Source organism: Acidobacteriota bacterium, from assembly GCA_026393675.1.
Lineage (GTDB): Bacteria > Acidobacteriota > Vicinamibacteria > Vicinamibacterales > JAKQTR01 > JBAXOX01.
In genome coordinates this window covers 57672-115342 of record JAPKZQ010000045.1, presented here as the reverse complement: position 1 = coordinate 115342, position 57671 = coordinate 57672, and the positions used below count along the sequence as shown (strand labels likewise).

Sequence of the window (57671 nt, the reverse complement as noted above, 5' to 3'; positions counted from 1 at the left end):
TGGCGGTGCGGAAGTACTTCGACAGCCAGGGATTCTGGGAGATTGAGACGCCCGTTCTGACCAAGTCGACCCCCGAGGGGGCACGCGACTATCTGGTTCCCAGCCGGATTCATCCCGGTGAGTTCTACGCGTTGCCGCAATCGCCGCAGATCTTCAAGCAGATCCTGATGATCGCGGGCACGGATCGCTACTTCCAGATCGTGAAGTGCTTCCGCGACGAGGACCTGCGCGCCGATCGGCAGCCCGAGTTCACCCAGATTGACGTGGAGATGTCGTTTGCGACGCGCGACCTGGTGTTCAGCGTCATTGAGCCGCTTATCGCCGAGGTGCTCAAAGTGATCGGGCGAGACATCACGACGCCGTTTCCGCGGATGCCGTACGCGGAGGCCATCGCCAGGTACGGATCGGACAAGCCAGACCTGCGGGTGGGGATGGCGATTGCCGATCTCGCACCCGCGTTTGCCGACACCAGCTTCAGCGTCTTCCGGGACGCGATGGCTGGCGGAGGCGTGGTCCGGGGATTCGTGGTGCCGGGCGGGGCCGCGTATTCGCGCAAGCAACTCGACGCGCTCGGTGAGCAGGCGAAGGCCCTCGGCGCGGGCGGGCTCGTGTGGGCGAGGCGAAGCGGCGACACGGTGCAGAGTTCGGCACTCAAGGCGGCCGGCGAATCCGCGATCCGCGCCGCGCTCGATCTCGCCGGCGCAGGTGCCGCCGACCTGTTGCTGATGGGCTGCGGCCAGGCCGACGCGACCTCGAAGATGCTCGGGCACCTGCGGCTGAACGTCGCCCGCGATCAGGGCTGGCTCAAGATCGACGACTTCGCGTTCACGTGGGTCGTCGACTTCCCGCTCTTCGAGTGGGATGACGAAGAGAAGCGGTGGGCCGCGATGCACCATCCGTTCACCTCGCCGATCGAAGCGCACATGGATCAGATGGAGCAGGATCCCGGCCACGTGCTCGCCCAGGCGTACGACCTTGTGATCAATGGGAGCGAGATTGGCGGCGGCAGCATCCGCATCCACGACAGCGCGCTCCAGCAGCGGATGTTCAGAACGCTCGGCATCAGCGACGAGGACGCGAAGCTCCGGTTCGGATTCTTTCTCGAGGCCCTGGAGTACGGCACGCCGCCGCACGGCGGGATTGCGCTCGGCGTCGATCGCATCATCGCGATTCTTGCGGGAGAGCCGTCCATCCGCGATGTGATGGCGTTCCCGAAGACCGCGCAGGCGGTAGACCTGATGTCGGGGGCGCCATCAACGGTCGACGCCCGCCAGCTGCGTGAACTGCGGTTGCGATCGGACGCGTGATGCCTGACGAAACCCGCACCATCGCGCTGCCCGACGAGGGATTGGACGCGATCTTCGGCCGCTTAGACGAGAACCTGAGGTTCATCGAATCATCGGCCCGCGTTCGCCTCAGCACGCAGGGACACAACCTGCTGGCCGAAGGAGATGCCGCAGGCGTGGCACGCGTCGAGCGCCTGCTCACCCAGTTGGTCGCGCTGCAGCAGGAGGGGTATCGCATCTCGAATGGCGATGTCAGGACCGCGTGGGAGTTGCAGACGCAGGATCCGGCCGTCGAGCTGCGCGACTACTTCCTGAAGGCGTCGACTCGGACCACCGGGCGGCGACAGGTGGCCGCCAAGAGCATCAACCAGCGGAAGTACCTCGAGGCGATCGATCGCTACGACATCGTGTTCGGCGTCGGTCCCGCCGGCACCGGCAAGACCTACCTGGCCATGGCGCAGGCCGTCTCGTTCCTGTTGGCCAAGAAAGTGAGCCGGATCATCCTGGCCCGGCCCGCTGTCGAAGCCGGTGAGCGGCTGGGGTTTCTTCCTGGCGATCTGCAGGAGAAGGTGAATCCCTACCTCCGCCCGCTCTACGACGCGCTCTACGACATGCTGGACGGCGAGCGCGTCGAGCGGCTGATTGACCGGGGCACCATCGAGATTGCGCCGCTGGCGTTTATGCGCGGCCGCACGCTCAATGACGCCTTTGTCATCCTGGACGAGGCGCAGAACACGACGACCGAGCAGATGAAGATGTTCCTCACGCGCCTGGGATTCGGATCGAAGGCCGTGATTACCGGAGACATCACGCAGATCGATCTGCCGGCCGGCAAGACGTCCGGCCTGATCGAGGCGATCAGGGTCGTCGGCCAGGTCGAGGGCCTCGCGTTCGTCTATTTCGACGAACGCGACGTGGTGCGTCACAAGCTCGTGCAGTTGATCGTGAAGGCGTACGAGGCGTACTCGACCGCCAATGGCGGCGGCAAGCGCACGGACTGACGACGAATGGCCCGACCAGCACAGGCGCGCCGCGGGGCACTTAAGGTCGAGGTGACGTGCCATACTCGTCGCCCCATCCGGGCCGTTGGCCTGGCGTCGTGGTTGTCGCGCGTGGCTCCGGCGAGCGTCCGAGGCGAGGTCTCGGTGGCCCTCGTGAGCGATGCGAGGGTAAAGGCACTCAATCGCGCCTACCGCGGACTCGACTACGCGACCGATGTGCTGTCGTTTCCCGCCGCTGACGTCGGCCCGAACCCGGGCGTCTCGGCTGACCTGCGGCGAGCCATGCCGACGCCCCTGGCGCCCGGTTCCTACGAAGGCGGGCAGTGCTGGGCGCCCTTTCTGGGGGACATCGTCATTGCCGTTGGTGTCGCTGCGCGGCAGGCGGCTGCGTTCGGTCACGCATTTGGCACCGAGCTTCGGGTGTTGGCGCTGCACGGGTTGCTTCATCTGATCGGGTACGACCACGAACAGGACCAGGGAGAGATGGCGATGCTCGAAGCACGGTTGCGTGGGCGGGGCGGGCTTCGGACCGGCCTCATCGAGCGCGCCCGGGCCACTGGATCGGCGCGAAAGGGGCGCCGCTCATGAGCAAGGCCGGATTGGTGGCGCTCGTGGGCCGTCCCAACGCCGGAAAGTCCACGTTGCTCAATGCCCTGGTCGGCACCAAGATCGCGATCGTGTCCGACAAGCCGCAAACCACGCGCACCCGCATCGTGGGGGTGCGCAATCTGCCAGAGGGGCAGGTGGTCTTCGTCGACACGCCCGGCATCCACCGGCCACTCCATCGGATGAACGTCCGCATGGTCGACGTGGCGGTACAGAGCATGAACCACGCCGACCTGGTGTGCGCAGTCGCGGACGCCAGCCAACCCATTGGCGGCGGAGACGAGTACCTGGCTGGCCTCCTTGGCAAGGTGACCGTGCCGCTGGTGCTCGCCCTCAACAAGATGGATCTGGTCGAGAAGACGGCGCTCCTGCCGCAGATGCAGCGGTGGGGACGGCTGTCGCGCTTTGCGGACATCGTGCCCGTTTCGGCGCTCACCGGCGACAACGTCGACCGGCTTGGCCAGGTATTCCTCCAGCATCTGCCCGAGGGGGATCCGCTCTATCCTGCCGACTTCGTCACCGACCAACCCGAGCGGGTCTACGTGGCGGAAATCGTCCGGGAGAAACTGCTGCAGCACACGCGCGACGAACTGCCGTTCACGAGCGCGGTCCTGGTCGACCACTTCGAAGAGGCGGACGACCGTGGCATCATCCGCCTCTACTGCACGATTGTCGTCGACCGCGAATCCCAGAAGCCGATTATCATCGGCCGTGCCGGCAGCATGATCAAGCAGATTGGGACCGAAGCGCGCGTCGAACTCGAGTCGTTCTTCGCCACGAAGGTCTTCCTCGATCTCCGCGTCAAAACGCGGGCCGGCTGGCGGGAGGATTCCCGCGTCCTGGACCAGTTGGGCGTCATCGACGACGACTGAAGGCCCCGCCGACACTGGTGCCGCTTGTCTGTCAAGGCGGCGATCAAAGCAGGATAGAATACGAGGAGCGCATTCCGCGTCCACGCAGTAGCCTCCGGCGATGCCGCTCTATACGACCGAAGCGATCATCCTTCGCACCTACAAGCTCGGCGAGGTCGATCGCATCGTCGTCTTTCTGACGCGGGATCGCGGCAAGCGCAGGGGAGTCGCCCAGGGTGCCAGGCGCATGCGCTCCCGCTTCGGCGGGGCGCTCGAGCCGCTGACCCGCGTCGGCGTGACGTACTTCGAGAAAGAGAGCCGAGATCTCGTCTCCCTGAACTACGCGGAGCCGATCAGTTCGCCGCTCATGTGGAGCGGAAGCGACGCGCTGGGCTACGCCGGGTACTTTGCCGAGTTGATCGACGAGTGGGCGCCCGAGGCCGATCCCAACGAAACGTTGTATCGCCTCGGCAGTGCGGTGGTCGATGCGCTGGTGGCGGGCGCTTCGGTCGAGCCGCTGGCGCGGTATTTCGAGTACTGGTTGCTGCGGCTGCAGGGTGTCTACCCGTCGGTGCTGGCCTGTGGGACGTGCGGCGACACGCTTGGACGAGACGAGGCCACGGCGGCCGTGCTGATGCCGGGTGACCACCAGTACCTGTGCGCAGGATGCGCCCGGGGATCGGCGGGAAGCGCCGTGGCGCTGTCGGGCGAATCGGTCGCGTTTCTCCGGGCCTCGGGCACGATGTCGCCCGGGCGGATTGGCGCGGCCACGGTGTCAGAGCGGGCGCTCAGGGAACTCGAGGCGGTGCATCGGGCCTTGATCGCGACGCACCTGGAGAAAGAGATCAAGTCCGTGCGCGTGCTGCGCGAAATCCGCGGGCGCGGGTAGGTGCTCATATTGGCGACAACAATCCTGTGACCTTCCAAGACCTCATCTCCACACTCTCCCAGTTCTGGGCGTCGCAAGGCTGCCTGATCCAGCAACCGCTCGACCTCGAGGTCGGCGCGGGGACCTCGCATCCGGAAACGACGCTGCGCGTGCTCGGGCCGAAACACTGGAACGTGGCGTACGTGCAGCCGTCGCGGCGCCCCGATGACGGGCGCTTCGGCGAGAATCCGAACCGGCTGTTCAAGCACCACCAGTTCCAGGTGATCATGAAGCCGGCTCCTGACGAGATTCAGCATCTCTACCTGCAGAGCCTCGAGGCCTGCGGCATCGAGCCGCGCCACCACGACATCAGGTTCGAGGAAGACAACTGGGAGTCGCCGACGCTTGGGGCGTGGGGCATTGGCTGGCAGGTGATGCTCGACGGCCTCGAGATCACCCAGTTCACGTACTTCCAGCAGGTCGGGGGCATCGATCTCGCTCCGGTGTCGGTCGAGATCACGTACGGCCTCGAGCGCATCGCGATGTTCCTCCAGCGCGTCGACAACGTCTACGACCTGCAGTGGGCGCCAGGCGTGAGCTACGGCGAGGTGCGCCTGCGCGACGAGATCGAACAGTCGAAATACGCGTTCGGTCAGGTGGACATGCCGCAGGACGCGTTCGTCGCGCTGCACCGGGACTTGTTCGATAAGTACTACGGGCTCTCGGAAGTCCTGCTGCGATCAGGGCTGGTGCTGCCGGCGCTGGAACATTGCCTGAAGTGTTCGCACCTGTTCAATGTGCTGGACGCGAGCGGCGGGATCGGCGTCACCGAGCGCACGGCCTATATCCTTCGCGTGCGGCAGTTGGCGGTGGCGATCGCCAGGGCGTACGCCGACGGTGAAACCAGGAAGCCTGAGGTCGCCGCATCCGGCGCCGTGTGAGAGGTGTATGGATCGTGAGCTGTTGATCGAACTGGGTTGCGAGGAGATTCCGGCGAGCTGGCTGCCTCCGTTGACCGAACAACTGGGCGAACGCACATCCGCCCGCCTGACCGAGTTGCGGCTTCTTCCCGAAGCGCCGGTCGAGACCTACAGCACACCGCGCCGGCTGACGGTGCGCGTGGGCCGGATTGCCGAGCGTCAGACCGACCTCGAAGAGGTGTTGATGGGGCCGCCGGTGACCGCGTCGTTCGGGAAGGATGGCCAGCCGACGCCGGCCGCGGCAGGCTTCGCGCGGAAACAGGGTGTCGAGGTGACCGGCCTCGAACGGGTGGAGACGCCCAAAGGCGTCTACCTGGCGTTCAGAAGGCACGTGCGAGGAAAAGCCGCGATCGACGTGTTGCCCGACGTGCTCACCGGCGTGCTGCGCGACCTGACGTTCCCAAAGCAGATGCACTGGGATGCCATGCTGGACGATGGGCGCGGTGAGCTGCTGTTTGGCCGTCCGATCCGCTGGATCCTGTATCTCTACGGCGGTCGGGTGGTGCCGTTTGCGATTGGCCGTCTCGACGCCGCGCAGTGCGGGCTCGTGCAGGAAATCCGCTCCGGCGCAGTGACCTACGGCCACAGATTCCTGGCGACCAGCGGCAGGGCCGGACGCGCCATCAAGGTTCGCTCGTTTGACGAGTACAAGAGCAAGCTCGCTGAGAACTTCGTGATCCTCGAGCGGGAAGAGCGGCACGCGAAGATTGGCCGCGAACTCGATGCCCACGCCAGGCGGCTCGGCGGCCACGTGAGCCAGGCCGCCGCGACCGGGTCCCGGTTGCTGCACGAGGTGCCGGACCTGGTCGAGTACCCCTCGGTGGTGGCGGGCAGCTTCGCGGCGGAGTTCCTGCAGCTGCCGGAGGAGGTGCTGACCACCACGATGATTCATCATCAGCATTTCTTCCCGGTGGTCAATGATCACGGTCGCCTGCTGCCGGCGTTTCTGGCGGTCGTCAACACGGAACCAGACGACGACCGGACCATCGCGAGGAATCTCGAACGCGTGCTGGTCGCGCGGTTGCGCGACGCCAGGTTCTTCTGGGATGCGGATCGCCGGATGCCGCTCGAATCGCGCTTGCCCAGGCTCGACACGATTCTCTTCCACAAGCGGCTGGGCAGCTATCGCGCCAAGGCGGAACGGCTGGAGAAGCTGGCGGGATGGATCGCTGGCGAGGTGTTCTCGGTGCCATCGGCTGTCGCGACGGCGCGTCAGGCCGGTCGACTGGCCAAAGTCGATCTCGCCACCGATATGGTCCGTGAGTTGACCGAGCTGCAGGGCACGATGGGTGGGGTCTATGCGCGCGAGGAAGGGCTGAGCGAGGACGTCTGGCGCGCCATCTACTATCACTACCTGCCGGTTGGCGTCGAAGCGGACGCGCCGCCAGCCCGGGCGGACCTGCGGTCGGCCGCCGTCACGTGGGCGGCCGTCTCGGTGGCGGACAAGCTCGACACGGTCGTGGGTCTGATTGCTGCGGGTGAGCGTCCGACCGGGACGCGCGATCCGTACGGCCTGCGCCGCCAATCACAGGGACTGCTGCGGACGATCATCGACCTGCCGGAACTGACGGGCCTCGAACTGCCGATTCCCATGGATCGGCTCATCGCTGAGACGCGCGCCGGCGTGGGAACAATCGACCAGCGAAACGACGATCCACAGGCCTGGCACAAGGCCGTCACGACGTTCCTGCTGGACCGGCTGCGGTACATCTTCGAGCAGCGCGGCTTCGCGTACGACGAGCTCAATGCCGTCCTGGGCGGGCGGACGAGCGTTCCCGATCCGCTCGACATGCGCCGGCGCCTCGAGGCGCTTCGCGCGACGCGCGATTCGGAGGATTTCGGGGCGCTCGCCGTGGCGTTCAAGCGCGTCAAGAACCTCTCGCGCGAGTTGAAGCGCGAGCCGGTCGATTGTCTGGATCGGTTGACGGAGCCGGCCGAATCGGCGCTCGTGACCGACTACGCGCAGCGCTCAGTGCAGATTCGCGAGGCGCTCAAGGCCAGGCAATACGGACAGGCATTCCGCGTGGCCGCCGGGTTCAGGGCCGCCATAGATCGGTTCTTCACCGATATCTTCGTGATGGTGGAGGACGCCGAGTTGCGCGACCAGCGATTGAGCCTGCTGTGCAAGCTGCACGAGTTGCTGCTGGAACTGGCCGACATTTCCGAGATTGTCCCCAAGTCTGTGTCATAACCTGGATGGAGTCACTGCGATCATGGCCAAGAAGACGACGAAGAAGACAGCGAAACTAAGGACAACCCGGAAACCGGTGGTCAGGAAACCCGTAAAGACGGTCGCCCCGAAAAAGGTCGCGCCTGCGAAGAAATACGTGTACGCGTTTGCGGCCGGGAAAGCAGAAGGGGACCGCACCATGAAGGACATCCTCGGCGGCAAAGGCGCTGGCCTCGCCGAGATGACGAATGCCGGACTGCCGGTGCCACCCGGATTCACGATTTCCACTGCGGCGTGCAACCTGTGGTACGACGAGGGCCGACGGCTTCCGCAGGCTATCGATGACGAGATGATGGCTCACGTGCGAAAGCTCGAGCGGGTGGCCGGATCCACCTTCGGCTCCACCACCAATCCACTGCTCGTGTCGGTGCGTTCCGGGGCGAAGTTCTCGATGCCTGGCATGATGGACACGATCCTCAATCTCGGCCTGAACGACGCCGCTGTCGAAGGCCTCAAGGCGCGGACGTCCAATGGCCGGTTCGCGTTTGACAGCTATCGCCGGTTCATCCAGATGTACGGCAACGTCGTGCTCGAGATTCCGAAGGAGAAGTTCGAGCACGAGTTCGAAGCCGTCAAGCACGCCAACGGGGCGAAGTTCGACACCGATCTCGGAGAAGATCAGCTCCGCGAGGTCGTCTCCCGCTACAGGGCCGTCGTCAAGCGCGAGACGCACAAGGACTTTCCGCAGGATCCGCTCGTGCAGTTGCGGGGCGCGCGCAACGCCGTGTTCCGCTCGTGGAACAACGCGCGGGCGATTTCTTACCGCCGCATCTACGAGATTCCCGACCACATCGGCACAGCCGTCAACGTGCAGAAGATGGTGTTTGGGAATTCCGGCGAGCGTTCGGCGACCGGCGTCGGCTTTACCCGCAACCCGGCGACCGGGGCGAAGGAGTTCTTCGGCGAGTTCCTCATCAATGCCCAGGGCGAGGACGTCGTCTCGGGAGTCCGCACTCCGCGACCGATCACCGAACTGGCCGACGTGATGCCGAAGGCCTACAAGCAGTTGCGCGACTTCACGACGCGGCTGGAGCGGCACTACAAGGATATTCAGGACTTCGAGTTCACGATCGAGGACGAGAAGCTGTTCATGTTGCAGACGCGCAGCGGCAAGCGCACGGGCTATGCGGCAGTCTGCATCGCCACCGACTTCGTCAAGGAGAAGCTGCTGAAGCCGGCCGAGGCTCTGCTGCTGGTTGAGCCGTCGTCGCTGTCGCAGTTGCTCTCGCCCGTGTTCGACCCCGCCGAGTGGAAGAAGCTCCCGGTGGCAGCCAAGGGGCTCCCGGCGTCGCCGGGTGCAGCCTCGGGGCAGGTCGTGTTCAGCGCCGACCAGGCGGTGGCCTGGACGGCGCAGGGCAAGAAGGTTCTCCTCGTGCGGAAGGAGACCGTGCCGGACGACATCCATGGCATGGAAGTGGCGCAGGGCGTGCTCACCGCCACGGGTGGGATGACTTCGCATGCCGCCGTTGTGGGCCGGCAGATGGGACGGCCGTCGGTGGTTGGCGCCGGGGCGCTCGAGATTGACGAGAGAGCCAAGGTGTTTTCGGTGGGCGGCGCGACGATCAACGAAGGCGACTACGTGTCGTTTGACGGCTTGTCGGGCGAAGTGAAGCTCGGCAGGGTCGCCACCAAACCGAGCGAGATCCTGCAGGTGCTGGCCGGCGAGATGAAGCCGGGAGACTCCGACATCTACCAGCGCTTCAGCACGCTGCTGGGATGGGCGGATAAGGTCCGCACATTGGGGATCCGCGCCAACGCCGACCAGCCCGATCAGTCGGAGTTGGCGTACGCCTTCGGTGCCCGTGGGATCGGCTTGTGCCGCACCGAGCACATGTTCTTCGGCGAGGGCCGTATCGAGAAGGTGCAGCGGATGATCCTCGCCGACAACGAGAAGGACCGCCGGACGGCGCTCTCGGAACTGCTGCCGCTACAGCGTGCCGACTTCTACGGCGTCTTCAAGGCGATGCACGGCGAGCCGGTGACGATTCGCACGATCGACCCGCCGCTGCACGAGTTCCTGCCGAAGCGCGAAGATCTCATGGTGGAGATCGCGAAACTCGAGGTGACGGGCGGGAATCCGGCCGAGTTGACGGCCAAGCGGACGCTGCTGCATCGGGTCGAGCAGTTGCACGAATTCAATCCGATGCTGGGCCACCGTGGCGTGCGCCTCGGGATCACGTATCCGGAAATCACCGAGATGCAGGCGCGGGCCATCTTCGAGGCGGCGTGCCAGTTGGCCAAGGAGGGCTTCAAGGTCACACCCGAGGTCATGATTCCCCTCGTCGGTCTCGTCAAGGAACTTCGCGATCAGAAAGTCATCGTCGACCGCGTGGCCGCGGAGGTGATGAAGGAGCAGGGCGTCAAGATCACCTACCTCGTGGGCACGATGATCGAGGTGCCGCGAGGAGCGGTGACCGCCGACGAGATCGCCACCGAGGCGCAGTTTTTCTCGTTCGGCACCAATGACCTGACGCAGATGACCTTCGGGTTCTCGCGTGACGATATCGGGAAGTTCCTGGGCAGCTACCTGGAACGCAAGATCATGGATCGCGACCCGTTCCAGTCGATTGACACGGTCGGCGTCGGGCAGCTTGTGGCGATGGCCGTGGAGAAGGGACGCAAGGCGCGGCCGGGCATCAAGCTCGGTGTCTGCGGCGAGCACGGCGGCGATCCTTCGTCTATCCACTTCTTCCACAAGGTGGGTCTCAACTACGTCAGCGCGTCACCGTATCGCGTGCCGGTGGCCCGGCTTGCGGCCGCACACGCAGCGCTCGCGGTCAAGGTCGGCGACTAGGTCGTCGATGGCCAAGATCCACCAGCTCCGGCCGGAACTCGCCAACCAGATCGCCGCCGGCGAAGTCGTGGAACGCCCCGCGTCTGTCGTCAAGGAGCTGGTCGAGAACGCCATCGACGCCGGCGCATCCCGTATCACCGTCGCCATTGAGATGGGGGGAAAGAAGCTCATCCGTGTCGAAGACGACGGGGAGGGAATGGAGCCCGACGACGCCCGGTTGTCGCTCGAGCGGCACGCGACGAGCAAGATCGCCCGCGCCGAGGATCTCGAAGCCATTCACACGATGGGGTTCCGCGGCGAAGCGCTGCCGAGCATCAGTTCGGTGTCCCATCTGGTGCTCAGGACGCGAACGCGTGACGCGGAGGCCGGGACCGAGCTTCGCGTCAATGGCGGCGCGCTTGCCTCGGTGACCGAAGTCGGCATGGCGCCCGGCACGATCGTCGAGGTGAGCGATCTGTTCTACAACCTGCCGGCCCGTCGGAAGTTTCTCAAGTCGGACGTGGCCGAATCAACGCAGGTGTCGCGGATGGTCACCCAGTTGGCGCTGGCCAACCCCACCGTCGGGTTCACGCTGACAAGCGGTCCGCGCGTGCTGCTGAGGTGCCCACCCGCCGGCCGTATGGAGGATCGATTCTACCAGCTCTACGGCGAGCGCCCCGATCTGGTGCTGGTGCAGAAGGAGGCTGGCGGCCTGAGCATCCGTGGCTACATTGCGGCGCTGGCGGAGCAGGGGCCGACGCGCGGCGCCCAGCAGTTCTTCGTCAATCAGCGGATCGTCAAGGACCGCACCATCGCGCACGCCGTGATTGACGCGTATGCCTCGGCAACCGCGAAAGAGCGGAGCCCAGAGGCGCACCTGTTTATCGAAATGCCCGCCGAGTCCGTGGATGTCAACGTGCATCCGACCAAAGCCGAGGTGCGCTTCCACCAGCAGTCGATGGTGCACGAAATCGTGCGTCGAGCTGTCCAGGAATCGCTGGGTTCAGGCCCGACGCCGGAGTTGAGGCTCTCGTCGGAGACCGGCGTGGTGCAGGCCGTCAACCTGTCACTGCCGAGCCTGATGACGGACCTGCAACGCACCACGGCCGGGGGGACCGGAACGTCGATGGTGCCCGGGCAGCCGTCGGGCGAGATGCTCACCGGCACGTTGCCGGCGGTGGGCGGTCAGACGTTTCAGTCGGCGGGCGTTGGGCCAGACCAGCCGGCTGCTCCCGGGGCGGTGACCATCAAGCCGCTCGTTCCGCTCGGCCAGTTCCGCCACACGTTCATCATCGCCGTTGATGACGACGGGGTCGCCGTCATTGACCAACACGTCGCGCACGAGCGCGTGCTCTACGAACGCATCATGGCGAGGCTGACGGACGGACCACTCGAGAGCCAGCGCCTGCTGACGCCGATTCTCATGGACCTGCCGCCTGATACGCGGTCCGCGCTCCTGTCTCACGCCGTCGAGCTGCACCAGTGCGGGTTCGAAGTCGAGGAGTTCGGTCCGACCAGCGTGCGCGTGACGGCGATGCCGGCCATCCTCGGGCGCGAGCAGGGTACCGCATCGCTCCAGGCGCTCGCGCAGGATCTCGAAGGTCTGGGAGGGTCGGTGCCGGTCAACGAGCATCTGCGCCAGATCGCGGCGACGATGGCGTGCCATGCGGCTGTGAAGGCGAACGATCCGCTCACCCAGGACAAGATGCTGCACATCCTCGAGGAGTTGCGGCTGACCGCCTATTCGACCGTGTGCCCGCACGGCCGGCCCGTGATGCTCAGGCTCTCACGCCGCGAGATCGAGAAGAACTTTCAGCGCATTTGAAAAAGCAGATCTCGTCATTCCGGCGAACGCCGGCATCCATTGGCGTGACTTATCACGCCCGACCTTGTCGGTGGCCGCTTCACGGCTCATGGGCGACCGTCCGATGTCGATTCTCTCCTTGATGCGCCCGCGCCAGGGGTCTCGACCGAGCATCGGCCCGCCAGCCGCTGAGTTCAACCCCTCCCAATCCTGTTCGTTGAAGACCGTGAGATGAACAGGAAGGTGCTGGTCCGCCGTATGGCGGGTCATGGGCCGCAGTCGGCCCGGTGATATCATCCGCCGATCCGTCTCTGACGGCCACGGGATGCAGGGAGCGACGCATGGATGCTGTCGGCGAACGCGTTCTCTCTCCGACGCGCCGACGTGTGTCCGAGTCGACGACCCTCCGCGTGTGCCTGTTTGTCGCGGCCTACTACCTGGCAGTCACCCTTGCGCAGCTGTCTCAGGCCGGTCCCAATAGCGTCACTGCCATCTGGCCGGCGAGTGGCCTGGTCCTGGCGGTCTTGACGCTCAGCCCCAGGCGCAGATGGCCGCTCTGGCTGGCGGTCACGTGGCTGACCAACGCTGCCCTTGGACTGGCCGGCGGCTTGCCCTCGCTCGTGGCGGTCGCGTACTCGACGGCCGACATCATCGAAGAGGGCCTGGCCGCGATGCTGCTGGTGCGCGCGGTCGGTACACCGGTCACCCTCGGCCGACTGAAGGAAGTCGTCGCGCTGGTGCTGGTGGCGGCTGTCGGGAGCAACGCCATCACCGCCGTGATGGGAGCCGCCGTGACCGCATTCAACCGTGGGCTGCCGTTCTGGCCCACCTGGTTCAGCTGGTGGATGTCGAATGGCGTCGGCATGCTCCAGGTGGCACCGCTCATTCTGGCCTGGCGCGACGGCGTGCGCCACATGAAGGACAAGGGCCTGATGGGCGGTATCGAGATCGGTGCGCTGCTCACCACGCTGGCAGCGGTCAGCGTGATGGTGTTTCAGCCGTTTGCCGATCCCCATACCGGGCCCGGGTTGCCGCTCTATCTGGTGTTTCCCTGGCTGATGTGGGCAGCCCTGCGAACCGGTCCGTTCGTCGCCACGGTTGCCTCGATCATCGTGACGGGCTTCGCGGTGTGGAGCACGGTCCACGGCGCTGGCCCGTTTGTCGCGGATGCCCGAACCGTGAGCGGTCAGGTGCTGATGCTGCAGAGCTTCGTCTGTATCGCGGTGCTGTTGTCGCTTCTGACGGCGGCGGTCGTGGCGGAGCAGAAGCGGGCACAGGCCAGTATCGAGCGGTACCATCTGCTGTCGGAGCATGCCACCGACATCATGTTCGTCTTTCGCGGTGACGACCTCGCGCTCCTCGAGGTCAATGCCGCAGCCGCAGTCGCGTACGGATTCGCACCCGACGACCTTACGGGGCGGTCGGTCCTGGACATTGTGGCCCCGGAGGCGCAGCCCGGGCTGGCCGCTCGCGCGCAACGCGCCATGGACAACCGCGTGCGGTTCGAGTCGGTCCACCGGCGCAGCGACGGGACGACGTTTCCCGTCGAAGTCAGTTCGCGCGGCATGATGGTCGGGGGCGACCCCGTGTTACTGGCGGTCGTTCGAGACGTGACGGAACGCAAGAAGGCCGAGCAGCAGATCCTGCGCCTGAACCGGCTGTACGCGATGCTGAGTGAGACGAGCCAGACAGTCGTGCGCGTTCGGAGTCGCGAGCAGATGTTCTCCGAGGTGTGCCGGATCGCCGTGGAGGTCGGGCTCTTCCGATTGGCGTGGATCGGCGTCATAGGCCAACCTGATGGCCCGTTCGAGGTGGTCGCCGCGAGCGGGCCAGCGATCGGCTATCTTCGCGACAGGACGGGACCGCCTGATCCGCCTCCCGACGAGGGCAATCCGAGCGGGACGTTGACCTGCCGCGATCGCCTCGTGGTGGTGAACGACATCCAGTTACTGAAGTCCTCGGCGTCATGGCGGACAGAAGCCCTGGCATCTGGTTTTCTGGCTGCTGCGTCGGTTCCCCTGATGATCGAAGGACGCGTGTTCGGCGCCTTCAGCATGTATGCAGCAGAACCCGGTTTTTTCGATCCCGTCGAGGCACAGCTGCTCGAACAACTCGGTGCGACCATCTCGTTCGGCCTGGAATCGATGGAACTCGAAGCCAGACAGATCGACCTTGAGACGGAACTGCGCCAAGCCCAGAAGATGGAAGCCGTGGGACGGCTTGCCGGCGGCATCGCACACGACTTCAACAACCTGCTGCAGGTGATCAGGGGATTCACGGAACTGGCACTCGACGCGATGCCCAAGGCGAGCGCTGACCGTGAGCCGCTGGAAGAAGTCAGGAAGGCCGCCGAACGGGCCACGGAGCTTACCGGACGGTTGCTGGTCTTCAGCAGGAAACAGGTGATGGCTCCCGTCGTGTGCGATCTCAATACCGTCATCGCCGACGTGGAATCGATGCTGCGTCGTCTGATTGGCGAGGACATCGAACTGACGACGGTGCTCGCGGCTGGCCTCGGGAGAGTGAGGGCTGACCCGAACCTGCTCCAGCAGGTCGTGCTCAATCTGGCGGTGAACGCCCGCGACGCCATGCCGCACGGAGGCAGGCTGACACTCAGGACGGCGAACGTCGAGATTCGCGAGGCCGACGTCGCGCAGCACGGGAATCTGCTCGCCGGGCCACACGCGATGCTCGTCGTCAGCGACACGGGAACCGGGATGTCAGAGGCCGTGCAGGCCAGGATCTTCGAGCCGTTCTTTACGACCAAGACACGGGGCAAGGGAACCGGGCTCGGGCTGTCCACCGTCTACGGTATCGTGCGGCAAAGTGGTGGACATGTGACCTTCACGAGCCAGGTGGACGGGGGCACGACCTTTCAGGTGTTTCTCCCGGCTGTCGAAGAAGCGTTGACGGATTCGAGCCCCGGGGTGCGCAGACCCGAGCCTGGCCGCGGCTCGGAGACGATTCTCCTGGTCGAAGATGAAGGCGCGGTGCGTGTCCTTGCGCGGACGTTGCTCGAGCGCTCCGGGTACCGGGTGCTGGAGGCGTCCAGCGGAGCTGAGGCGCTCAGAATCGCCGACACCTTCCTGGAGCCGATCCAACTGATCCTCACCGACGTGATCATGCCTGGCATGGCTGGACCCGACGTGGTGAGGCGAGTGCAGACGACTCGGCCCGCCATCAGGGTTCTCTATATGTCGGGGTACACCGACGATGCCATCTCACACCACGGCGTTCTGGAGGAAGGGGCGACGCTCATTCCGAAACCGTTCTCGGCCGAGGCGCTCGGCGCAAAAGTGCGCGAGGTGCTGGACGCTACTGGCGGCGTCTGCGCTTGAGTTCCGCCCAACTGTCCAGCCGTCGTTTTAGTTCCTTCTCGAATCCGCGGTCGGTGGGCTCGTAGTACTTTCTGCCGGCGAGGTTCGGCGGCAGGCAGTCCATACCAGTCACGGCGTCGGCCTCGTCATGGGCGTACTCGTAGCCCTTGCCGTACTCGAGCGTTTTCATCAGCTTGGTCGGGGCGTTCCGCAGATGCAGCGGGACCGGTTCGGCGCGGTCGGTGTGCGCGTCTGCGGCGGCGCGGAGGTACGCGCGGTAGACGGCATTGCTCTTTGGCGCCGTCGACAGGTACGTGACGGCCTGAGTCAGCGCGGTGTTGGCCTCCGGCATCCCGATGAAGTGGACCGCGTCCTTGGCGGCCACGGTGATGGCGAGCGCCTGCGGATCAGCGTTACCGACATCTTCCGACGCGAACCGCACGAGCCGGCGCGCGATATACAACGGGTCCTCGCCACCCTCCAACATACGCGCCAGCCAGTACACCGCCGCATCCGGATCACTATTGCGCATGGACTTGTGCAGCGCGGAGATCAGGTTGTAGTGCTCTTCGCCGGCCTTGTCGTAGATGAGCGCCCGGCGGGCCACCGACGATCGCAGAAACGCCTCGTCAACAAACCCGCGGCCATTGACGACAGGCGCGGATGCGGCCGCGAATTCGAGCAGATTCAGGGCGACCCTGGCGTCGCCATTGGCATAGCGGGCAATGGCAGAGAGGGCCGTGGGTTCGACGTCAACCGGGTCGGCACCCAGACCCCGCTCCGCATCGCTCGTCGCCCGCGCCAGCACCGTCAGCAGGTCGGATTCGCTCAGTGGCTGGAGGACGAACACCTGCGATCGCGACAGCAGCGGGGCATTCACCTCGAAAGACGGATTCTCCGTCGTCGCGCCGATGAGCACGATGTCGCCGCCTTCGACGCGCGGCAGGAACGCGTCCTGTTGCGCCTTGTTGAATCGGTGGATCTCGTCGATAAACAGGATGGTGCGGCGGCCCCGCGCGTGACGCGCCCGCTCGGCTTCGGCCATCACCTCCTTGATCTCCTTGATGCCGGCGAGCACGGCCGAGAAGGCGATGAAGTGCGCCTGGGTCGATTCGGCAATCAGCCGAGCGAGGCTCGTCTTGCCCGTGCCCGGCGGGCCCCACAGAATGACCGACTGCAGCAGGTCACGTTCGATGGCTTCGCGCAAGGGCCGGCCGGGTCCCATCAGCGCGTCCTGCCCGACATACTCTTCGAACGAGCGGGGCCGCATCCGGTCGGCCAGCGGCGCACGGCCAGCCTGCGAAGGCGGATGTTCGCCGTCGAACAGATCGTCGGTAGTCACAATCGCCTCGCGGCCAGGCGCTGACGGCGCGCCTCGAACAGGATGACGCCCGTGGCGACCGCCACGTTGAGTGATTCGACGGGTGGGTCCATCGGAATCCGCATCCGGGCATCGGCCGCTTCAACCAGCGTCGGTGGCAAGCCGCCGCCTTCCCCTCCGACCAGCACCAGCGTGGGCCGTGTCAGGTCCATGTCGAACAGACCACGGCCTCCCGACGGCGTCGTGGCGACGATGAGGAGCCCCCGCGCCCGTGCCGCGTCGAGCACCGCCTCGATCGTCGCGGCGCAGGCAACAGGCGTCCGAAACACGCTGCCCATCGATCCGCGGATGGCCTTCCATCCGAGCGGATCGGCCGACTGACCCGCGACGACGACACCGGTCGCGCCTGCGGCTTCGGCGGCCCGTACGATGGCGCCGACATTGCCCGGGTCCTGAACGTCGATGGCCGCAACGACCAGCGATGGTGTCCGCCGGAAGACCTCTCCAAGGGGCTTGAGCTTGAATGTCGCAACTGCGACGATGCCGGACGGCGTCCGTGCGGGACTGGCGGCGGCGATGACCTCGGCGCTCGCGTCCAGAATGACGGCCCCCGCCGTCATCAACTGGTCCAGAAGCGGCGCGACGTCCGGCTGCTCCCGAACGTCGGGGCGAACGGCCACCGTGAGTCCGCTCAACCCGGCGGAGAGCGCTTCCTGCACCAGGTGCGCGCCGTCGAGCAGAATCTCGCCGTTCTCGGGGTCGTGTCCCCTGGCAAGCTCCCGGCAGCGTTGGACGAACCGATGTTGGCGGCTTCGGATTAAGGACCCGGAAGGAAATAAGTGTGTTGGCATAGCTATTTCCTCCCGGGTCCTAACGTCACGTGAGGATCAGGCCGCTCCCCGGCCCAGGAAGAGGATAACAGATATGCTACACTCAAAGTTTAGGCCCGTCTTCACGGGTCCAATCGTGCAGGAGCGCCATCCGGGCAGGGCGGATGGCGGACGGGAGCCGTGATGTCGGGAAATACCAGCGATCGGCCACGTCGAGAAGACGACATGAAGGCTCGGATTCTGAAGCGTCTCGAAGACGAAGCCGGGGATCTCGACCGGGAACTGCGGACCGAACTCCCGAAAGAGATCCAGCGGGCCCGTGAACTGGGTGATCTCAGCGAGAACGCCGAGTACCAGGCCGCCAAGGAGCGCCAGACGTTCGTGCAGGCGCGGATGGGCATGCTGCGAAAACGGATGGCCGAGATTTCGCTGATGAACTTCGATCGCCTTCCGCACGACCGCGCCGGGTTCGGGTCGACGGTCGTCCTGCGCGAGGACGGCAACGACGGGACCGTGACGTATCAACTTGTGATGCCAGAAGACGCGGACGCGACCAAGGGACTGGTTTCAACCAGTTCGCCGATTGGGAAGGCGCTGGTCAACAAGCAGGCGGGCGACGAGGCCGTCGTGGCCACACCAACCGGCGAACGTCGCTTCGAGATCCTCAAACTCACCACCGTTCACGACGAGGCTTGATGGCCGGGCGCGAGCCCTACTCATCGAAAACCCGGACCGCGCTGGTGCTGACGGGCACCGGAACGGCCGGGGCGTACCACGCCGGCGTGCTCAAGGCACTGGGCGAGGCGGGCGTCCGCATTGATCTGGTCGCCGGTCACGGCGTTGGCGTCGTCGGCGCGTGCTTCGCCGCGATTGATGGGGCCGAACCGCTGTGGAAAGCCGATGGATTCTGGCGCGAGGCTGGCGTGCGGCGGCTCTACCCGTGGCGGCGCATCCTGCGTGTGCTTGGGTGGTTGTGTGGAGCGGTGGCCGGCCTGCTCGCCGTTCCCCTCGGCCTGCTGGCGCTGGGCCTCATCGTCTACCCACTCGCGTTTCTGCTGCGCCTGGTGCAGTTGAACGCCAGCAACGCGTTGGCTGACGGATACGCGTCGCTGGTGCACGAGGCCTTCCTGCCGAACCGCCTGCCGTCCTGGCTGGCCCAGATCGCACTGGTCCTGGCCATCATCGGCGTGGGTGTCGTGGCCGTGGCGGCGGCCCGCGGTCGTTTGCGCGGGCGCCACCGTGAGCGAGGCCGCTTCTGGTGGCGCGCGTTTGGCGCCCCTGTGAGCGCGCGGGAGGCGATTGACCATTGGCGCCTGGCGCTGTGGCGCCTGATTTCCGGTGGTGCCAGGGTGCCGCAGCCAGACCCGGTGCAGCTCTCACGCCGGTACTCGGAGCTGCTCTCGGATAACGTCGGCCAGCCGGGATTCAGGGAAGTCATCGCGCTCGTGCACGATGTCGATGCCAGGCGCGATCTGATCGCGGCCGTGCTGGGCGAGCCGCATCGAGCCGCCTTCTTTGGCCGCCGCCGCCGGACGTCGGGATGGTCCGACCGGGCGAACGAAACGCTGGACCTGGCCGGCGCGGACCGTGACCACGTGGTCGATGTCCTGGCCGCGGCGCTGTCGCTTCCCGTCGTCACGCCGCCCTGGCCGGTGACGTTCGCGGCCGAGAGCTACTGGTGCGGCGAGACTCACCGGCTGTGCGATCGCCCGGATGCGACCATCAGGCTCCTCGAAGAGGTGGTCGCGGCTGGCGCCGAACAGGTGATCATCGTGTCGGCGACGCCGGCACCGGACGAGCCGCATGCGCTCACGGATCCGCGCGTCGACGGGCGCGGCAGGCTCGGCCAGTGGCTGCTGTCGCGCGATACCGCGACGATGAGAGACGCGTTGGCGGCGCGGATGGACCAGTTCAGAAACCTCCATCTCATCAGACCGGAACACAATCCCGTCGGGCCGCTCGATTTTGGCGGGGCGTACGACGGTCGATCCGACCGGATGGCGCAACTGACCGAACTGATTGATATGGGGTACGCCGACGCCTACCGGCAGTTCGTGGAGCCGGTGGTGGGCGCGGCCGATGTCACACCGTAGTTCTGCTATTTCTTCTTATCAGCCGGATTGTGGTCGCGGAGAAACTGCAGGGCGAGTTCCCTGATCGTGACGTTGATCTGTTCGGGCGTCAGCTGACCGTGGCGCTCGACAAACGCCTGCAGGGGGACGACGGCCTTGGCCATTGCCCGATGGCCGCCCGCATTGCCGATATCCCCAAAGAGTCTCCGCACCATCTCACCCGCGTTGCGGGTGTAGCCGAGATTTCTCACCGAGAGGACGAGCGTGTCGTTGACGATGCCGGAGATCACCGTCCATTTGACGTCCTCAAGCTGGAGGAAGAAGTCGGCGACGTACGGGATGAAATCCTCGCGGGGAATCGTCCCGAGGAATGCTGAGAAGACCTGGTCGCCTGCGAGCCCGGTCTGCTGGGCACGCGTGACGTACGCCAGCCGTTCGAACGTGATTTCCGCGCCCTCCATCTTCCGAATCATCGCGGCATCCGCCAGCGGGTAGAGATAGGAGAACGCCTCAATATCGACGCGGTTGGCCTGGCGGTTGAAAAACAGCGTATCCGACTTGATGGCGTACAACATCGCCGTCGCCGTGCGCTCGGAGATGTTCACGTCGACAGCACGCAGGTGCTCGGTCAGGATCGTGCTGGTCGAGCCGTAGTTGGGCCGGATGTCCTTGAAAAGCGCGCCGTATCCGGCTTGCGGTGGATGGTGGTCGATCACGAGGTCGACTCTGTCGAGCAGGCCGCCGAAGTAGTGGGGTTGCACGTCCACCATCGCGATGCGCTCGAATTCCTTGACCGAGTGTTCCGTCAGCGTCTCGACCTGGATGTCGAGCAGGTTGACCATGCGCTGATTTTCGGGGCGAGTCACGCCCTGGAGCGCCCCGATGATGGCCGTCGTCTTGGTGCGCCGCAGCACGTTGCGCAGCGCCAGCCCTGAGGCCATCGCGTCGGGGTCGGGATCGTTGTGGAGCAGGATCAGGATGCGGTCCGCGTCATTGAAGTAGCGCTGGTATTGCTGCACCCGGGCGCGGGTCAGCGAGCGGCTGACTTCGGTGACCAGCGGTCCGCCGACCAGTTCGGCGAGTGACAGGAATCCCAGCTCCGGAAACTGGGCCCGCAGCTGTTCTTCGCGCTTCGCCGCGCTTCCGTCGGCGCCGCCCATCGGCGTCGCCAACACATAGATGAGCGTGCCACCCGCGCCGGTGATCGCCTGCAGCACCCGCTTGAGACTCTGCCGGCCGTTGTCTTCGACGATGACGCAGGTGTGCGGGGACAGATCGGCTTTGAGATAGGTGTCGGTCTTGCGAAGATCCCCGGCGCTGATGGCGACGCCAGCCTCGTGGAGCCGTCGCGCCAGCGGGCGGCTGTCGACGAGAAATTCAACATCGAACTGCGGTGGCAGAACCTGCTCGAGTGTCCTGATCACCAGTTCGCTGTGGCAGACGGACAGGCACTTCATCTTGCCGAGTCCTGCCGAACGGGTGCGCACCGGATTATCACGAGAACCTGTCAATTATACGTCGGCGGCTGGTAAGGGGGGAGGCGCGTACCCGGTATAAGATGTGGCATGGGCAAGACCTTGACAGCGTGGGGACGTGCGTGAAGCTCGCGGTGACAGCGGTTGGTCTGCTCGTGCTGGCGGCGGCCGGGCGCCCGGGCGCACAGGTATTCAGATCGAATGTCGATCTGGTAAGCCTCGGCGTCACCGTCGTTGACAAGCGCGGCACGCTGGTCACCGACTTGGCCGAGCCCGACTTCGAGGTCTACGAGGACGGCAAGCGGCAAGAGCTGAAGTTCTTCTCGCGCGGCGGGGAATCGACCGCGTCGGCCGAACTCCACCTCGGCCTGCTGTTCGACACGAGCGGCAGCATGGACGAGGATATCGCGCTGTCGCGGACGGCGGCGGTGAAGTTCCTGAACGCCCTGTCCGAGGCGGTCGACGTCACGCTGGTGGATTTCGACACCGAAGTGCGAGTGGCCCGGTATGGTCAGAACGACTTCGCTCGGCTGATTGAGCGGATTCGCCTTCGAAAACCGGATGGGATGACGGCGCTGTACGATGCGCTGGGCGTCTATCTTCACGGCGCAGGATCCCAGGAGGGGCGGAAGATCCTGGTCGCCTACAGCGACGGCGGCGACAACACAAGCTCGATCAACTACGGGGGCGTCATCGATCTGCTCAAAGCGTCAGACGTGACGATGTACATGATCGGGTTTCTGGACCATCAGGGATCGTCGTACCAGTTCGAGGCCCGATCGCGGATTCAGCGGCTGACGGAACCCACCGGTGGCCAGGCGTTCTTCCCCTCGTCGGTCAAGGACATCGAATCGGCGTACGAGAAGGTGCTCGCCGAAATCAAGGCGCAGTACACCGTTGGATACCTGTCGACCAACGCCCGCACGGACGGCAAGTGGCGGAAGGTCGAGATCAAGATCACGCGCCCGGATCTCAAGACGCGATCGCGTCAGGGATATTTCGCGCCATACCGGAGACGCCCGTGACCGTTTGTCCCACCCCCGCCTTGAGTCTCCGAAGCCCTGAGCTCACTCGGGTGGAGGACGGTGGCAGAACTGTGGGTCCTTGTTTCACGGCAGCGATGACGCCGTGTAGTGGGGAACTCAACTGAGTCGAAGGGCGCATGGAATCCTCGACTGACCGATTCGCGCTCGTCTCCGACTTCGAACTGAAGGGCGATCAGGCCCGCGCCATCGACGAACTTGAGGCCGGCCTGCGACGCGGCGATCCGTACCAGGTTCTGCTTGGCGTGACGGGATCGGGTAAGACGTTCAGCATGGCCCAGGTGGTGGCGCGGGTGAATCGGCCCACCCTCGTGATGGTCCACAACAAGACGCTGGCGGCCCAGTTGTTCCAGGAGTTCCGCCGCTTCTTTCCGCACAATGCCGTCGAGTACTTCGTCAGCTACTACGACTACTACCAGCCGGAAGCGTACATGCCGGCAACCGATACGTACATCGAGAAGGAAGCGACCACCAACGACGAGATCGACCGGATGCGCCTCTCGGCGACCCGATCGCTTATGGAGCGCCGGGACGTGCTGATTGTGGCCAGCGTGTCGTGCATCTATGGCCTGGGTTCGCCGGAGGCCTACTACGGCATGTTGCTCCCGATCGAGCGCGGCCAGCGCATCGGCCGCGACGAGATCCTGCGGAAGCTCGTCGAGATCCAGTACGAGCGCAACGACTACGAGTTCACGCGCGGCACCTTCCGCGTCCGCGGCGATATCGTCGAGGTGTTTCCGTCGTACGACGAGTCGGCCATCCGGATCGAGCTCTTCGGCGACGAAGTCGACGCGCTCGCGTCATTCGACCCGCTGACGGGCAAGGTCCGTCGCCGTTTCGACCGCCTGGCGGTCTATCCCAAGACCCATTTCGTCACGCCGCGCGATCGCACGCGACAGGCCGTTGAATCCATCAAGGCCGAGCTGACGGAACGGCTGGCGACGCTGCAGGCCGACGGGAAGCTCCTGGAGTCGCAGCGCCTGCACCAGCGCACCATGTTCGACCTCGAGATGATGCGCGAGATCGGGTACTGCCACGGAATCGAGAACTACTCGCGCCACCTGACCGGTCGGCGCCCGGGCGAACCGCCGCCGACGCTGCTGGACTATCTGCCGTCAGATGCGCTGGTGGTCGTCGACGAGAGCCACCAGACCGTGCCGCAGATTCGAGGCATGTATCACGGGGATCGGTCTCGCAAAGAAGTGCTCGTCAATTACGGATTCAGGCTGCCCTCGGCGCTCGACAACCGCCCGCTGACCTTTGACGAATGGGAGGCGCGGGCACAGCAGGTCGTCTTTGTGTCCGCGACGCCGGGGCCCCACGAGCTTCGCAAGGCGGGTGGCGTGGTGGTCGAGCAGATCATCCGTCCCACGGGCCTGGTCGATCCCCCGATCGAGGTCAGGCCGGTCGGCGGACAGGTGGATGATCTGCTGGCCGAGATCCGAGCGCGCGCCGCCGCGGGCGAACGGGTGCTGGTGACGACGCTCACCAAACGCATGGCGGAGGACCTGACCCAGTATTACCACGAGCTCGGCGTTCGTGTGCGCTACCTGCATTCAGACATCGAAACGCTCGAACGGGTGGAGATTCTTCGCGACTTGCGGCGTGGCGCATTCGACGTGCTGATCGGCATCAACCTCTTGCGCGAAGGGCTCGACCTCCCGGAGGTGTCGTTGGTGGCCATCCTCGACGCCGACAAGGAGGGGTTCCTTCGTTCAGCCGGATCGCTGATTCAGACCTCCGGCCGTGCCTCGCGCAACGTGCATGGCCGGGTCATCATGTACGCCAACAGGGTCACCGATTCGATGAAGACCGCCATCAGCGAAACCGGGCGGCGTCGGCAACTGCAGGAGGCGTATAACGAAGAGCACGGGATCACGCCCGCCTCGATTGTGAAGGCGATTGACGGCGGCCTGACCAGCGTCTACGAACGCGACTACATGGGCGTGCCGTCCGTTGGCGATGGAGGCGAACCGTACATGACCCAGGCCCAGATTGACGCGAGAATCGCGGAACTGGGGCGGGAGATGAAGACCGCCGCGGCCAACCTGGAGTTCGAGAAGGCGGCGTCGATGCGGGATCAGATCAAACGGTTCCGGGCCAGAAGCCTCGGCGTGGACGACCCAGCCTTGCTGTCTGGCGGGACGGTCGACTTAATTTAGTGAGCGGGCGTGCCATTCCCGGCGGCGCCGGCGCCAGACAGTTGTATGATGGTCGGGACGGGCCGGAGATCGGGTTCGGCCCAAGCCCTCGGGCTCCGGCGGCGGCGCGGTACCGTTGGATGCCTGTCTGCCGACCGAACACGCGAGGGAATCTGAACCATGTCAGACGATCGACACAATGGAGCCGGTGGAGTCGTGGTCGCCTTCACGCTGGGGGCCCTGGTCGGGGCCGTCCTCGCGCTGCTCTTCGCGCCGGCGAAGGGTGAGGAGACCCGGGAGATGATCAGCGAGAAGGCGCGCGAACAGGCGGAGAAGACGCGCGAATTCCTCAAGCAGCAGCGCGAGAATCTCGCGACAGCCGTCGAGCGCGGACGCGAGGCCTATCAGACCGCCCGCGGCGAGAAGGGGTAGGGCTAACTTGACCGGCGAGAACACCAACCTCTTCCTGGGCATCATTGCCATCGCCGCGGTGGTGATGGCCCTGGTCCAGGTGGGCGCCATCATCGTGATTGCCCGGCTGGCCCGGCGGGTGGACCAGTTGTCCGGTCAGGTCCAGCAGGAGATCGGACCGCTGGCCGATCGGCTGAGACGCGTGGCCGACAACATGCAGCAGGCGACCAGCCTTGCGGCCGTGCAGATTGAGCGCGTGGACCGGCTGCTCTCGAGCGCCACCAAACGCGCCGAAGAGACCATGGCCGTGGTCCAGGGCGTAATTGTGGGCCCGATGCGCGAGGGGGTGGCGGTGGTCGCGGCCCTGCGGGGCATCGTGTCCGCGTTCCGGTCGTTCCGGGGCGGCGCTGGCAAGCGCGGGGCAAGCCGTTTCGACGACGAGGACCCGCTGTTTATTGGCTGACGGCCGACCCCGGCGGTCAGCGGGCGGCGATTTCCCGCGCCGCCACGCGTAAGAGCGGCGTCGGCGCATCCCGACATTGACCGGGGGCACCACGCGGTGATAGAAAGTCCCGCACGGATCGCCCCTCTTGCGAAAGCCGTCCCGTCACTCCGGCGTGTAGAATGAATACCTTAGCCGCCTGTCCCGGTTCCCGTTTTCGCCCCGGATCGGTCCACTGTCCCCGTGATTGTCCCTGTCGCGTTTCGGGCCTCGTGTAACTTGGCCCCGGCTTCGCGCAAATCACCCGGGCTCGTGATGTCGTAACGATCAAACACCGATCGCGTCTTGTGGCCCGTCAATTTCATTGCCACGCGCTCCGGCACGCCAGCGCGGACGAAGTTCCGAACGGCCGTCCGCCGGAGGTCGTGCGGGATGCGCCCCGGGCATCCGGCCGCCTTCGTCGCGGACTGCCACGCGTGCCAGAAGTTCCGAATCCGCTCGCCCGCCCGGTTGAACACCCATGGGCAGATCGTGCACTTCGTCCTCGCCAGCGTCTCATGCGCCGTCCAGAGGTCATTGAACAGATCGACCAGGTCAGGCAGTCCCGAGTAGTCGAACACCCGGCCGTCGCCGTTCTTCGTCGTGCCGGGTTCGAGACGGACGATCCCGGCTTGCCGGTCGACCTGTCCCCAAGTGATCGGCAGAATCTCACTGTGGACGCGCCAGCCCGTCAGGTAGGCGAACGTGACGACGGGCTGCAGGTCGGCCGACAGATGCGCCCGCATGGACTCGAAAGCGGAGCGCTCGAAGAACCCTTGTCGCGTGTTGTCTTCCCGCAGCATCGGAATATGGGGACGGTGGAGTAACTTCCCCGCTTGGATCGCCAGCGAGAACATGCGCTTGAGTGCGGCCAGTTCCCGGTTGATGCTGGCGTTCGCCGCGCCTTCCTTCTGGCGTTTGTCGACGTAGGTTCGCACGTCTGTCGTCGTGACCCCGGCCATGCGTCGCCCGCCAAACGTCGGCTTGAGATGCTGACCAACGCGGCGTTCGACGTGCGCGAGCGATCGTTTACCGTTCACCTTGTAGTCAGTGATGAGGTCCGCTGCAGCGTCGTCGAACTTCAGGCGTCCGATCTTCGGCGTGACCGGGATGCCCTGTTCGATCGCGCCTTCGGCGAGCCGGAGCTGTCGCTTAGCCTCGCCTTCTTTCTTGCTGCGCGTGCTTTCCTCGTACCGCTTGCCGTCGCGGTAGTAGCGAATCCAGTAGACGGCGCCGCGTTGTCGGATCTGGCCCATACGTCACCGCCTCTTCGCCCTGGCCCGCTTCGGCTTCACCACGGGCGCCGCCTGGGCCGCGCGATAGGCCTGGACCGACTGCTTGAACTGCCGATCAAAGGCCTCTTTCGCGGCTTCATACAACCGGTCCATGTCGTCCAGCTTCACGAAGCCGCAGAGGTGGTCGGTGAGTTCGCTGGCGCCATAGAACGCGCCGGCCCCGTCTTCCTCGTCCGATCGCTCCATTGCGACCACGACGCCGTTGAGCATGGACACGGCGCCGCGCAGTATCTTCAGGTCCGAGAAGAACTGAGCGGGATCATCCACGTCGAAAGTAATCGGCGTCCGAGCGTTGTGGGTAGGTGTCTTCTGCTTCATCGGTGCCTCCAGATCGGAGGCCGGCGGGCCGGACTGGTAGAATACCAGCCAGATCGTCGGCCTGGTTACGACAGGGTGACGGTTTAGGCCTTCCGGCGTGGTTGCACACGTCGGGAGGCCGTCTTTGTCTGCATCCCCTTCGCATCCAGCCAGGCGCGCAGCGCGCGATCGAGTTGGACCGACAACGGAACCCCATCCCGCTCTTTGATCGCACGAAGCCCGGCCATGATGTCCGGAGCGACACGAAACGCGGTGAGTTCCTTCGGTGACATAGACAGCCCCTATCGTATCTACATGTTTCTACAATGTCAACTACTATGATCGGACCGTCTCAACACCCGCACGAGGTCGGCGATCAAGGATTCCAACTGCCTTAACTTCGCGTCTCTCGCGGTCCGGCTGGCGGCCGCGGCGGGAGCAACGCGTCTAGCGCGGTGCTCACCCGGAGCGCCCAGTCTAGATCCGCCCGATCCCGGGCGCGGTGCGTCCCGAAGCGTTCGACGCGCCTGAGCAGGAGCCGGATCGACCGCTCGAGCGCCCAGCGCCCCACGACGCGCCGCGTGAAATCCGCCCGCGTGGTGTCACGCATCGTCGTCGCCGGTCATCGTGCCCATTAGAACGCCCTCGCGCTGAGGAGCTGCGCATCGCGCCAACCCCGCGTGATCTGTTGCGGTAGTTGGAGGATGGCCATGTGTATCTTCGCGTTCTGTCTTAGGAGCTCAGCCATCAGATCCGCGCCCCCACCGCCCGCCGCCACCGTCGCCGCGGCGACCCGGGGGAGTTGCGCGAGCGGGATGATGGCTTCCGGTCCCTTGTCTCCGACAATCGCCAGCGTGCGCGACCTGACGATGCCACCACTCGCGAAGGCCGGCACGCCGTCCTCGCGAGACGTCGAGTCAACGCCGGCGCCGGCATAGTCGGGCGGGTTGCCCCACTTTGACCAGGGCGAGGGTACGCCCAGATCCATGCCCTTGAACGCAGTCTGCACGGCCGCGGCGGCCGGCGCCGCCACTTCCCCGACGTGGCTCAGTTGGTCGACGAGGGCGCTGATCTTGTCGACCAGCGTCTGGATGGAGGTGTTGAGAATGTCGGCCGCGGTCTTGATGTCCGGCCCGAACGGAATGCTGTTGATGTCGGTGATCTTGCTTCCGGTGTTGTCGAGTAGGAGGCCCTGGGCGATGAGCGACTCGAGCACTGGCTTCATGTTCCCGGGGACCTGCGTGCCGTAGCCTTCCGCATCGACGACGAGCTTCGAGAATTCGTCCGCCATCCCCTGAAGCACCGGCGTCATATCGGCGCCGGCCTTGGCCATCATGTTCCAGTCGTTCAGGTACTGGGTTGCCAGATCGTTCGTCTGGAGCTGCTGGACCTGCACGCCGATCCCGCCCAGGTTGATCCCGTACTTCGTGGCGGCCGTCGAGATGTCCGACCACGACGCCACGCCGCCCGCCCGCAACGTCTCCAGTTGTGTCTGTGCATCGACGATCTGGCTGTTGATCCCGGCGCGGAGCGTCTGTTCGTCGGCGAGCTTCTTGTTCTGCGTATCGAGGGAGGCATTGATGTCCTTGAGGGCTTTGTCCCAATCGGCCGTCGTCTTGGCGTTCCAGGCCTCGTAGAACGCCCCTTCAGTGCCGGCCGCAATCATGGCCGCGTGGAGCTTCTCGTACCCACCCTGGGTCGCGAAGAAGGCGTCGCGCAGATTGTTGACCGCCTTGCCTTGGGTTTTGAAAATCTGATCGCTGAAGGCGGTGAAGATCGCCATCGCGCCAGCCATCGCCGCCGCCCACGGGCCACCAGTGGCAAACGCTTTGATCGTCGTCGACGCGATGCTCATCACGGCTGCGGTGGTCGTGTGGCCGGACATCTCGGCCACACGGGAGAGGCCGTCGAGGCCGGTCGCCACGTTTCCGAGCGCCTTTTCCGTCGCGACGGCCTTGTCTTTGGCGAGGGCGTCGAACCCTTGGTTGATTTCGTCGGTCTGGTTCTTCACCTCCGGCATCAGCCCGGCCATGTGGCTGAGTGCCACCTGCGCGGCATTCATCGCCGGGGCCGCCGCATAGGCGCGCGACTCCAGCACGCTCAGGGCCTCGTTGATCGCGTCGGTCTGGTCTACCGCCGGCGGGACGGCGAGGGCGTAACTGCCGAACTCGGTCACCACACCCTTGATGCCCGCTCGCGTGCTGCTCGATGCCAGCGTGACCTGCGCCCACGCGGCCGGGATCGCACGGCCGTTCTCTTCAGCCGCTGCCGTTGCCTTCGTGATGGCGTCGTTCAGTTTGATCTGTTCGTCGTAGGTCGGCTTCAGCCCTTGCTTGGCCAGGCGGTCGTAGGTGGCGACCAGCGTATTGGTGTCAGTGATGAGCTTCCGCCCCGACATCGCGTCCATCTGGTCGTTGAGCTTCTTCCACTCCTCCGCCGCCTTCTTGTTGGTCTCGATTTGCTGCTTGACTGTGTCGTCGAGTATCTCGGCGACCTTGTCGGCCTGCTCCATCGACAGCGCCACCCGATCGATGCCGACTTTCGCGGGCTCCGTGACCGCCGGCAAGCGCCCGACCCCGCCTTCGAGGACCGCGAAATACCTAGCCATTTCGTCCAACAGGATCAGCGTCTGGGCGCCCTGAATGCCGAAGAGATTGAGGCGACCAGCCAACGCCAGCCAGGATCCCGAGGCTTGCTCCACTCCGTCCCGGGTTTTCATCACGGCCGTCGAGAGCATCGCCAGCGCCAGATCCGCCGGCCCGCTCTGCACGACCGCCCCGCCCAGGGATTCCTTGGTTTCTTTCCACTGATTGCCGAGATACGCCACGCGACCCGCATAGGTGTCCAACTGCGCCTGCGCCTGACCGCCAAACCGACCCTCGATCGCTTCCATCACCGCGTCGAGCCCACGCGTCTGAAGCGCGGTTTCATCGACCTGGACTCCGGCCTTCTTGAGGGCAGTAGTGTTGCCCTCCATCGCCTTGGCCACCATCATCGTGGCGGCGTGCAGGTCGATCCCGAGCCCGGCCGCGAGGTCGGTCACGGCCCGGAGCGCCAACTCCATATTCTCTGGGGTGGCTTGGCCGACCTGCACCAGCAACGCCTCGGTGGCCACGATCGCGTCACGCTCAAAGGCGGTGTTCGAGGCAATCGCATCGGCGAGTCCCTTATAGATCGCAATCGCGCCCGTGCCACCCTGACCCGCCGAGACCAGGGCTACCGTCAACCGCTTCTGCCCGGCCTCCGCTTCGGCGTAGGCCGAGACGCAGGACTTCACGAAGTCGGCCAGCTCGCCGACGACGCGTTTCGCGCCTTCGAATGTCGCCATGCCCGCGATGTACCCCATCGCGGCCGACTTGACGCTGTCGGTCCAGGAGGCGTTGGCGGCGGTGGCGCCTTGCGCGACATTCGTGACGCCAGCCACGCCGTCTTTGACCTTGTCGAGACCCGCGAGGATCTTCTCGAAGGACGCGTCAAGGCCTTGCGGGGTCACCGTGATGAGGATGTCTGCAACGTTATCCGACATCAGCTTGCTCCTCGTGCGTGCGCTCGAACCAATCGAGTGTCGCGCGCACCTTCGGGGTCAAATCCAGGACTGGGCAATGCCTCAAGGCCACGGGCCCGGCGTGCCAGACAATCGAACCGATTACTGGATCGTCCCCGTCGGGTCGATCGCAGCCGCGCTCGCCGTCGAGTCCAGCGGCTCGACAGGCTCGGCAATTGTCGCCGATGCGTCCCCACTTGCTGCGCTGGTCGACGCCGGCGAGCCAGGCGCGGAAGAACGCCCCGACGATAAGACGTTTTTTGCCAGGTCTCCCATGACGGTCTCCCGCCACGCCAGCCCTAGGAGCTGGCCGAGCAGGAAGAGCCGATCGCCGAACACCTCAAGGATGTCGGATCCGCTGAGGATTTCACGCTCGCCGACGAAAACCTGGCCAGGCCCGAACGTGACATCACGCTCGATCGTCGCGATGAGAAACGCGGTCTGCTCACGCTTGAACGTGGCCAGCGCGGCCGGGTCCTCGGGTTTCGGCGCATCGCCGGTCCAGAGCCGCGCGAACGCCTCCCGAAACTCCGTGGATTCATGGATCGTCTGCCGCCGGATATGCACGTCGACGGTCTCGGCGTCGAGCTGCACGGTCGCCTCGTGATAGGGTTTGCCTCGCCACGCCATGATGGAACACTCCTTCAGTGAGAACGAAACACACAAGCAGGGGCCGTCCCCCGCACGAATCACCAACTCATCGTCCCGTACGCCCGCCACTCCGCGACTCAGCGCCCGCGCGGCGGCGGATCGAAGGTCCGTTCGACCACCGCGAGCCGTGCAGCCAGCTTCGTGATCGTCTCCTGCTGAGCAGCGAGCGTCGCCTGTTGCTTGCTGACCGAGTCGCGTACCGCCGCCGCGAGCTTCGTGATCTGGGACACCTGGTCGTCGGTTCTCATGAGTCGTTCCCGTTCGCCTTCGCCTGCTCAGCCTCGTACTGCTGCTGGACCTGGAGCGCTCGCTTCGCCCGGCGGCACGAGACGCACCGCTTCGGGTAGTGATACGCCATCCGATCGAACCAGGCGGCCTCCTGGGCGGCGATCACGAACGGATGCTGGCACGCCAGGCAGACGCGTGAAATGTCGTGCGCGGCGGCCAGTAGTTGACCCGGGATCATGGCGTCACGCGAAGACGCCGAGAGCCTGCAGCACGTTCTTGGAGAGCTTGATCGGCCCCAAGTCGGCCTGCCTGCCGCCGCTCATCGTGATCGTCACTGTGGCGGTCGGCGCGTCCGGATGCGGCGTGACCGTGATCTCGCCGCCCTCCATGAGAACGACCGCGACCAGCATCGCGGCGAGAAGCTGCGACTCGCGGACGTCGCCAATCGCGCCGACGTCCACCACAATGGGCCGACTCGCCGGGCCGGCGGGTGGCAGCGTCACCGAACAAGGGATTTCTACCATCGGATTTACCTCTTCAGAAGACCGGCCTGTTCCAGCGCGGTCGGGTTGAGCGGCAGGGTGATGTCAAAGCCCAGCACGTTGCCGACCCGCAGGTGCAGCACGCCGCAACCTGGAGCGCCTGGCGCCGGCGTGTACGTGAACGTGACCGCGATCGCCGCGGGTGGCGCGGCCGCCTGCGGTTCGGACGGCGCCTCGAGCCCGATCACGGCGAGCGCCTCGTGGTCGAGCACGATGGGCGTGGTGATGAACTTGCCGTTGCTCGTGGCGACGGTCAGCACTCCGCGCCGACAGCGCGGCAGCAAGTCCGTCGCCGGCTCCTCATCGAAGTCGACGTTTCCGCACCGACCCAACAGCAGCGTTCCGGTCGCGCCAAATTCCTGGCAACCCGTAGTCAGCAATCCGCGGAATCCTTCACCGCCGACCGGCACCGGGAGGGTGAACGTCTGCGTGTGCACGGGTTTCCCGTGGGCGCCGCCCGTGATCTCAATCGTCTGCGTCTTCGCTGGTTCCATCGCGTGTCTCTCCCTGCGTCTGGTGTCCGTTGTTGTCCGTCATCGTGCGTTAAGGGTGGGCCGGACCCGGGGTGGCCTATGTCCCGAGAACCGGCCCGCCGCGCATCCCTGGAGCATGAAGACAGGGATGCGCGGGTCTCTAGGCGCTCATCTGTGCTTTCCGCGCCTCGTTTTTCATATAGCTAATCCACCCGTTTTCCGCGCCGGTGAGCGCCACGAGGGCCGCCACCGCGGCCGCGTAGTCGTCATGTTCGCCGTTCATGTGATCAATCTTCCCGCCGCGCCACACGAGGCCCAGGAGCTGCTGTTCAAGCGTCGGCTCGTCTACGAGGATCACTTGATGGCTGTTCAGACGCGGCTCGAGCGCTTCGTACGCTTCGCTCGCCGACAGTTCGGTCGGCGTGTAGCTGACGTTGTGACTGGAAAAGTCCTCGACGAATGTGCGGCCAGCATATCGATCGCCGACCACGTGTGCGACGCGGTACTCAGCCAGCACCCGCGCGAACCGCTCAACGGCCTTCCGCGGATCGAACGGCGGAGGCGGGCCCTGGTTGATGACGAGGTCGACGACGGTACGCCCATCCACGTCCTCATGCCCAATCGCCAGCACGGCGTCGTCATTCGACCCGCCCGACATATCGACGGCGGCCCGATACTCGACGCCTGCCTGCGGCGGACGCACCCGCTCGCCCCGCGTGAAGGCGTCCATGACCGGCTCGGGCTGAAACGCGGAGCCTTCAGGCAGGCCCGGCAAGTTCAGATGCAACCGGCGGTACTTGTGGGCCGGCAGCCGGCGTCGCTGCTGCTCCAGATAGCCCTGGTCCGGCCAGGAGCCCCGAGACGGGTTGGCGCGCGTCTCGGGATCCGCCTCGCTGAAGTTCGGGTCCGTCGTGTAGTCGGCCGCATACCACGAGAAGAGCATCCGCGGGTCCAGCCCTTTGCGGCCCTGGAGCGTCAGGTCGAACAGGGGCACGCCGGGCCGGTGGTAGATGGACGCGTAGCTCGTGATCCACTGCTGCGCGTCGAGCCGCGTCGGGTCAAGTTGCATGGCCTCGAGGATGTCCCACGACCTAAACCCATGGATCTCATCGAAGCCGGCAAACCGGAACGTCTTCCCGTGACTCCCGACCACGTCGCCCGCGGGAAGAATCTCAAGGAACCCTTTCCCATCGTTCCGCTCAATCATCTTCGCGCGCACGGTCAGCCAATCCGCGAGCATCGGGTTGACGTCGACCAACTTCTTAGCGAGCGACAGATCGTCACCCGCCTGGTCCTCATCGTTCGCGAGCAGGTAGCACTCGTACCCCGCAGGTCCTGGGGCCACCAGGGCGTAGAGCGCAGCGAACACCAAGTCAGCGGTCTTCCAGTTCTTCTTGGCCCGGCCACTCAGGATCAGGTTGAACCGCGGGCGCCCGTCCGCGTCGAACGTGTCGAGCGCCAGCTCGAACAAGCGCAGCCGATACGGTTCGATGCGCGGGAAGAGCGGCGCGCGGTCGATCCACTTCAACCGCCGCAAGAAGCCGATCGCCGTCAAGGCCGCCTCAGACATGCGGCGCCTCCTGCGTGATGGCATCCACGATGCCCCGCGCCGACCGCGGCACGCGCCGCAACCCGACGACCTGCAGGTGACGCAAGAGCCGATCGCTGGCGGCCAGCCACACCGTCAACGAGCGCCTGCCCCGGTCCTTCGACGTGAGCGGCCCGCCGCTCTCCACCATCCGGTCGAAGGCGGCATCACGCACGAGGGCGGCCTGTGCGATGCCCTCTGCCGCGATTTGTAGGGCGCGTGGCGCGTCGTCGGGCGTGTGCCCGCTGTCAGCAATCACGGCGCCGACAATCTCGCGCCTGGTGGCGTCCTGTGCCCGCCAGAACTGCGCGCTACGATCACCCACGACCATCGCGGCCGTGTTCCCGGGTAGGAATTGACCATTGAGCGCACTCCGGCCCGCGTCGGGTCCAACCGTGCCAAGCGGAGCGCCGGCTGCCTGGTCGTCGCTCATGCGCCTGCCCTCCAATTTGGGGACAGTCCGGGGACAGTCGACGCGAACAGGCCCGGATTATCGGCCTGATTCTGACGGCCGTGGGATATGGAATCCCGTGCGGGTGTGTGGCTCATGTCGTGAACGTTTCCCGATGACTTTCGACAAACCGATCCAAGTCGCCCGACTCGAAGAACCAACGCCGGCCGATTCGAATAACCGCAATTTCGCCCCTGAAGGCTGCATCTCGGAGGCTCGTGTACGGCAGTCCAAGATCCCGGGCGGCGTCCTTCGCGCTTTGGAGGCGCGGTCTGCCGTTTGTGCGAACTCGATCCGGGCTGGCGGCGAGGGCTTGGAGGCTCATATCTGACGCCCCGTTCTCAGCCCAACCGTGAAGGGTTGTGCAGGGTTTGAGGCTCTTTCTGTAACTTCCCTACGTGAGCACACATATAGAGAAGTTACGAAAACAGGTCCAAACCCTGCATTCATTGGGGAAAACCCTGCACACTTATGCACAGGACACCCCCTGATAGACCATTCCGCCGCGTGTTTTGGATCGCATGAAGCGGTCGACGCACTTCCGTCCAAACGCCGTCGCGGAGAGTCGTTCCTTCTCGCTCAGGCCGGCGCGTTCAGCCCACTGTCGGTAATGCCGAAACAGGTCAGAGGCGCCGACGTCCACGCCAAGCTCGAGACGACACGCCTCATCGAAGAAGCGGGCGAGTGGATCACAGTCGGCACGGTACTCAGCAGTCGCATCGGCAACAGCCGCCGGCACGCCAAGCCCGCGCGTCTGCCATTCCAAGCAACCGCGCACGAGCCAGGCGAGAATCCCTGGCGCTTCGGCCAGGAGCGTGTCTTTCAGTGATCGATCGTCCGCTGTGCCTTCGAAGCGTTGTGTAAACGGCACCTGTCGTAGTCGGCGCCAGAGGCCGTCTGAGTCGTCGCCCACCTTGGGCAGTTCGTTCGTGCTGAGGAACACCTTACAAACCGGACGGAACGTGAATGGGTTCCCGTAGAGGTGCCGGGCAGACACACGTTCGCCGCCCGTGATGTCCTTGAGGCGCGACGAATGGAGCCAGCGGCCAGGTGTGCCCTCAGAGGCTTTGACGAGACGCTTACCGTCGAGACTGGCCACGTCGGCCGGCACGCTTCCCGCGCGGTCTTGCTCGAACGCCGAGAAGGGCACAGTTAACGCGTAGTCGCCCAGGACGCTCTCGATCACGTCCATCAGCGTGCTCTTGCCGTTGCACCCGCGGCCGAAGAGCAGAAAGAACACCTGTTCGCGCATGTCGCCGGTGATGGCGTAGCCAAACGCCCGCCACATGAAATCGGCGACGGCTGGATCCGGAATGACCTCCTTGATGAACCGCTCCCAACGCGGGCACGACGCGTCCGGGTCGAAGCTGAAGCCCGTGCTGAGCGTGATCTTGTCTTCGGGTTTGCCTGGCCGTAGCGTCCCGGTCTCGAGGGACACGACGCCGTTTTCGAAAGCGATCAACCCGCGGTTGTGATCCCAATTGGTGCCATCGTCCGCGAGCGGTGGCAGGTTCTTCGCGAGACTCAGCAAGTTGTCGAGCGCCGCGCGACGGTCGAATTTCAACCAGTGCTCGATCGCCTTTCCTCGCTCAAAGGTGTCCTTGATGTCGAGCGCCTGGCGTTGCTGGCGCCGCGCATGATCGAGCGCGAGTCGGATCACGGCGCCATCGGCATCAGGCTTCCAGTGGTGTTCTGATCTGATGAGCCAGCGGTTCCGGCAATGATCGAAACGCAGACGGTCCTGGACCGCTTCAGTAAAGGATTGCGCGGCGCCGGCTTCGGTCGGAGGGAAACCATCAGAGGCTGTCGCGGCCACCCCCCACCCAATTTGATCGGCCGTCAGGACTTTTCCGCGGCCGCTCATACCGCCCGCCCTGGTGCGGCGTGCGCCGCCGTGTACCGCCGCAATTCCTCGCGCTGGGCAAGAATCGTCACCTTGGCTTGGTCAAATGTTTGGGTGAGGCTGTTCAGCGCGGCGCACGCCGCAAGGGCCAGCTCCCGGTACGCCCGCGCATCGGCGGTCAGTTCGCGCACCTCATCAGTCAGGGACGCCTCAATGGCTGCCAGCTCGCGGATCGTCAGATCCGTCGCCGCCTCCGGTGGGAGGGATATACTCGCCGCCATGACCTCACCCGCGCGCCTGGTGTTTCCTGCGCACGAATCCGGCGGCCTTCTGCAGCGTCGCGCGTCGCGCGGAGCCTGACACGCCGACCGAGGTGAGCACGCGATCAAGGATCTCGATGCTGACCTGGATCGCGAGCGCCACTTCTGGAGCGTCAGACGCCTTGACTAGGTCGGACTCCCGATACATCGCCTTGGCGACTTCGAGCCCGGCGTCGGGGAAGAGCACGGCGACGGACTTGCCGACGAGCGCCGCGAGCGCGGCCTTCTCGTCCGGATCCGGCGCGCGTCTCGCGCCGCGGCAGATTTCGGAAACGCGGCCCTCAGTGATCCCGACATCTTTGGCCGCGGCGCGGTTGGTGATTCCCGCCGCGACGAGCGCAAGCCTGACCGGGCTCGCGACGCGGTCGACCAGTTTCGTGACTTCGCTAGGGTTCATGGCGGCGCCTTATGGAACGCTGCGCTTTGTTGCGCAAGCGCACTTAGGATGCCGCCATGGGGTGAATTTGAAAATAACCGATACGGGCGTGTCTTGCTGGTTATAGTGGCCGGGTTCAGCTCTGACGAAGCCGGCTTGCGAGCCATGAATCAATGTTGCGGCTCAACCAGTCGGCGGCCCGTTTGGCGACGATCGGCGCGCTGCCGTTTGCCAGCTTCGCGTAGGTCTCACCGGCAGCGTGTCTGAAGTAGCAGGTAATCGCCCTGGCAACGTCTTTGTTGTCGCGGCGCTTTCGCGTAGTGGTGCGTATGATGGCACGCCCGACAAGACGCCCTAGAAGCCGGCCGGTCTCGTCATAGACATACAGCCGGGGCTCACTGAAAGCGTTCCACCAGGCGTCGACAACACCGGGCGCGTGAACCTTCTGGCGCCACGGAGCAGAGGGATCCCCGTCGTAGAGCTCACGGGCACCAGCTAGCGCCTCTTCAATCCCGTCCGCGCGGCGTACGTCCCGGCGTCTCTTGTGTGCGCAGTCGGCGGCAATCAGGTCTTTGATTTCGAGAGGCGAGAGAACCTGGCACCGCGCCTCGAGGTCCTCGCGGAACCTCGCGACGAATGCCCTGGAGCGTTCGATCTCGGGCCTAGTCGGAACGACGTGTGGTGGGCCGCCCTTTATCGGGATCTTACGGCGAGCCATGTTGCCCTCAGTCTACGCCGCTTCGCGCGTGTCGGTGTGGATCTTGCTAACCCAATCCCGGGGCCCTCTCCCGGTGGGGACGCCAACAGGAACAGTCCTTGTCCCTTTTGCTGTCCCTGCCGCGTCCGTATTCCTCGTATTTCGGCGCACTCGCCGTATTCGAGCGCGATCCGGCAACCGGCGGTCCCTGTGGCGTTTGCACCTGTTTTCGGCTACTATCTGCCCGATGACCGTCGGATAGAAAGTCCCCATCGTACCGGCCCTCCTCACGAAGGTGACTCTCATGACTACGAGCCTGCGCCGTACTTCCTACCTCTTGATCGGCTTGCTGGTAATGGTGGCAATGAGCAGCGCGGCCTACGCCCAGGACGTGAAGTCCGTGGCGTTGGCGAAGGAACTCGGCCAGTTGCTGGACGCAAAGAAGCTCTCGGCCATTGCGGCGAGAGACACCACTGAGCCCGATTTCTATGTCGCGGCGATGTACTTCACCGGCAGCCAGTTGCTCGTCGTCGGCGCCAAGTATTTGCCGGCGGTGCTGCTTGACGGGAAACTCCTGAAGCGCGAGTACCAGGATGTCTACATCGACCTGAACAGCGCCGCGAAGGCCGGCACCAAAGTGTTCGTGGAGGATGCCGGAGCCGACGGGCTCAAGCCCGACCACGAGAACAACAAGGCCCCCGATTCGCTGGACCAGGGCGGCAAGCAGACGAGATTCGATGAGGACTGGAAGAAGGAGCAGAAGCTGTCGGACGCCGACTATCAGAAACTGTTTACTGATGCCGACAAGCTCTATTGTCGTCTGCTGACCGCGCTGATCGCCGAAGCCAGGAAGTAATCAGCCGGCGGTCCACTCGCGATCGAACCAGCTGACGGTTGCTGCAAGGTCTGGGGCCAGCGGCGCATCGAATTCGAACCGCGTCCCGAGCACCGTCGCGGGCACGATGAGGCGCGTGGCGTGCAGCGCGAGGCGCTGACACGGCGCGTCGGCCAGATCGGTCAGATCGACTCGCCGCCCATACAACGGATCGAACAGCAGCGGCGTTCCAATCGCGCGAAAATGCACGCGCAGTTGATGGTGGCGCCCGGTGCGTGGCCGCGCCCTGACCAGTGCGACCCGCGCGTCCCCTCGATGCCAGCGATCCTCGATGGCGTAGGCGGTCACCGCGTCCCGCAACCCAGGTTCTCCGGGCCTTGCCGGGCGGGTCTTGCCGCGACGCGCCGCATGCAGCGGAATGTCGATCGTGCTTTCTGGCGGATCTGGAACGCCCGCTGTAAGCGCCACGTACGACTTCTCCACCGCGCGGTTCTCGAAGGCCAGACACAGCGCGCGGTGTACGTCGGCCGTTCGCGCGAACACCACCACTCCTGACGCGTCGCGATCGAGTCGGTGCACGACCCAGAGCGGGCATCCGAGTTCCTGCTCGAGAAGGGCCCTCAGGCTGTCGCCTGGCGCCGACGGAGGCGGGGCGGGGACGACGGGCAGGCCAGCGGGCTTGTTGGCGGCGACGACGGTCTGGCCGGCATGAAGGATGGCAGGCGGCGGAATCATCGCGTGGCGATCACTGCAGGGGCTTGGCGGTTGGCACGAGACTGAAGATGAACGACCATATCGTGGCGTCGCTGAGGCGGGCGTAGTCGCTGAGGCCGCTCAGGCAGTCTTTGATTTCCCCGGCTGACGTCACGCCCGCGATGCCCCACGGGCCGCCTTGCCGCAGCTGTAGCAGCAGCGGCCCGCCCGAGTCGCCGCTGCACGTGTTACTGACGTCGCCAGCGAAGTCGGAGTCAATGAAGTTTCCGAGCGATCTGACGATGGTCACTGTGCCCGCGCGCAGAATGCCTTCATTGGCCTGGGTGGCGTCAACCCCGTATCCCGCGATCACGCCCTGCTCGCCGCGGACCGCATCGCGGACGAGCAGCGGGATGGGATTTCGGAGGAGGCTCCCGTCGTCAACGATGACCACGCCAACATCCGGAGACGAGCTGACGTCTTTGTTGTACTCGGGGATCGGCGTGAACGAGTTGGCCACAATCTGTTTGCCACCGAAGCCGCCCAGTAAGATCGTGACCTTTCTGATCTGACCGTCGAGGCAGTGGGCAGCCGTGAGGACGGCATTCGAGGCAATCACCGTCCCCGAGCAGAGCCCATAGGTGTTTCCGCTAACGTAATCGATCCGGACCATGACGACGGGCGAAGTGTCTCCGGAGCAGACCAGGCCATTGATGATGCTCTGAGGCGTGGTCAGAAACCCGCCAATCGCGCCGCACACGAAGGCGGCTGGTGGCGCGGGGGTGGGCGTTGGCGTGGGAGTCGGCGTCGGCGTCGGGGTCGGTGTGGGCGTGGGTGTGGGTGTGGGTGTGACCGGGTTTGACGAACCGCCGCCGCATGTCGTCGCCGTCAGCAACGCGACCATTAGCGCGGCGATTGTCAGTGCGGTCCGGGGGGGCATCACACGTCCTCGCATCGAGCAGGACTCCTTCCAGGCCGCGGCGCCTTCACCGCTGCCAGCCTGTTCACTGTCGTTGTGCCACCCACTGACATCAGTGTAGTGCCGGAGGAGTGGGGCGGCAAGCAGGCGCACCACGGGCTGTTAAAGGTTGTGTGGCAGGGCGCGAGGCGCCAGAATGGGATCAATAGGAAGGCATACCCATGACTGTTCGGAAAATTGCTGGGACCGCGTTGTTTCTGTCAATCGCGCTGGCGGGGCTCTCTCCGGCGGGCCGATCCCTTGCGAGTGCACAGGCGACGCTTCCCCAGGGGCCGGCCCTGTCGGCGCCGCTCACTCAAGCCGTCCCCGTCGATGCTCGAATCACGATCGGCTACCTGCCGAATGGACTCCGGTACTACATCCGGGCCAACGAGCGACCATCTCAACGCGCCGAACTCCGGCTGGTCGTCAACGTCGGGTCCGTCGTCGAGGATAGCGATCAGCTCGGCCTGGCGCACTTCGTCGAGCACATGGCGTTCAACGGCAGCGAGCATTTCCCCAAGCAGGATCTGATCAAGTTCATGGAGTCGATCGGCATGCGGCTCGGCCCCGGCGTGAACGCGGACACCGGGTTCGACGAGACGGTGTACATGCTCCATGTCCCGACCGACAACCCGGAAGCGATGCGCAAGGCGTTCCTGTTCCTCGCTGATGTCGCGCACAGCCTGTCGTTCGACCAGACGGCGATCGACAAGGAACGCGGCGTGATCGTCGAGGAATGGCGGCAGGGACGTGGTGCCGACGCCAGGATGCGGGACCAGCAACTTCCCATGCTGTTGAGAGGGTCACGCTACAGCGAGCGCGTGCCCATTGGCACGCGGGAGAGCATCGAGGGCTTTAAGCCAGAGGCGCTGAAGCGGTTCTACGCGGATTGGTACCGGCCGGATTTGATGGCGGTCATCGCCGTCGGCGACTTCAACAAGTCGGCGGTGGAAGCGCTGATCAAGGCGCAATTCAAAGCGATTCCGGCGCCAGCGCGTCCCAGGCCGCGGGCCTCGTTCGAGGTTCCCGACCACCCGGACACACTCTATGCGGTGGCCACCGACAAGGAAGCGACGATGACCACCGTGGGGGTGTACAACATGCTCCCCCTGCGAGATCAAACGTCCATTGGTGCGTATCGACAGCAACAGGTCGAGCGGCTCTACACGAACATGCTGAACGAACGGTTGGGAGAGTTGACGGTGAAGGCCGATCCGCCGTTCATACGGGCGGCTGTTGGACGCGGCCTGTTCGTTCGCTCGAAGGAAGCCGCGACGTTGATGGCGCTGGTCAAGGAGGATGGCATCGAAAGTGGCGTCCGTGCTCTGGTGACCGAGTCCGCCCGGGCCGCGCGATTCGGATTCACCCCGGCGGAATTGGAGAGAGAGAAACGCGACCTGATGCGGTTGTACGAGGGAGCGTTCGCCGAACGCGACAAAGAGGAGTCCGCGGACCTGGCGGCGGAGTACATCCGGAACTACACGCAGCAGGAACCGCTTCCCGGCATTACCTACGAGTACGGGCTGGTCCAGCGCTTCGTGCCGGACATCACGCTGGAGGAAGTGAACAAGGTCGCGAAGGAGTGGACAGGCGGAAGTCGGGTCGTGCTGGTAAACGCCCCGCAGAAGGCTGGCCTGACCGTGCCGGATGCCGCCAGGCTCGCCGCGGCCATCAAGAGCGCGGCCGAAAAAGACGTCAAGCCCTATGTTGAGGTCGCGGCAAACCAGTCGCTGCTTGATGAGCTGCCCAAGCCGGGCGCGGTCGTCACAACGAAGACGAGGGATGCGTTTGGCGTGACGGAATGGGAGCTCTCCAACGGCGTCAAAGTGGTGCTGAAGCCGACCGAGTTCAAGCAGGACGAAGTGGTCTTCCGCGCCACCAGCCCTGGCGGCACGTCGCTCGCAAGCGACAAGGACTACGTCGCCGCGATGACGGCGACCCAGGTGATTGGGGCCGGTGGCGTTGGCAAGTTCGACGTGATCCAGCTCCGAAACGTCCTGTCGGGCAAGGCCGCGGCGGTGAGGGCATTTATCGACGACACGGAAGAAGGGATGGTCGGCGGCGGCTCTCCGAAGGACCTGGAGACGATGTTCCAGTTGATCTACCTCACCTTCACGCAGCCCCGTGCTGACGCGACCGTCTTCGGCGTCATCACGTCGCAGGCGAAAGTGATGCTGGCAAGCCAACAGGCGAGTCCCGAGTGGGCATTCGGGGAAGCGTTGCGGTCCGCGATGACCCAGAATCACTTCCGGGCGCGTCCCCTCACTCCCGAGTCGGTCGCCGACATGGATCTGCAGAAGTCATTGGCGTTCTACAAGGACCGATTCGCCGACGCCAGCGATTTCACCTTCGTCTTCGCCGGCAGCTACGATCTGGCGGCCATCAAGCCGCTGGTCGAGCGGTATCTTGGCTCGCTGCCGTCGCTGCACCGGAAAGAAACCTGGAAGAACGTCGGCATCACGCCACCGAAAGGCGTCGTGGAAAAGACCGTCAGGAAGGGCATCGAACCGAAGAGCCAGGCCGCCATCGTCTTTACCGGATCATTTCCGTTCGATTCGCCGCACCAGGTGGTGCTCGACGCGCTGGCCGTGGTCCTCGAAACGAGGCTGCGGGAAAGCTTGCGCGAGGCGTTGAGCGGGACCTACGGCGTTCAAGTGGAAGCCAGTGCCTCCAAGATCCCTGACGCGCGCTACAGCATCAACATCGATTTCGGATGCGATCCGGAACGGACCGAGGAACTCGTCAAGACGCTCTTCCGCGAGATCGAGACACTCAAAACCGGCGGGCCGACCGACAAGGAAGTCCGCGATGCGCGAGAGGCGCTTCGCAGGAAGCACGACAGCGACCTGGCTGTGAACAACCGCCTTGTTGGTGAATTGTCGGCCAGATACGAGAACTCAGCGGACATCGCGGAGTTTTTCGAGTTGCCCATGGAGTTCGACAAGCTGACGGTCACCGCAATTCGGGACGCGGCGCGCAGCTATCTCGACACCAACAACTATGTCCGGGTCACGCTGTATCCGGAGAAGCCGCCGAAGGTCACCGTGCCGCAGGAAAGCCTGATCGAGACGCTCGTGGCGGCGTTCTGGCAAGCGACGCCCGCGTGGCAGACGGTCAGATAGGGGGGCTTCAGACGGGATTGGGGATTCGGGGTTCCCGCCTTCGCCGGTGCGTTGCAATCCCGGCTTCGGCGTGGCAGGCGGGATTCGGGTGGGAACCTGGGATCGCCGGGCTCCAGCCCGGCCTCGAGACGTAGTTGCTGTCCGCCGGGTCTTCCGACCCGGCACCGGAGGCTCAGGACTGCGCCAGACGCCCGAGGCGACGCAGCCGAAGCACCGGTCGGTGCGCCTCGCGCGAGGCGGCCAGGTCCACCTCGAATTCCGCCACCCAGTCGTTGACCATCTCCGGGTCGACCAGCATCTGTTCCACGCGCCACGTCTGCTGATCATCGGAGGGCGACACGTACGTGTGCCGGAGGTTCCGGGCCTCCGGATCAAGGCGCAGGCGCTCGTGCTCGACGTGGTAGGCCTCACGCTCTGCGCGCAGGCGTTCGGGCGTCCAGGGCGCACCATCGGCGTCGCGTGGCGAATCGAGAGCGGCAAGCGCGGCCCCATGGTCGTTCATGGACCAGGCGCGGAGGAACGAGAAGATGCGGATCCTGATGGCTGCGGTCAACATCTTCGTGTCGCGTGTGATGTCCTGCTCGGTCGCCTCGGCGCCGGGTGGGCGGAGATCGCCTCCCCGTGGCGCCGTGGCCTCGAGCGACCGGTAGGCGGGATCCCGCAGTTTCTCCCATTCCTCGGCGAGGCTCGAATCCACCTGGCCGACCAGCGTGCGCAGGTACAGTTCCATCTCGCGCACCATGTCCGTCTTCAGGCCGTCGGGGACGGTCTGGCTGAGCACCTTGTAGACACTGTTGAGGTGTCGCAGCAACAGGCCCTCGACGCGTTCGAGGTCGTAATCGAGCACGTACTCGTCGAACGAGCGGAATTGCTCAAACATCTCCCGTGCGATCGACTTGGGCCGGATATTCTCCTCTCCCACCCACGGGTGCCTGTCGGCGAAGGTATTGAAACTCGTGTAGACGAACTCGCGCAGCGGCTTCGGATACTCCAGTTTCTCGAGTTCCTCCATGCGCTGCTCGTATTCGATTCCGTCGGCCTTCATCTGGGCGACGGCCTGGTCCTTGATCTTGTCGAGTTGGCGACGCAGCACGATCTCGGGATTCTCGAGGATGGCCTCGACGAGCGTGAGCAGGTCCAGTGCGTAGTCAGGCGATTCGGGATCGAGCAGCGGGATCGTCTCGACCAGGTACAGCGACAGCGTCTGGTCCATCGAGAAATCGTCCTGCAGATCGACGTTCACGCGAAGCGTTGAACCATCCTCTGTTCTCGGGATGAACTCCACGATGCGCCGTGCCACGAGCGCCCGGAAGAGTTGCCACGCGCGCCGGGTGTGCGCCTTCTTCGCGTCGTTGGATTCGTGGCAATCGCGAATCAGCTGACGCATGGCCCCGCAGCCGTCGCCGCGCCGGCTGAGAACGTTGAGCAGCATGCCGTGCGAGACGTGAAATCGCGAGGTGAGCTGTTCCGGGGCTGAGCCGATGAGCCGCTTGAAGGTGCCGAGGTCCCAGTTGACGAAGTTGTGGTCGGGCGGCTTGCGCTTCGTCACCTTCTTGCCGTCCCGGGCCGCCTTTTCGCCGAGCTTGATGTTCTCGATGACGTGCTCCGGGGCCTGAACCACCACGAAGCCCTGGGTATCAAAACCCTTGCGGCCGGCGCGTCCCGAAATCTGGTGGAAGTCGCGAGCGCTGAGGTGCGCGGTCTTCCGTCCGTCGAACTTGCAGAGCCGCGTGAACAGCACCGTGCGGATGGGGACGTTGATGCCGACGCCCAGGGTGTCGGTACCGCAGATGACCTTGAGCAGACCGCGCTGGGCGAGTTGTTCAACCAGCACGCGGTACTTGGGCAGCAGGCCGGCGTGGTGCAGGCCGATGCCGTGTTTCAGCCACTTGCGGATCTCGGCGCCGTACGGGCTCGTGAATGTGAAGCCGGCGATCTCGTCCGCGATCGCGCTTTTCTCCTCGCGCGTGCAGATCTTCAGGCTCGTGAAATCCTGGGCGCTGCTGGCAGCATCGGCCTGGGTAAAGTGCACGACATAGGCAGGCGTCTTGCCTTCCGCCGCGAGCTTCTCGAGTGTGTGTGCCAATGGGATTTCGGCATAGGCATATTCGAGCGGCACGGGGCGGTCGATGGACTTGACGGTGACGGTGGGCCGACCGGTGAGCGTGGTGAGGGCCTTCTCGAAAGACGAAGTGTCGCCCAGCGTGGCCGACATGAGCAGGAAACGCGCCTGGGGCAGGGTGAGCAGCGGCGTCTGCCACGCGACTCCGCGATCGCGGTCGGCGTACCAGTGAAACTCGTCCATCACGACGGCATCGACCCGGGCGTCAGCCCCCTCACGCAACGCGATGTTGGCGAGCACCTCGGCCGTGCAGCAGAGAATCGGCGCGTCGTGATTGACCGTGGCGTCCCCGGTGCAGAGGCCAACCTGGTCCGGGCCGAACTCACGGCAGAGGCCCATCCACTTCTCGTTGACCAGCGCCTTGATCGGGCAGGTGTAGACCGATCGGTGCCCGCGCGCCAGCGATGCAAAGAGCAGCGCCGAGGCCACCAGCGACTTGCCCGACCCGGTGGGCGTGTTGAGGATGACGTTCTTCTCGCCCAGCAGTTCGAGGATCGCCTCTTCCTGCGCGGGATAGAGGATCAGGGCCTTGTCGGCCGTGTAGTCGAGGAACCGTCCCAGCAGCGCGTCGCTGGACAGATCGCCATCATCAGGCAGAAAGTCGCCAAGGTGTGCGGACATCACTTGTAGTTGTACTTCGAATCAGTGGCGTGGTGCTCGACATGGCAATCGCGCCCGGGTCGGCAGATTCTGCTGTTGGTAGATTCTGCGCACTCTTGCGTCGGTGACCGTATACAATCCGGCCACGCCTCGTCGTGCCCCCGACGCGCCCCTTCGAACGGCATGTCATCCCATTACGCTTGGGACGGCTGCAGCGTATAAGGAGAGAGCGGCGCTGGAGCGTCGCGGGCTGATTACAAGTTGGCCCGCTCCAAGTACACAACCATGAATGCAAAGAGACTGGCAGAACTCGCGTTGAAGGTCTGGGGTGTCACTCACGTCGTGGGCGCGCTCGTCTCGCTCCCGGCGGCTCTGTGGATATTCGGTGCCGTCTCGGCTGGCGATCCTCAAGCCGCATTCGTGCACGCGTCGCGGATCGGCTACGTTGTTGGCCTCACGGTTCAGGTGCTCGCCGGCTTGGCCGTCATGGTGTGGGCAGACAGTATTGTGGCATTGTTCGAATCTGACACCACCCCGCTTCAAGTCGATGCGAGCAGTGCTGAATTGCAGGTCTTGGGCTTTGCGCTGGCTGGCGTGTTCGTCCTCGTGGCTGGCCTGCAGAATGCGGCCGGAACCGCATACGTGTTGCTCAGTAAACCAAAATTCGACGAGACCGGCACCTGGTCATATGTGTGGTCGCGGCAGGGAGAGGCAATGGTCAAGGCCGCGGTACAAATCGTCGCAGGCGCGCTCCTTGTGTTCGGCCGAGAGGCCCTTGTGCGTGGCTGGTCACGGCTGCGAGGCGCGCCAGGATCAGATTCGGTCGACGACTCGGACACCGCGGGCTAGCAAGCGCTTGCAGCCGACGGCGACTGGCGCCACAATGAGGCCAATCCAGCCGTCTTCTTCGGCCTGCCACTCGATGGCCACACGGCTGGCGAACGCCCCGACGACTCCCGTCGCTTCCTCAACGGTGATGCCGCTCAAGATCGCAACGCCACCCGTCCGGCAGAGTGTCAATACCTCATCGACAGAGGAAGCCAGCATCGCACCCGTGAGGTTGGCCAGTACGACGTCTGCCTGCGGCAGTCGTTCGGCTCGGAAATCGGTCTGACGGAAGGCAAGCGCCACGGGATGGCCGTTGAGACCGGCGTTCGTGCGCGCCGAGTTCAGCGCATCAGGATCGACGTCGACCGCCAGCACGGATGACGCTCCGAGCAGGGCCGACGCGATGGCGAGCACACCGGAACCCGTACCAATGTCGAGCACCGCTTGCCCACGCACCTTCACCCGTTGCAGGGCCTGCAGGCATAACCTCGTGGTCGCGTGGTGACCGCTGCCGAATCCCATGCCAGGCTCGATGACGATGGTGATGGTGTCCGGCGCGGGTGCACTGGCCGCACGGTCCCACGGTGGTGCAACGACCACGCCGCCTACCCGGATTGCCTGAATCGCAGCCTGACTTCGACGGGCCCAGTCTTCGTCCGGGACGTCGACTTCATCGATGCGCAGACCCGCCCCGACCAGAGTGTTCAGTGCGCCGGCGACCTGGTCGCGTACGGCCGAGTCTCGGAAACACACGCGCCAGATGTCGTCCGAGTACTCCTCGATGGCGACGATGTCGAAACCGTCGAGGGAGGCCGAGACCTGGTCCTGCAATGGGAGGAACGACTCGGGAGCGGCAACCGCGTCGAGTCCGTCGAGGAAGGCCGAAACCTGGTCCTGTAATGGGACGAACGATTCACGAGCGGCAACCGCCGGGCCGGTGTGGAGTCGATCGGCAGCCGCCTCGTGCGCCGGGAACGTCAGGGTCAGCGCCGGCCAGGATCGCATCAACTGAACAGATCCTTGACGCGACCGAATACGCTACGGTCGTCCGATTCCTGTCCCGGCTTGCGAATTTCGACCTTGTCGGGCGGCAGGACTTTCGCGAGATGTTGCAACGCCGATTTCTGTTCCTTGGTCAGCTTCTTCGGCGTCTTGGCCTGGACGAGCACGTTGAGATCGCCGCGACCCCGGCCGCTGACACTCGGCACGCCCTTGCCTCGGATGCGGAAGACGGTGCCGGCGTCGGTGCCGTCCGGGATTCGGAGCGATTCTTCACCGTCCACGGTCGGGACCGCGATTTCGCCGCCGAGCGCGAGCGTGGAGAAATTGACGGCCACCTCGCAGTAGAGGTCGTCGCCCTCCCGCCTGAAGAACTCGTGCTCCTGGACCTGCACGACGACGTAGAGATCGCCAGCGGGACCGCCCATGGCCCCCGATTCGCCCTCGCTGTAGAGGCGGAGGCGCTGACCGCTCGAGATGCCTGCCGGAATCTTGACCGTCAGCTTGCGGTCCCTGGTGAGATGCCCGGTCCCTCGGCACGAACTGCACGGGTTCGCGATGACGGACCCCGACCCGTTGCATTGCCCGCACGTCCGGGAGACGACGAAGAAGCCCTGCTGGTAGCGAAGCTGCCCGCGGCCCTGGCATTGTGGACAGCGTGTCGGGGCGCTGCCCGCCGCGGCTCCCGATCCCCGGCAACTCTCGCACTGTTCGAGCCGGGGAATTTGGATCGTAGTCTCGACGCCTCGCGCCGCCTCTTCGAAGCTGATCTCGAGGTCGTAGCGCAGGTCCGATCCGCGCTGCGGACCACTGCGGCGGCGGCCGCCGCCAAATATGTCGCCGAATCCGAAGATGTCGCCCAACCCCCCGAAGATGTCTTCGAAGCCCTGGAACACCGACGGATCGAACCCGCCGCCGGTCGCGCCTCCAACGACCGAGTGGCCGAAACGATCGTAGGCGGACCGCTTGTCCCGATCCGCGAGCACCGCGTAGGCCTCGGCGGCTTCCTTGAACTTCTCCTCGGCGGTTTTGTCGCCCGGGTTGCGATCCGGATGGAACTGCAACGCGAGCTTGCGGTACGCGCTCTTGAGTTCCTGTTCGGACGCCGTCCGCTCGACACCGAGTACTTTGTAGTAGTCGCGCTTGCTCACGCCCGCGCCACCTTGACCATCGCTGGTCGAAGCAGGCGTTCGCCGATCATGTAGCCGCGGCTGAATTGATCGACGACTTCGCCATCGCGCCGGTCCGGCGCGTCCTCGGAGACGACGGCCTGATGCAGGTTCGGATCGAAATCCTGGCCGAGGGCGTCGAACGGCGTGACGCCGCGTCGCTTCAACAACTCCAGCATCTGTCGGTAAATGAGATCGACGCCCATGCGGTACGCCTCGGCCTGTTCGCCAATCGCCTCGGCCCTCAGCGCGCGCTCGAGGTCGTCGACGATCGGCAGCATCTCCAGCAGCAGATTGATGACGGTCCGGTCTGCCTGCTCACGGCGTTCGCGCTCGACCCGCCTGCGGTAGTTGTCGAACTCCGCCGACTTGCGCAGGAGCAGGTCGTAGTACTGGTCGCGTTCCTGTTCGAGCGTCTGTTCCCGGGTTGGTGTCTCGCTGCCCGCGACGGCGTCCTGGTCGGAGTTCACCGTCGGTGCAGTGGGCGCGCCGTCAGGCGACGCGCCAGCCTTATCGTGTTCTCTCATGTCGTCTGTCATGGGTCAGTATCTTGGGCGCTACGAACCTGCCGGGGTCTTCTGGCCTGAGGAGACGGTCAGCACACGGGAGACCGCCTGCGCCGCGCCGTCCACCATCGAGATGGCCTTGGCGTAGTGCATGCGCATGGGACCGATCAGGCCGACCGACCCGGTATCCCGTCCATCCGAATACGTGGACGCGACCAGGCTGAACTGACGCAGGTTCGGGTCCGAGTGTTCAGCGCCGATGATGACGGTGAGGCCAGGCGTGTCGATGTACTCGCTCAGCAGCCGAACGAGGCGATGTTTTTCTTCGATCAGGCGGACCAGCACGCCCAGCGCCGCGAGGGTAATGCCGCTGTACGGGGCCGACACTTCGTCGACCAGGGCTGACGTGCCGTCGACAAAGAGCGAGACCTGATGCCCCAGCCCTTCAAACGTCGAACGCGCCAGCCGCAACGCCCGCGCCATCAGCCGGTCGTAGAGGACGCGATCGTGCGACATGCGCTCCAGGACCTGGTCACGGACCGCCGCCAGCGACATGCCGGAGAACTCGATGTTCAGGTAGTTGGCCGCCTGCTCGAGTTCGCCGGCCGCCACTTCGCCTTCGAGTTCGATGACCTTGTGGCTAATCTGGGAATTGCGCGCAACGACGATAACGAACACGCGACCAGCGCCGAGCGACACGAACTCAATGCGCTGGAACTCCGCCGTGCCGGCAGACGGCGTCGTGGCGAATGCGATGTGATGCGAGGCCTGCGAGAGCATGTGCGGCACAGCCGAGATCATCGTGTCGAGGTCCGGTCTGCCGCCAATCCGCTCGAGGACCTGCGCCTCGACCGATGCCGTCGCCCGCGAGGCACGGGGGCGCGTCAGCAGGCTGTCCACATAGATGCGGTAGCCGGCGTCGGTGGGCACGCGGCCCGCCGACGTGTGGGGTTGCCGGACATAGCCCAGCTTCTCGAGCCGTGCGAGGACGTTGCGAATCGTCGCCGACGACAGGCCGAAACCGCCTCGACGCACGAGCACCTGCGAGGCGACCGGTTCGCCCGAGTCGATGTGCTCACGCACCAGCGTCGCGAGGATGCGGCGGGAGCGTTCGTTAAGAGACAGCGCTTCAATGGCCATGGTCGTCGGCACGCAGACAATGAGTGCCCTGCAGCCATTATACCAACGTCGTGCGGAAGACCGGGATGGGGCGAACCTTGACGCAGACAGGCTCAGATTCCGGCCCGTGCCGCAAGGGCTCTGGCCTCGGTTCTGGCCTCTGCGGCAATCTCGGCGGGATCGAGGTGCACCGGAGCGAAGTCGCGCACCAGAACCTGGCCATCCACGATGGTGGCGCGGACGTCGGTCCCCCGTGCCGCGTAGGTCAGCGTGGAGTATGGATCGGGCCCGGGCGTGGTGTGCGGTCGGCTCACGTCCACCACGATCAGATCGGCTCGTTTGCCGACCTCGATGGACCCGATATCAGCCTGCAGTCCCAATGCCTGGGCGCCTCCCCGCGTGGCCATCCAGACCACGTCACGGGCTGGCAAGGCACCCGGCCCCTTCCGCATCGCCTGCATCACGGCCGCGAGGCGCATCTCTTCGAACATGTCGAGGCGGTTGTTGCACGCGGCGCCATCAGCGCCGAGCGACACGCAGATGCCGCGGGCCAGAAGTTCGGCAATCGGGGCCAGGCCGCTGCCCAGTTTCAGATTCGAACCCGGGCAATGGAGCACTTTCACGTCGTATTCGGCCATCAGCGCCTGCTCGTGCTCATCGACCCAGATGCAATGCGCGAGGCACAGTCGCGGGGAGGTGAGACCGATATCCGCGAAGTACTCCAGGTTGCGGCGGCCCGTGAGCCGCTCGACGATGGCAATTTCCGCCTGCTGCTCGGAAGCGTGGGTATGCACCAGGGTCTTCTGGTGTTCCGACAACGACGCCACGGCTTCGAGCAATCCTTGCGAGCAGGACACGGCGAAGCGGGGAGCGAAGGCCGCCCTGAGCCGGCCGTTGGCCTGGCCGTTCCATCGCCGCTGAATATCCAGGCTCTCGTCAATCGACGACTGCGTGTTCTCGAGTAGTCGCTTCGGTACCTGCGCGTCGGCGTCCATCATGCACTTGCCGATCGTCGCCCGCAGGCCCGTGGCCGCCACGGCCTCGAACACCACATCGGTGTCATGGACGGTTTCCATCGTCAGCGCCGTCGTCGTGCCGGTCGACAACAGCTCGCAGGCAGCCAGTCGGGTCGAGGCTCGCAGCGACGCGGGAGTGTGGGCGGCCTCCATCGGCCACACGCGCAGGCGCAGCCAGTCGATCAGCGCGAGATCGTCCGCGAATCCGCGGAACAGCGTCTGGCACAGGTGCAGGTGCGTCTGCACGAAACCGGGCAGCACGAGCGAACCTGATGCATCAATCGTGGTGTCGTGCGGCTCTTGAATCCCGCTGCCGACCGCGGCAATCCGGCCGTCGCGCACCGACACGTCACCACTGACGACGTCCACGGTGTCGTTCATGGTCAGGATGGTGCCGCCGCGGACCAGGATGCTCGACACGAACTACGCTCCTGTGCGGACCAGTTTCATGGACAATGACGAGGTGTCGGGCTGGTCGATCGCGCCACGCCGGACAGCCACCAGTTCAGCGACGATGCTGACAGCAATCTCCTCGGGAGTGACGGCGCCGATACGCAGGCCTATCGGGGCGCGGACCGTATCGAGCCACGCAGGGGCCACACCCGACTGCGCCAGGGCCTCCCTGATGCGCACGGTCTTGGCGCGGCTGCCAATCATCCCGACATAACGGAACGGCCGGCCGGCCAACGCCTGCATGGCGGTTAAATCGTGCGTGTGTCCGCGCGTGACGACGACGACGAACGCCGCCGGCGACAATTCGGTTCGCGTCAGCCACTCGGGAATCGGTTCGACGACGACCTCGACGGCGTCCGGGAACCGGGCCGTGTTGGCGAACTTGCTCCGATCGTCGACGACATGGACGCGGAAGCCGACATCGTGCGCGACAGCCGCTAGATGTTGGCTGACGTGCCCCGCGCCGATCAGGTACACGTGCGGGGATGGATCGAGCGGTTCGATAAAGACCTCCATCTGCCCTCCGCAGATGAGCCCGTGTTCTTCGGCCACATCATCGGTCAGGTCGTAGCGGACCACCTGCGCCTTTCGCGTGCGGATAATTTCGCGGGCCTTGCCGGCCGCGTCGTTCTCATAGCATCCGCCGCCAATGGTGCCAACGCTGTGCCCGTCGTCCCAGACGAGCATTTTCGCGCCGACGCGCTGGGGCGTGGATCCGCGAGTGGCGATGATGGTGACGAGCGCCGCGGCTTCGCCACGCTCGAGTGCGCGGACCACGGCGGAAAACACGGCTTCCTGCACGCCGCGATTATACAGGGGACTTGTTCCTAGAACTTGTGCAGCGTGCAGATCTCGGCCGGTTCGGCGCCGATGAGGAATCCTTCGGCGAACACACGGGGGCAGGCCGGCTGGGCGATCTTGCCGGTGTCACGGTCGATGTCCACGAACGTGATGCCACCCGGCACGGCGAACGAGGTGCTGGGACGCCCGGCGAGCGCGCCCATCATGAAGCGCGTCCAGATCGGGAGCGCGGCGATCGCGCCGCTCAATCCGAGCGGCTGGTTGTCGTCGAACCCCACCCACACCGCCGTCAGCAGTTCAGGCGTGAACCCCACGAACCAGGCGTCACGCAGATCGTTGGTGGTGCCCGTCTTGCCCGCCGCGTCCCGCGAGAAGCCGTAATTGCGTGCACTGGCGCCGGTGCCCTCGTTGAGCACGCTGCGCATCATGTTGGTGACCAAGAATGTCGCGTCTCGCCGGGTGATGCGCCTGACTGGCGGCGTGACCACCGGCAGGTCTTTCCCGCCATTGACGATGCGGCTGAGTGCGCGGAGAGGCCGAAGCTCGCCGTAATTGGGAAAGATAGTGTACGCCGTCGCCACTTCGAACGGTGTGGCTTCGAAGACGCCGAGCGCGATGGACGGATACGGCTTCGGCGCCGTGCTCGATCCGAACTGCTTCCAGAGCTTCGCGATCTTGTCGTAGCCGGTCATCTGGGCCACCTTGACGGTGGCGACATTGCGTGAATGGGCCAGCGCGCGCCGCAGCGTGATGGAGCCGTCGTACGCATCTTCGTAGTTGCCGGGCGTCCACTCCTTGCCCTCGAAGGTGAACGTGGTCTTCTCGTCCTCGACAACCGTCGCCGGCGTGAGGTCGGTCCGGCCCTCGGCGGCGGCATTTTCGAAGGCGGCCAGGTAGACGAACGGCTTGAAAACCGACCCCGGCTGACGTTTGGCCGCCAGCGCGCGGTTGAACTGGGACTGGCTGTACGACCGTCCGCCGACCAGCGCCAGGATGTCGCCCGTCCGCGGATCGATGGCGATCAGCGCCACCTGCGCACGCGTCTTGATCTTGCGGCGGCTCAACTGCTCGTCGATCTGCACCATGCCCGCGTGAACCGCGTCCTGGGCAATACGCTGCTGGTTGATGTCGAGCGTCGTGTAGATCTCCACCGGCTGGGTGCTGGCCAGCAGCCCGGGATACTGATCGGCGAGCACCTGACCGAGCAGGTCGATGAAGTACGGGGCTTCGGTGTCGAGCGCATGGGCCACGACCTGTACCGGCTCTCGTCCAGCGCGCTCGGCCGCAGCCGTGCTCACGTAGCCGGCGTCGGCCATCGCCTGGAGGACGACGTTGCGGCGGTCCCGCGCCCGCGTCGTCGAGGAGAACGGCGAGTGCGTGAAGGGCGCCTGAATGACGCCCGCGATGGTGGCCGCCTCGGCCAGCGACAGGTTCGTCACGTCCTTGCCGAAAAACAGCCGCGCGGCTTCGGGCACACCGTGGATGCCGAACGACCCCCGTTGCCCGAGGTACACGTCATTCAGATAGAGCTCGAGGATCTCGTCTTTCGATGCGCGCGTCTCGAGCACCATCGCGAGAAACTGCTCCTGGAATTTGCGGCGCCAGGACTTTTCGGGCGTCAGGAAGAAGTTCTTGATCAGTTGCTGCGTGAGCGTACTGCCGCCCACCAGGTACGGTTTATTCCCGCGGATGTTGGTGATGATGGCGCCGACAATACGGATCGGATCAATCCCGGGATGCTCGTAGAACCGGCGGTCCTCGATCGCGAGGACGGCCTGGACCATCATCCTGGGAATCAGCGACAACGAGACGCGCCGCCGCTTCTCGCGGTTGGCCGTGACGAGCGCGGTCATCAGCGGCTGCTCGAGCCGGACGGCGTCAATGGGGCGTGCGCCCACCACGTCAATCTTCTCGATCACCGTTGTCGGCACGGGCTTGCCGTCGGGCCCAATCGGTCCCGGGTCTCGAGGGCCAAGCGGCCTGAACGTGATGCGGATGGCGCGGCCGGGCTGGTCGCCTCCCCGCGGAAGCAGGGTTAGCAGGTTGTCGATGCGTGCGAACTCGCCGGGCTTCTCGGCTTTCGCGCGTTCCGCATAGTCGAGGTCGTTGAGCCGGTCCACGATCTGCTGCGCCGAGAGCCATTGGCCCCGCCGGATCTCGAAGGGCCTCGCGAAGACGTGGGGGATCGTTCGCACGCGTTCGCCGTGGAGCCGCTCATCGATCATCCGCGCAAACGTCACGTAGTAGTAGCCCGTGACGGCAAGCGCCACCGCGAGAGGAATCCCGAGGATGAGCGCAATCCACAGCTTGACACGCCGCGTGCGTCGCTTCGGTGCGGTCGGCTTCTTGAGTCGTTTGGTCACTGGCGGCACGGGAGTTCCTTAGATTGTCAGAATCCAGTGCGAGCCTGGATCGATCGGCAGGTCGCTCATCAACCGATCGATCAGGGCCGGCCCGTAACGGTTCAGGAAATACACGAACCCCGTCGACCGCTCCTGGGCGTGTCCGGCAGGGAACGCCTGCGCCTGCGTGCGCCCGAACTGTCGGCGGAGCGTTTCGTTGCGTTTCTTGGCGGCGTGGATGATCTTGGTATGCAACCCCTGGAGTTCATGGCGGAGGCGGCCGGCCACCGATCGGGCCGCGCCCTCCAGCGTCGGATCCAGCGTCGGCAGTGCCTCGATCAGCACCTGCATGCGCTGCTCGATGGTCGAGTCGGCATCCTGGAGCGCCTGGTCGACAGCGGGCGGCAATTGCGATTCGAGAAGGCGATTGAGCGTGCTTTCGTCCCGCGCGTGCAGATCTTCAAGAGGCACGCTGTACTTCGCCAGAAAGCGCACGCCGGCCGAATCAAGCAGCGTGGCCGACGCGCGCGGGTACATCAGGGGCATGGGTACGCCGAAGTCGGCGTACACGGCCTTGAGCTGCCCGAGATACGCCAGTTCGTTGGGCCCGGCCACGTAGGCGATCGTCGGGAAGAGCGCATCCTGCACAATCGGACGGAGCAGCACATTTGGGCTAAACGCCGCCGGGGTAGACGAGGCAAGCGCCGCCAGCGTCGTCAGATCAACCGCGTGCCCGTCCACCACAAACCGGCCATCGTCGAGTCCGATCGGGTGACGACCGCCATCGAGATGGAACATCGACACGTGGCCTGGCGTAGGCAGCACCTGGGCGTGATACCCGAGCGCCACCAGGCGCTGGCCGGCCTCCGCGGCCAACTCGGCGGTGCGGCCAGCGAACGCGGCTTCGCGCGCAAAAATGCGGCCGACCAGCGGCTTGGTTGCCGGGTCGGCGGCGTCGTAGACAATCAGGCCAAACTCGCCGAGGACGAATTCCAGCCATCGGCCGAACGCCTCGGACATCCCGTACCCCTGCCGGTACGCGCTGCGGATCTTAGTGAGGAGGCTGCCGGTAAATTCCGTGGGCGGGAGGATTTCTGCCAACCGGTCGACGCAGGCTGAGACATTGGCGTCCAGCATCACCCTGGCCACCGGCAGTTCGCCCGCGCCCGCCGGATTGGGCAAGCTGATGGTCGTGGGCTGCAGATCGGTATCGAGCACCTCGCAGCCGTTGACCTCGTTCCAATCGTGATCCTCCGAATCAATCCAGAACACGGCCTCGGTGGGAACCCGGAAGTCCTGCCGGATGCGCGCGGCAAGTTTCAGCGCGGTGATGGCCTTGAGCAGGGTATAGAGTGGCCCACCAAACAATCCCGCCTGCTGGCCGGTGACGACGACCACCGAGTCGGGATCGCGGAGCCGTTCGACCGCCGCCCGCGCTTCGGGGGGCGCGGCGCGACGCTGCAGTTGCCGCATCAGCGCGTCACAGAGGCCGACCCGCTCCCGGGGATGCGCCTGGGCACGCTCGATCACCTGTCGCCACGCACGCGCGTCGGTCGGGTGCCCGGCGTAGAACTCGAGCAGGCGATCAGCGCCATCCGAATAGTCGGCCGCAAGGCGGCGGATACCCGGGTAGCGGCGTAGACTTACCGCCTGACCAACGACGCCGGATGATACGGAATCGGGAAGTGGGGTCACCAGGAAACTACTGTCTCAGACGCTCCGATGACTGTCAAGCCGACGGCACCGCTGAGTCGCGCGCAGGTCCTCGCTACCGATTGAAGCGACAGGAGTTCCGTGTTAGTGTTCCGAGTCAGACGTTCGGTGATTAATGTCGGCGAACGTCTGATTCGGGACACTCACATCGGGCCAACGATCATTGTGAGGATTTGACTCCAGGCACCTCCTACTCGCCACCTTCGGCCTTCGGCCGGTTTCGACTCCTGCATCAGATTGGCGCCGGCGTCCTTGGCCCCGTTTTTCGCACGCACGACGAGCAGGAACAGCGTCTGGTCGCCGTCAAGGCGTTCACGCTCGACATCACGCCAGAGCGGGCGGAGGAGCTGTCGAACCAGCTGCAGCAGGTGGTCGATATCGACCTGGAGCACCCGCACATCGCCAGGCCGATTGCCACCGGTGTCGAGGATTCGGTGGCGTATCTGGCCCAGCAATACGTCACGGGCGAGTCGCTCGATGCCGCCATCCGACAGTACGGGCCGGCGCCGGCCGGCGACGTCGTGCGCCTGATTGGGCACGTGGCCGAGGCGCTGGATGTGGCCGCACGCGTAGGGGTGTTCCACGGGGCGCTACACC

General features: G+C 65.1%; 51 protein-coding genes (2 of these 51 cut by a window edge). 20 read left to right on the top strand and 31 right to left on the bottom strand.

The features are described from left to right. The 9 genes from aspS to mutL form a co-directional block, all read left to right on the top strand. Positions 1-1307 carry the 3' portion of an aspartate--tRNA ligase gene (aspS, locus tag NT151_11965; GenBank protein MCX6539630.1) on the top strand. It extends 460 nt beyond the left edge of the window, so only the last 1307 of its 1767 coding nucleotides appear in the window; its start codon lies off the left edge, out of view; the stop codon is at positions 1305-1307. Then, positions 1307-2287: a PhoH family protein gene (locus tag NT151_11960; GenBank protein ID MCX6539629.1), complete on the top strand. Its 981-nt coding sequence runs from the start codon at positions 1307-1309 to the stop codon at positions 2285-2287. Before aspS ends, NT151_11960 begins: the two co-directional genes overlap by 1 nt. A gap of 6 nt (positions 2288-2293) precedes the next feature. Then, the gene (ybeY, locus tag NT151_11955; protein ID MCX6539628.1) at positions 2294-2875 is read left to right on the top strand and encodes an rRNA maturation RNase YbeY; all 582 of its coding nucleotides are present in this window, start codon (positions 2294-2296) and stop codon (positions 2873-2875) included. Beyond that, entirely contained in the window at positions 2872-3765 is an 894-nt protein-coding gene (gene era / locus NT151_11950; protein MCX6539627.1) for a GTPase Era, read from the top strand. Before ybeY ends, era begins: the two co-directional genes overlap by 4 nt. A 100-nt stretch (positions 3766-3865) precedes the next feature. Further along, positions 3866-4633 (top strand): DNA repair protein RecO, encoded by a 768-nt coding sequence (gene recO / locus NT151_11945; protein ID MCX6539626.1) that lies wholly within the window; start codon positions 3866-3868, stop codon positions 4631-4633. A 26-nt stretch (positions 4634-4659) separates the two neighbouring features. After that, positions 4660-5553 (top strand): glycine--tRNA ligase subunit alpha, encoded by an 894-nt coding sequence (locus NT151_11940; protein MCX6539625.1) that lies wholly within the window; start codon positions 4660-4662, stop codon positions 5551-5553. A 7-nt stretch (positions 5554-5560) separates the two neighbouring features. Beyond that, positions 5561-7783 carry a glycine--tRNA ligase subunit beta gene (gene glyS, locus NT151_11935; GenBank protein ID MCX6539624.1) on the top strand — a complete coding sequence of 741 codons (2223 nt, stop codon included), beginning with the start codon at positions 5561-5563 and terminating at the stop codon, positions 7781-7783. 22 nt (positions 7784-7805) lie between these two features. Continuing rightward, positions 7806-10616 carry a pyruvate, phosphate dikinase gene (ppdK, locus tag NT151_11930; GenBank protein MCX6539623.1) on the top strand — a complete coding sequence of 937 codons (2811 nt, stop codon included), beginning with the start codon at positions 7806-7808 and terminating at the stop codon, positions 10614-10616. A 7-nt stretch (positions 10617-10623) separates the two neighbouring features. Further along, positions 10624-12420: a DNA mismatch repair endonuclease MutL gene (gene mutL / locus NT151_11925; GenBank protein MCX6539622.1), complete on the top strand. Its 1797-nt coding sequence runs from the start codon at positions 10624-10626 to the stop codon at positions 12418-12420. Here the strand turns inward: mutL and NT151_11920 are convergent. Next, the gene (locus NT151_11920; protein ID MCX6539621.1) at positions 12382-12669 is read right to left on the bottom strand and encodes a hypothetical protein; all 288 of its coding nucleotides are present in this window, start codon (positions 12667-12669) and stop codon (positions 12382-12384) included. The two genes, mutL and NT151_11920, sit on opposite strands and share 39 nt — an antisense overlap. Before the next feature lie 71 nt (positions 12670-12740). Here NT151_11920 and NT151_11915 point away from each other — a divergent pair, with 71 nt between their 5' ends. Continuing rightward, complete coding sequence (locus NT151_11915) at positions 12741-15737, top strand: MASE1 domain-containing protein (protein MCX6539620.1); 2997 nt, start codon at positions 12741-12743, stop codon at positions 15735-15737. Here NT151_11915 and NT151_11910 read toward each other — a convergent pair. After that, positions 15715-16986 (bottom strand): replication-associated recombination protein A, encoded by a 1272-nt coding sequence (locus NT151_11910; protein ID MCX6539619.1) that lies wholly within the window; start codon positions 16984-16986, stop codon positions 15715-15717. The two genes, NT151_11915 and NT151_11910, sit on opposite strands and share 23 nt — an antisense overlap. Before the next feature lie 68 nt (positions 16987-17054). After that, positions 17055-17888, bottom strand: a complete 834-nt coding sequence (locus NT151_11905) for an RNA methyltransferase (GenBank protein ID MCX6539618.1) — start codon at positions 17886-17888, stop codon at positions 17055-17057. 204 nt (positions 17889-18092) lie between these two features. On the opposite strand from NT151_11905, the gene NT151_11900 reads away from it, so the two are divergent. Both NT151_11900 and NT151_11895 read left to right on the top strand, forming a co-directional pair. Beyond that, positions 18093-18563, top strand: coding sequence for a transcription elongation factor GreA (locus tag NT151_11900; protein ID MCX6539617.1), 471 nt, complete (start codon positions 18093-18095; stop codon positions 18561-18563). After that, complete coding sequence (locus NT151_11895) at positions 18563-19960, top strand: patatin-like phospholipase family protein (protein MCX6539616.1); 1398 nt, start codon at positions 18563-18565, stop codon at positions 19958-19960. Before NT151_11900 ends, NT151_11895 begins: the two co-directional genes overlap by 1 nt. Positions 19961-19965: 5 nt before the next feature. Here the strand turns inward: NT151_11895 and NT151_11890 are convergent, their stop codons facing one another. Then, positions 19966-21396: a DHH family phosphoesterase gene (locus NT151_11890; GenBank protein ID MCX6539615.1), complete on the bottom strand. Its 1431-nt coding sequence runs from the start codon at positions 21394-21396 to the stop codon at positions 19966-19968. Between the two features lie 140 nt (positions 21397-21536). Here NT151_11890 and NT151_11885 point away from each other — a divergent pair, with 140 nt between their 5' ends. The 4 genes from NT151_11885 to NT151_11870 all read left to right on the top strand — a co-directional run bounded on the left by NT151_11885 (position 21537) and on the right by NT151_11870 (position 25472). Then, positions 21537-22439, top strand: a complete 903-nt coding sequence (locus NT151_11885) for a VWA domain-containing protein (GenBank protein MCX6539614.1) — start codon at positions 21537-21539, stop codon at positions 22437-22439. Between the two features lie 137 nt (positions 22440-22576). Next, on the top strand, positions 22577-24619 hold the full coding sequence (uvrB, locus tag NT151_11880; protein MCX6539613.1) for an excinuclease ABC subunit UvrB: 2043 nt from the start codon (positions 22577-22579) through the stop codon (positions 24617-24619). Positions 24620-24778: 159 nt separating this feature from the next. Next, positions 24779-25030, top strand: coding sequence for a YtxH domain-containing protein (locus NT151_11875; GenBank protein ID MCX6539612.1), 252 nt, complete (start codon positions 24779-24781; stop codon positions 25028-25030). A gap of 7 nt (positions 25031-25037) precedes the next feature. Continuing rightward, positions 25038-25472 carry a hypothetical protein gene (locus NT151_11870; GenBank protein MCX6539611.1) on the top strand — a complete coding sequence of 145 codons (435 nt, stop codon included), beginning with the start codon at positions 25038-25040 and terminating at the stop codon, positions 25470-25472. Between the two features lie 170 nt (positions 25473-25642). Here NT151_11870 and NT151_11865 read toward each other — a convergent pair whose 3' ends face one another. From NT151_11865 to NT151_11790, 16 genes are all read right to left on the bottom strand, one after another. Further along, positions 25643-26746 carry a tyrosine-type recombinase/integrase gene (locus NT151_11865; protein ID MCX6539610.1) on the bottom strand — a complete coding sequence of 368 codons (1104 nt, stop codon included), beginning with the start codon at positions 26744-26746 and terminating at the stop codon, positions 25643-25645. 3 nt (positions 26747-26749) lie between these two features. Beyond that, positions 26750-27103: a hypothetical protein gene (locus tag NT151_11860; protein MCX6539609.1), complete on the bottom strand. Its 354-nt coding sequence runs from the start codon at positions 27101-27103 to the stop codon at positions 26750-26752. 83 nt (positions 27104-27186) lie between these two features. Then, entirely contained in the window at positions 27187-27375 is a 189-nt protein-coding gene (locus NT151_11855) for a hypothetical protein (GenBank protein MCX6539608.1), read from the bottom strand. Positions 27376-27476: 101 nt separating this feature from the next. Continuing rightward, positions 27477-27692, bottom strand: coding sequence for a hypothetical protein (locus tag NT151_11850; protein ID MCX6539607.1), 216 nt, complete (start codon positions 27690-27692; stop codon positions 27477-27479). Positions 27693-27716: 24 nt separating this feature from the next. After that, a complete protein-coding gene (locus tag NT151_11845; GenBank protein ID MCX6539606.1) occupies positions 27717-30608 on the bottom strand; it encodes a hypothetical protein in 2892 nt (963 codons plus the stop codon). Positions 30609-30728: 120 nt separating this feature from the next. Next, positions 30729-31256 carry a hypothetical protein gene (locus tag NT151_11840; GenBank protein ID MCX6539605.1) on the bottom strand — a complete coding sequence of 176 codons (528 nt, stop codon included), beginning with the start codon at positions 31254-31256 and terminating at the stop codon, positions 30729-30731. A gap of 98 nt (positions 31257-31354) precedes the next feature. Next, positions 31355-31525, bottom strand: coding sequence for a hypothetical protein (locus NT151_11835; protein ID MCX6539604.1), 171 nt, complete (start codon positions 31523-31525; stop codon positions 31355-31357). Next, positions 31522-31743 (bottom strand): zinc-ribbon domain containing protein, encoded by a 222-nt coding sequence (locus tag NT151_11830; GenBank protein ID MCX6539603.1) that lies wholly within the window; start codon positions 31741-31743, stop codon positions 31522-31524. Before NT151_11830 ends, NT151_11835 begins: the two co-directional genes overlap by 4 nt. Positions 31744-31747: 4 nt before the next feature. Next, on the bottom strand, positions 31748-32029 hold the full coding sequence (locus NT151_11825; protein MCX6539602.1) for a hypothetical protein: 282 nt from the start codon (positions 32027-32029) through the stop codon (positions 31748-31750). Between the two features lie 5 nt (positions 32030-32034). Beyond that, positions 32035-32541, bottom strand: a complete 507-nt coding sequence (locus NT151_11820) for a hypothetical protein (protein MCX6539601.1) — start codon at positions 32539-32541, stop codon at positions 32035-32037. A gap of 139 nt (positions 32542-32680) precedes the next feature. Continuing rightward, positions 32681-34090, bottom strand: coding sequence for a hypothetical protein (locus NT151_11815; GenBank protein ID MCX6539600.1), 1410 nt, complete (start codon positions 34088-34090; stop codon positions 32681-32683). Continuing rightward, on the bottom strand, positions 34083-34541 hold the full coding sequence (locus NT151_11810) for a hypothetical protein (protein ID MCX6539599.1): 459 nt from the start codon (positions 34539-34541) through the stop codon (positions 34083-34085). Before NT151_11810 ends, NT151_11815 begins: the two co-directional genes overlap by 8 nt. Positions 34542-35028: 487 nt before the next feature. Beyond that, positions 35029-36423, bottom strand: coding sequence for a phage/plasmid primase, P4 family (locus NT151_11805; GenBank protein ID MCX6539598.1), 1395 nt, complete (start codon positions 36421-36423; stop codon positions 35029-35031). Beyond that, entirely contained in the window at positions 36420-36683 is a 264-nt protein-coding gene (locus tag NT151_11800; protein ID MCX6539597.1) for a hypothetical protein, read from the bottom strand. Before NT151_11800 ends, NT151_11805 begins: the two co-directional genes overlap by 4 nt. A gap of 4 nt (positions 36684-36687) precedes the next feature. Continuing rightward, the gene (locus NT151_11795) at positions 36688-37119 is read right to left on the bottom strand and encodes a helix-turn-helix transcriptional regulator (GenBank protein MCX6539596.1); all 432 of its coding nucleotides are present in this window, start codon (positions 37117-37119) and stop codon (positions 36688-36690) included. A 115-nt stretch (positions 37120-37234) separates the two neighbouring features. Then, entirely contained in the window at positions 37235-37816 is a 582-nt protein-coding gene (locus NT151_11790) for a hypothetical protein (protein ID MCX6539595.1), read from the bottom strand. 283 nt (positions 37817-38099) lie between these two features. On the opposite strand from NT151_11790, the gene NT151_11785 reads away from it, so the two are divergent. Further along, positions 38100-38651, top strand: coding sequence for a hypothetical protein (locus NT151_11785; protein MCX6539594.1), 552 nt, complete (start codon positions 38100-38102; stop codon positions 38649-38651). Here the strand turns inward: NT151_11785 and NT151_11780 are convergent, their stop codons facing one another. Beyond that, positions 38652-39365 (bottom strand): RNA pseudouridine synthase, encoded by a 714-nt coding sequence (locus NT151_11780; GenBank protein ID MCX6539593.1) that lies wholly within the window; start codon positions 39363-39365, stop codon positions 38652-38654. Between the two features lie 10 nt (positions 39366-39375). Continuing rightward, the gene (locus tag NT151_11775) at positions 39376-40278 is read right to left on the bottom strand and encodes a trypsin-like serine protease (GenBank protein MCX6539592.1); all 903 of its coding nucleotides are present in this window, start codon (positions 40276-40278) and stop codon (positions 39376-39378) included. Between the two features lie 185 nt (positions 40279-40463). Here NT151_11775 and NT151_11770 point away from each other — a divergent pair, with 185 nt between their 5' ends. Then, complete coding sequence (locus NT151_11770) at positions 40464-43406, top strand: insulinase family protein (protein ID MCX6539591.1); 2943 nt, start codon at positions 40464-40466, stop codon at positions 43404-43406. Between the two features lie 172 nt (positions 43407-43578). On the opposite strand, the gene NT151_11765 is transcribed toward NT151_11770, so the two are convergent. Continuing rightward, entirely contained in the window at positions 43579-46149 is a 2571-nt protein-coding gene (locus NT151_11765; protein ID MCX6539590.1) for a DUF3516 domain-containing protein, read from the bottom strand. 264 nt (positions 46150-46413) lie between these two features. On the opposite strand from NT151_11765, the gene NT151_11760 reads away from it, so the two are divergent. Further along, the gene (locus tag NT151_11760; protein ID MCX6539589.1) at positions 46414-46977 is read left to right on the top strand and encodes a hypothetical protein; all 564 of its coding nucleotides are present in this window, start codon (positions 46414-46416) and stop codon (positions 46975-46977) included. On the opposite strand, the gene NT151_11755 is transcribed toward NT151_11760, so the two are convergent. The 8 genes from NT151_11755 to bshC all read right to left on the bottom strand — a co-directional run bounded on the left by NT151_11755 (position 46942) and on the right by bshC (position 57056). Further along, complete coding sequence (locus tag NT151_11755) at positions 46942-47961, bottom strand: 50S ribosomal protein L11 methyltransferase (protein MCX6539588.1); 1020 nt, start codon at positions 47959-47961, stop codon at positions 46942-46944. The two genes, NT151_11760 and NT151_11755, sit on opposite strands and share 36 nt — an antisense overlap. Beyond that, positions 47961-49106, bottom strand: a complete 1146-nt coding sequence (gene dnaJ, locus NT151_11750) for a molecular chaperone DnaJ (protein MCX6539587.1) — start codon at positions 49104-49106, stop codon at positions 47961-47963. Before dnaJ ends, NT151_11755 begins: the two co-directional genes overlap by 1 nt. After that, a complete protein-coding gene (gene grpE / locus NT151_11745; protein MCX6539586.1) occupies positions 49103-49651 on the bottom strand; it encodes a nucleotide exchange factor GrpE in 549 nt (182 codons plus the stop codon). Before grpE ends, dnaJ begins: the two co-directional genes overlap by 4 nt. A gap of 30 nt (positions 49652-49681) precedes the next feature. Beyond that, positions 49682-50770, bottom strand: a complete 1089-nt coding sequence (gene hrcA, locus NT151_11740) for a heat-inducible transcriptional repressor HrcA (GenBank protein MCX6539585.1) — start codon at positions 50768-50770, stop codon at positions 49682-49684. Between the two features lie 92 nt (positions 50771-50862). Continuing rightward, on the bottom strand, positions 50863-52185 hold the full coding sequence (locus NT151_11735; GenBank protein ID MCX6539584.1) for a 5'-deoxyadenosine deaminase: 1323 nt from the start codon (positions 52183-52185) through the stop codon (positions 50863-50865). Between the two features lie 3 nt (positions 52186-52188). Then, positions 52189-53019 carry an XdhC/CoxI family protein gene (locus NT151_11730; protein ID MCX6539583.1) on the bottom strand — a complete coding sequence of 277 codons (831 nt, stop codon included), beginning with the start codon at positions 53017-53019 and terminating at the stop codon, positions 52189-52191. Positions 53020-53045: 26 nt separating this feature from the next. Next, entirely contained in the window at positions 53046-55382 is a 2337-nt protein-coding gene (locus tag NT151_11725; GenBank protein ID MCX6539582.1) for a PBP1A family penicillin-binding protein, read from the bottom strand. Between the two features lie 18 nt (positions 55383-55400). Beyond that, on the bottom strand, positions 55401-57056 hold the full coding sequence (bshC, locus tag NT151_11720; GenBank protein MCX6539581.1) for a bacillithiol biosynthesis cysteine-adding enzyme BshC: 1656 nt from the start codon (positions 57054-57056) through the stop codon (positions 55401-55403). 191 nt (positions 57057-57247) lie between these two features. Between bshC and NT151_11715 the strand changes: the two genes are divergently transcribed. Further along, positions 57248-57671: the 5' portion of a PEGA domain-containing protein gene (locus NT151_11715; GenBank protein ID MCX6539580.1), read on the top strand. Its footprint extends 1793 nt past the window's final position; 424 of the gene's 2217 nt are visible here — the first part of the coding sequence; the start codon lies at positions 57248-57250; its stop codon lies beyond the right edge, outside the window.

Excerpts from the sequence above, each read along its gene's own strand:
- NT151_11960 (MCX6539629.1), top strand. The coding sequence starts at position 1,307 with ATGCCTGACGAAACCCGCACCATCGCGCTGCCCGACGAGGGATTGGAC.
- ybeY (MCX6539628.1), top strand. The coding sequence starts at position 2,294 with ATGGCCCGACCAGCACAGGCGCGCCGCGGGGCACTTAAGGTCGAGGTG.
- era (MCX6539627.1), top strand. The coding sequence starts at position 2,872 with ATGAGCAAGGCCGGATTGGTGGCGCTCGTGGGCCGTCCCAACGCCGGA.
- recO (MCX6539626.1), top strand. The coding sequence starts at position 3,866 with ATGCCGCTCTATACGACCGAAGCGATCATCCTTCGCACCTACAAGCTC.
- glyS (MCX6539624.1), top strand. The coding sequence starts at position 5,561 with ATGGATCGTGAGCTGTTGATCGAACTGGGTTGCGAGGAGATTCCGGCG.
- ppdK (MCX6539623.1), top strand. The coding sequence starts at position 7,806 with ATGGCCAAGAAGACGACGAAGAAGACAGCGAAACTAAGGACAACCCGG.
- mutL (MCX6539622.1), top strand. The coding sequence starts at position 10,624 with ATGGCCAAGATCCACCAGCTCCGGCCGGAACTCGCCAACCAGATCGCC.
- NT151_11920 (MCX6539621.1), bottom strand. The coding sequence starts at position 12,669 with ATGACCCGCCATACGGCGGACCAGCACCTTCCTGTTCATCTCACGGTC.
- NT151_11915 (MCX6539620.1), top strand. The coding sequence starts at position 12,741 with ATGGATGCTGTCGGCGAACGCGTTCTCTCTCCGACGCGCCGACGTGTG.
- NT151_11910 (MCX6539619.1), bottom strand. The coding sequence starts at position 16,986 with ATGCGGCCCCGCTCGTTCGAAGAGTATGTCGGGCAGGACGCGCTGATG.
- NT151_11905 (MCX6539618.1), bottom strand. The coding sequence starts at position 17,888 with ATGCCAACACACTTATTTCCTTCCGGGTCCTTAATCCGAAGCCGCCAA.
- NT151_11900 (MCX6539617.1), top strand. The coding sequence starts at position 18,093 with ATGAAGGCTCGGATTCTGAAGCGTCTCGAAGACGAAGCCGGGGATCTC.
- NT151_11895 (MCX6539616.1), top strand. The coding sequence starts at position 18,563 with ATGGCCGGGCGCGAGCCCTACTCATCGAAAACCCGGACCGCGCTGGTG.
- NT151_11890 (MCX6539615.1), bottom strand. The coding sequence starts at position 21,396 with ATGAAGTGCCTGTCCGTCTGCCACAGCGAACTGGTGATCAGGACACTC.
- uvrB (MCX6539613.1), top strand. The coding sequence starts at position 22,577 with ATGGAATCCTCGACTGACCGATTCGCGCTCGTCTCCGACTTCGAACTG.
- NT151_11875 (MCX6539612.1), top strand. The coding sequence starts at position 24,779 with ATGTCAGACGATCGACACAATGGAGCCGGTGGAGTCGTGGTCGCCTTC.
- NT151_11865 (MCX6539610.1), bottom strand. The coding sequence starts at position 26,746 with ATGGGCCAGATCCGACAACGCGGCGCCGTCTACTGGATTCGCTACTAC.
- NT151_11860 (MCX6539609.1), bottom strand. The coding sequence starts at position 27,103 with ATGAAGCAGAAGACACCTACCCACAACGCTCGGACGCCGATTACTTTC.
- NT151_11855 (MCX6539608.1), bottom strand. The coding sequence starts at position 27,375 with ATGTCACCGAAGGAACTCACCGCGTTTCGTGTCGCTCCGGACATCATG.
- NT151_11850 (MCX6539607.1), bottom strand. The coding sequence starts at position 27,692 with ATGCGTGACACCACGCGGGCGGATTTCACGCGGCGCGTCGTGGGGCGC.
- NT151_11845 (MCX6539606.1), bottom strand. The coding sequence starts at position 30,608 with ATGTCGGATAACGTTGCAGACATCCTCATCACGGTGACCCCGCAAGGC.
- NT151_11840 (MCX6539605.1), bottom strand. The coding sequence starts at position 31,256 with ATGGCGTGGCGAGGCAAACCCTATCACGAGGCGACCGTGCAGCTCGAC.
- NT151_11835 (MCX6539604.1), bottom strand. The coding sequence starts at position 31,525 with ATGAGAACCGACGACCAGGTGTCCCAGATCACGAAGCTCGCGGCGGCG.
- NT151_11830 (MCX6539603.1), bottom strand. The coding sequence starts at position 31,743 with ATGATCCCGGGTCAACTACTGGCCGCCGCGCACGACATTTCACGCGTC.
- NT151_11825 (MCX6539602.1), bottom strand. The coding sequence starts at position 32,029 with ATGGTAGAAATCCCTTGTTCGGTGACGCTGCCACCCGCCGGCCCGGCG.
- NT151_11820 (MCX6539601.1), bottom strand. The coding sequence starts at position 32,541 with ATGGAACCAGCGAAGACGCAGACGATTGAGATCACGGGCGGCGCCCAC.
- NT151_11815 (MCX6539600.1), bottom strand. The coding sequence starts at position 34,090 with ATGTCTGAGGCGGCCTTGACGGCGATCGGCTTCTTGCGGCGGTTGAAG.
- NT151_11810 (MCX6539599.1), bottom strand. The coding sequence starts at position 34,541 with ATGAGCGACGACCAGGCAGCCGGCGCTCCGCTTGGCACGGTTGGACCC.
- NT151_11805 (MCX6539598.1), bottom strand. The coding sequence starts at position 36,423 with ATGAGCGGCCGCGGAAAAGTCCTGACGGCCGATCAAATTGGGTGGGGG.
- NT151_11800 (MCX6539597.1), bottom strand. The coding sequence starts at position 36,683 with ATGGCGGCGAGTATATCCCTCCCACCGGAGGCGGCGACGGATCTGACG.
- NT151_11795 (MCX6539596.1), bottom strand. The coding sequence starts at position 37,119 with ATGAACCCTAGCGAAGTCACGAAACTGGTCGACCGCGTCGCGAGCCCG.
- NT151_11790 (MCX6539595.1), bottom strand. The coding sequence starts at position 37,816 with ATGGCTCGCCGTAAGATCCCGATAAAGGGCGGCCCACCACACGTCGTT.
- NT151_11785 (MCX6539594.1), top strand. The coding sequence starts at position 38,100 with ATGACTACGAGCCTGCGCCGTACTTCCTACCTCTTGATCGGCTTGCTG.
- NT151_11780 (MCX6539593.1), bottom strand. The coding sequence starts at position 39,365 with ATGATTCCGCCGCCTGCCATCCTTCATGCCGGCCAGACCGTCGTCGCC.
- NT151_11775 (MCX6539592.1), bottom strand. The coding sequence starts at position 40,278 with ATGCGAGGACGTGTGATGCCCCCCCGGACCGCACTGACAATCGCCGCG.
- NT151_11770 (MCX6539591.1), top strand. The coding sequence starts at position 40,464 with ATGACTGTTCGGAAAATTGCTGGGACCGCGTTGTTTCTGTCAATCGCG.
- NT151_11765 (MCX6539590.1), bottom strand. The coding sequence starts at position 46,149 with ATGTCCGCACACCTTGGCGACTTTCTGCCTGATGATGGCGATCTGTCC.
- NT151_11760 (MCX6539589.1), top strand. The coding sequence starts at position 46,414 with ATGAATGCAAAGAGACTGGCAGAACTCGCGTTGAAGGTCTGGGGTGTC.
- NT151_11755 (MCX6539588.1), bottom strand. The coding sequence starts at position 47,961 with ATGCGATCCTGGCCGGCGCTGACCCTGACGTTCCCGGCGCACGAGGCG.
- grpE (MCX6539586.1), bottom strand. The coding sequence starts at position 49,651 with ATGAGAGAACACGATAAGGCTGGCGCGTCGCCTGACGGCGCGCCCACT.
- hrcA (MCX6539585.1), bottom strand. The coding sequence starts at position 50,770 with ATGGCCATTGAAGCGCTGTCTCTTAACGAACGCTCCCGCCGCATCCTC.